53 protein-coding genes and 1 tRNA gene (2 of these 54 cut by a window edge) are annotated in these 56,383 nt (G+C 64.3%); 35 read left to right on the top strand and 19 right to left on the bottom strand.

Annotation, left to right across the window (positions count from 1 at the left end):
• The 5 genes from U5A58_RS30020 to U5A58_RS30000 all read right to left on the bottom strand — a co-directional run.
• A protein-coding gene (locus U5A58_RS30020; RefSeq protein ID WP_321964145.1) for a winged helix-turn-helix domain-containing protein crosses the window boundary here: on the bottom strand, positions 1-1,197 show its 5' portion. Its footprint begins 81 nt before the window's first position; only the first 1,197 of its 1,278 coding nucleotides appear in the window; the start codon lies at positions 1,195-1,197; the stop codon falls past the left edge of the window.
• Positions 1,190-2,935, bottom strand: coding sequence for an FAD-dependent oxidoreductase (locus U5A58_RS30015; RefSeq protein WP_321914451.1), 1,746 nt, complete (start codon positions 2,933-2,935; stop codon positions 1,190-1,192). Before U5A58_RS30015 ends, U5A58_RS30020 begins: the two co-directional genes overlap by 8 nt.
• A gap of 46 nt (positions 2,936-2,981) precedes the next feature.
• Complete coding sequence (locus tag U5A58_RS30010; protein WP_321964143.1) at positions 2,982-3,971, bottom strand: DedA family protein/thiosulfate sulfurtransferase GlpE; 990 nt, start codon at positions 3,969-3,971, stop codon at positions 2,982-2,984.
• Positions 3,972-4,228: 257 nt separating this feature from the next.
• Entirely contained in the window at positions 4,229-4,474 is a 246-nt protein-coding gene (locus U5A58_RS30005; RefSeq protein ID WP_028207914.1) for a hypothetical protein, read from the bottom strand.
• A 426-nt stretch (positions 4,475-4,900) separates the two neighbouring features.
• Positions 4,901-6,550 (bottom strand): methyl-accepting chemotaxis protein, encoded by a 1,650-nt coding sequence (locus tag U5A58_RS30000; RefSeq protein WP_321964142.1) that lies wholly within the window; start codon positions 6,548-6,550, stop codon positions 4,901-4,903.
• 483 nt (positions 6,551-7,033) lie between these two features.
• Here U5A58_RS30000 and U5A58_RS29995 point away from each other — a divergent pair, with 483 nt between their 5' ends.
• The 7 genes from U5A58_RS29995 (at position 7,034) to U5A58_RS29965 (ending at position 11,383) form a co-directional block, all read left to right on the top strand.
• Complete coding sequence (locus tag U5A58_RS29995; protein WP_321964141.1) at positions 7,034-7,309, top strand: hypothetical protein; 276 nt, start codon at positions 7,034-7,036, stop codon at positions 7,307-7,309.
• Between the two features lie 321 nt (positions 7,310-7,630).
• Positions 7,631-8,152: a PAAR domain-containing protein gene (locus U5A58_RS29990; protein WP_321964140.1), complete on the top strand. Its 522-nt coding sequence runs from the start codon at positions 7,631-7,633 to the stop codon at positions 8,150-8,152.
• Positions 8,153-8,352: 200 nt separating this feature from the next.
• Positions 8,353-8,658: a hypothetical protein gene (locus U5A58_RS29985; RefSeq protein WP_321964139.1), complete on the top strand. Its 306-nt coding sequence runs from the start codon at positions 8,353-8,355 to the stop codon at positions 8,656-8,658.
• A 5-nt stretch (positions 8,659-8,663) separates the two neighbouring features.
• Positions 8,664-9,338, top strand: coding sequence for a M35 family metallo-endopeptidase (locus U5A58_RS29980; protein ID WP_321964138.1), 675 nt, complete (start codon positions 8,664-8,666; stop codon positions 9,336-9,338).
• Entirely contained in the window at positions 9,335-9,817 is a 483-nt protein-coding gene (locus U5A58_RS29975; RefSeq protein WP_321964137.1) for a hypothetical protein, read from the top strand. Before U5A58_RS29980 ends, U5A58_RS29975 begins: the two co-directional genes overlap by 4 nt.
• Before the next feature lie 241 nt (positions 9,818-10,058).
• Positions 10,059-10,370: a hypothetical protein gene (locus U5A58_RS29970; protein WP_321964136.1), complete on the top strand. Its 312-nt coding sequence runs from the start codon at positions 10,059-10,061 to the stop codon at positions 10,368-10,370.
• Positions 10,371-10,483: 113 nt separating this feature from the next.
• Complete coding sequence (locus U5A58_RS29965) at positions 10,484-11,383, top strand: transporter substrate-binding domain-containing protein (RefSeq protein ID WP_415764450.1); 900 nt, start codon at positions 10,484-10,486, stop codon at positions 11,381-11,383.
• 54 nt (positions 11,384-11,437) lie between these two features.
• Here U5A58_RS29965 and U5A58_RS29960 read toward each other — a convergent pair whose 3' ends face one another.
• A complete protein-coding gene (locus tag U5A58_RS29960; protein ID WP_321964134.1) occupies positions 11,438-12,733 on the bottom strand; it encodes a gallate dioxygenase in 1,296 nt (431 codons plus the stop codon).
• A 108-nt stretch (positions 12,734-12,841) separates the two neighbouring features.
• Here U5A58_RS29960 and U5A58_RS29955 point away from each other — a divergent pair, with 108 nt between their 5' ends.
• The 4 genes from U5A58_RS29955 to U5A58_RS29940 all read left to right on the top strand — a co-directional run bounded on the left by U5A58_RS29955 (position 12,842) and on the right by U5A58_RS29940 (position 17,989).
• Entirely contained in the window at positions 12,842-13,843 is a 1,002-nt protein-coding gene (locus U5A58_RS29955) for a LysR substrate-binding domain-containing protein (protein WP_321964132.1), read from the top strand.
• A gap of 377 nt (positions 13,844-14,220) precedes the next feature.
• On the top strand, positions 14,221-16,458 hold the full coding sequence (locus U5A58_RS29950; RefSeq protein ID WP_321946048.1) for a TonB-dependent siderophore receptor: 2,238 nt from the start codon (positions 14,221-14,223) through the stop codon (positions 16,456-16,458).
• Between the two features lie 140 nt (positions 16,459-16,598).
• Positions 16,599-17,282, top strand: a complete 684-nt coding sequence (locus tag U5A58_RS29945; protein ID WP_321964131.1) for a Fe2+-dependent dioxygenase — start codon at positions 16,599-16,601, stop codon at positions 17,280-17,282.
• The gene (locus U5A58_RS29940) at positions 17,279-17,989 is read left to right on the top strand and encodes a PepSY-associated TM helix domain-containing protein (protein ID WP_321964130.1); all 711 of its coding nucleotides are present in this window, start codon (positions 17,279-17,281) and stop codon (positions 17,987-17,989) included. Before U5A58_RS29945 ends, U5A58_RS29940 begins: the two co-directional genes overlap by 4 nt.
• A gap of 59 nt (positions 17,990-18,048) precedes the next feature.
• On the opposite strand, the gene cobF is transcribed toward U5A58_RS29940, so the two are convergent.
• Positions 18,049-18,822: a precorrin-6A synthase (deacetylating) gene (gene cobF / locus U5A58_RS29935; RefSeq protein ID WP_321964129.1), complete on the bottom strand. Its 774-nt coding sequence runs from the start codon at positions 18,820-18,822 to the stop codon at positions 18,049-18,051.
• 161 nt (positions 18,823-18,983) lie between these two features.
• On the opposite strand from cobF, the gene U5A58_RS29930 reads away from it, so the two are divergent.
• Positions 18,984-19,571: a LysE family translocator gene (locus tag U5A58_RS29930; protein ID WP_321964128.1), complete on the top strand. Its 588-nt coding sequence runs from the start codon at positions 18,984-18,986 to the stop codon at positions 19,569-19,571.
• Between the two features lie 28 nt (positions 19,572-19,599).
• On the opposite strand, the gene U5A58_RS29925 is transcribed toward U5A58_RS29930, so the two are convergent.
• Complete coding sequence (locus U5A58_RS29925; RefSeq protein ID WP_321964127.1) at positions 19,600-20,427, bottom strand: AraC family transcriptional regulator; 828 nt, start codon at positions 20,425-20,427, stop codon at positions 19,600-19,602.
• Between the two features lie 136 nt (positions 20,428-20,563).
• Here U5A58_RS29925 and U5A58_RS29920 point away from each other — a divergent pair, with 136 nt between their 5' ends.
• The 6 genes from U5A58_RS29920 to U5A58_RS29895 all read left to right on the top strand — a co-directional run bounded on the left by U5A58_RS29920 (position 20,564) and on the right by U5A58_RS29895 (position 26,384).
• Positions 20,564-21,106 (top strand): GNAT family N-acetyltransferase, encoded by a 543-nt coding sequence (locus U5A58_RS29920; RefSeq protein WP_321964126.1) that lies wholly within the window; start codon positions 20,564-20,566, stop codon positions 21,104-21,106.
• Between the two features lie 203 nt (positions 21,107-21,309).
• Complete coding sequence (locus tag U5A58_RS29915) at positions 21,310-23,679, top strand: HAMP domain-containing protein (protein WP_321964125.1); 2,370 nt, start codon at positions 21,310-21,312, stop codon at positions 23,677-23,679.
• A gap of 3 nt (positions 23,680-23,682) precedes the next feature.
• On the top strand, positions 23,683-24,444 hold the full coding sequence (locus U5A58_RS29910) for a methyl-accepting chemotaxis protein (RefSeq protein WP_321964124.1): 762 nt from the start codon (positions 23,683-23,685) through the stop codon (positions 24,442-24,444).
• Complete coding sequence (locus U5A58_RS29905; protein WP_321964122.1) at positions 24,441-24,974, top strand: hypothetical protein; 534 nt, start codon at positions 24,441-24,443, stop codon at positions 24,972-24,974. The genes U5A58_RS29910 and U5A58_RS29905 overlap by 4 nt, the downstream gene beginning before the upstream one ends.
• Before the next feature lie 17 nt (positions 24,975-24,991).
• Positions 24,992-25,978, top strand: a complete 987-nt coding sequence (locus U5A58_RS29900) for a chemotaxis protein CheX (protein WP_321964120.1) — start codon at positions 24,992-24,994, stop codon at positions 25,976-25,978.
• Positions 25,979-26,018: 40 nt separating this feature from the next.
• Positions 26,019-26,384: a response regulator gene (locus U5A58_RS29895; protein WP_028229743.1), complete on the top strand. Its 366-nt coding sequence runs from the start codon at positions 26,019-26,021 to the stop codon at positions 26,382-26,384.
• A gap of 96 nt (positions 26,385-26,480) precedes the next feature.
• On the opposite strand, the gene U5A58_RS29890 is transcribed toward U5A58_RS29895, so the two are convergent.
• Positions 26,481-28,820, bottom strand: coding sequence for an FdhF/YdeP family oxidoreductase (locus tag U5A58_RS29890; protein WP_321964118.1), 2,340 nt, complete (start codon positions 28,818-28,820; stop codon positions 26,481-26,483).
• Between the two features lie 187 nt (positions 28,821-29,007).
• Here U5A58_RS29890 and U5A58_RS29885 point away from each other — a divergent pair, with 187 nt between their 5' ends.
• From U5A58_RS29885 to U5A58_RS29855, 7 genes are all read left to right on the top strand, one after another.
• Positions 29,008-30,480 (top strand): PLP-dependent aminotransferase family protein, encoded by a 1,473-nt coding sequence (locus U5A58_RS29885; RefSeq protein WP_321964116.1) that lies wholly within the window; start codon positions 29,008-29,010, stop codon positions 30,478-30,480.
• An 11-nt stretch (positions 30,481-30,491) separates the two neighbouring features.
• Complete coding sequence (locus U5A58_RS29880) at positions 30,492-30,812, top strand: ArsR family transcriptional regulator (protein ID WP_321964115.1); 321 nt, start codon at positions 30,492-30,494, stop codon at positions 30,810-30,812.
• Positions 30,813-30,887: 75 nt separating this feature from the next.
• On the top strand, positions 30,888-31,817 hold the full coding sequence (locus U5A58_RS29875; protein WP_321914474.1) for a LysR family transcriptional regulator: 930 nt from the start codon (positions 30,888-30,890) through the stop codon (positions 31,815-31,817).
• Positions 31,818-31,907: 90 nt separating this feature from the next.
• Positions 31,908-32,333: a MarR family winged helix-turn-helix transcriptional regulator gene (locus U5A58_RS29870; protein ID WP_321964176.1), complete on the top strand. Its 426-nt coding sequence runs from the start codon at positions 31,908-31,910 to the stop codon at positions 32,331-32,333.
• A gap of 88 nt (positions 32,334-32,421) precedes the next feature.
• Positions 32,422-33,507 carry an HlyD family secretion protein gene (locus U5A58_RS29865; RefSeq protein ID WP_321933975.1) on the top strand — a complete coding sequence of 362 codons (1,086 nt, stop codon included), beginning with the start codon at positions 32,422-32,424 and terminating at the stop codon, positions 33,505-33,507.
• 64 nt (positions 33,508-33,571) lie between these two features.
• Positions 33,572-35,107 carry a DHA2 family efflux MFS transporter permease subunit gene (locus U5A58_RS29860; RefSeq protein WP_321964175.1) on the top strand — a complete coding sequence of 512 codons (1,536 nt, stop codon included), beginning with the start codon at positions 33,572-33,574 and terminating at the stop codon, positions 35,105-35,107.
• 47 nt (positions 35,108-35,154) lie between these two features.
• Positions 35,155-36,588, top strand: coding sequence for an efflux transporter outer membrane subunit (locus U5A58_RS29855; protein ID WP_415774317.1), 1,434 nt, complete (start codon positions 35,155-35,157; stop codon positions 36,586-36,588).
• 29 nt (positions 36,589-36,617) lie between these two features.
• Here U5A58_RS29855 and U5A58_RS29850 read toward each other — a convergent pair whose 3' ends face one another.
• A complete protein-coding gene (locus U5A58_RS29850) occupies positions 36,618-37,553 on the bottom strand; it encodes an AraC family transcriptional regulator (protein WP_321964113.1) in 936 nt (311 codons plus the stop codon).
• Positions 37,554-37,702: 149 nt separating this feature from the next.
• Between U5A58_RS29850 and U5A58_RS29845 the strand changes: the two genes are divergently transcribed.
• The 7 genes from U5A58_RS29845 to U5A58_RS29815 all read left to right on the top strand — a co-directional run bounded on the left by U5A58_RS29845 (position 37,703) and on the right by U5A58_RS29815 (position 44,958).
• Positions 37,703-38,239: a carboxymuconolactone decarboxylase family protein gene (locus U5A58_RS29845; RefSeq protein ID WP_201699604.1), complete on the top strand. Its 537-nt coding sequence runs from the start codon at positions 37,703-37,705 to the stop codon at positions 38,237-38,239.
• Between the two features lie 154 nt (positions 38,240-38,393).
• Positions 38,394-39,587 carry a thiolase family protein gene (locus U5A58_RS29840; RefSeq protein ID WP_415774316.1) on the top strand — a complete coding sequence of 398 codons (1,194 nt, stop codon included), beginning with the start codon at positions 38,394-38,396 and terminating at the stop codon, positions 39,585-39,587.
• Between the two features lie 50 nt (positions 39,588-39,637).
• The gene (locus U5A58_RS29835) at positions 39,638-40,072 is read left to right on the top strand and encodes a MarR family winged helix-turn-helix transcriptional regulator (protein ID WP_321964112.1); all 435 of its coding nucleotides are present in this window, start codon (positions 39,638-39,640) and stop codon (positions 40,070-40,072) included.
• 127 nt (positions 40,073-40,199) lie between these two features.
• The gene (locus U5A58_RS29830; protein ID WP_321946055.1) at positions 40,200-41,558 is read left to right on the top strand and encodes a TAXI family TRAP transporter solute-binding subunit; all 1,359 of its coding nucleotides are present in this window, start codon (positions 40,200-40,202) and stop codon (positions 41,556-41,558) included.
• A gap of 237 nt (positions 41,559-41,795) precedes the next feature.
• A complete protein-coding gene (locus U5A58_RS29825) occupies positions 41,796-43,205 on the top strand; it encodes a DUF3300 domain-containing protein (RefSeq protein ID WP_321964111.1) in 1,410 nt (469 codons plus the stop codon).
• Between the two features lie 26 nt (positions 43,206-43,231).
• Positions 43,232-44,173, top strand: a complete 942-nt coding sequence (locus U5A58_RS29820; RefSeq protein ID WP_321964110.1) for a DUF2950 domain-containing protein — start codon at positions 43,232-43,234, stop codon at positions 44,171-44,173.
• Between the two features lie 197 nt (positions 44,174-44,370).
• Positions 44,371-44,958: a YSC84-related protein gene (locus tag U5A58_RS29815; RefSeq protein WP_321914419.1), complete on the top strand. Its 588-nt coding sequence runs from the start codon at positions 44,371-44,373 to the stop codon at positions 44,956-44,958.
• 107 nt (positions 44,959-45,065) lie between these two features.
• Here U5A58_RS29815 and U5A58_RS29810 read toward each other — a convergent pair whose 3' ends face one another.
• Positions 45,066-46,289, bottom strand: coding sequence for a YeeE/YedE family protein (locus U5A58_RS29810; RefSeq protein WP_321964109.1), 1,224 nt, complete (start codon positions 46,287-46,289; stop codon positions 45,066-45,068).
• A 346-nt stretch (positions 46,290-46,635) separates the two neighbouring features.
• Here U5A58_RS29810 and U5A58_RS29805 point away from each other — a divergent pair, with 346 nt between their 5' ends.
• Together U5A58_RS29805 and U5A58_RS29800 are read left to right on the top strand one after the other, a co-directional pair.
• Positions 46,636-48,267, top strand: a complete 1,632-nt coding sequence (locus tag U5A58_RS29805; protein WP_321914417.1) for a methyl-accepting chemotaxis protein — start codon at positions 46,636-46,638, stop codon at positions 48,265-48,267.
• A 143-nt stretch (positions 48,268-48,410) separates the two neighbouring features.
• Entirely contained in the window at positions 48,411-49,688 is a 1,278-nt protein-coding gene (locus tag U5A58_RS29800; protein ID WP_415774315.1) for a D-amino acid dehydrogenase, read from the top strand.
• Between the two features lie 15 nt (positions 49,689-49,703).
• Here the strand turns inward: U5A58_RS29800 and U5A58_RS29795 are convergent, their stop codons facing one another.
• From U5A58_RS29795 to hcaE, 7 genes are all read right to left on the bottom strand, one after another.
• Positions 49,704-50,666 carry a TauD/TfdA family dioxygenase gene (locus tag U5A58_RS29795; protein WP_321964106.1) on the bottom strand — a complete coding sequence of 321 codons (963 nt, stop codon included), beginning with the start codon at positions 50,664-50,666 and terminating at the stop codon, positions 49,704-49,706.
• A gap of 214 nt (positions 50,667-50,880) precedes the next feature.
• Positions 50,881-50,957 (bottom strand) — tRNA-Val (locus tag U5A58_RS29790).
• Between the two features lie 99 nt (positions 50,958-51,056).
• Positions 51,057-52,283, bottom strand: coding sequence for a 3-phenylpropionate/cinnamic acid dioxygenase ferredoxin--NAD(+) reductase subunit (hcaD, locus tag U5A58_RS29785; RefSeq protein WP_321964105.1), 1,227 nt, complete (start codon positions 52,281-52,283; stop codon positions 51,057-51,059).
• Between the two features lie 12 nt (positions 52,284-52,295).
• Positions 52,296-53,111, bottom strand: a complete 816-nt coding sequence (gene hcaB / locus U5A58_RS29780) for a 3-phenylpropionate-dihydrodiol/cinnamic acid-dihydrodiol dehydrogenase (protein ID WP_321964104.1) — start codon at positions 53,109-53,111, stop codon at positions 52,296-52,298.
• The gene (hcaC, locus tag U5A58_RS29775) at positions 53,111-53,431 is read right to left on the bottom strand and encodes a 3-phenylpropionate/cinnamic acid dioxygenase ferredoxin subunit (protein WP_321964103.1); all 321 of its coding nucleotides are present in this window, start codon (positions 53,429-53,431) and stop codon (positions 53,111-53,113) included. The genes hcaB and hcaC overlap by 1 nt, the downstream gene beginning before the upstream one ends.
• A 2-nt stretch (positions 53,432-53,433) precedes the next feature.
• Complete coding sequence (gene hcaF, locus U5A58_RS29770; RefSeq protein WP_321964101.1) at positions 53,434-53,988, bottom strand: 3-phenylpropionate/cinnamic acid dioxygenase subunit beta; 555 nt, start codon at positions 53,986-53,988, stop codon at positions 53,434-53,436.
• Positions 53,985-55,340, bottom strand: a complete 1,356-nt coding sequence (hcaE, locus tag U5A58_RS29765; protein ID WP_321964100.1) for a 3-phenylpropionate/cinnamic acid dioxygenase subunit alpha — start codon at positions 55,338-55,340, stop codon at positions 53,985-53,987. Before hcaE ends, hcaF begins: the two co-directional genes overlap by 4 nt.
• Before the next feature lie 123 nt (positions 55,341-55,463).
• Here hcaE and hcaR point away from each other — a divergent pair, with 123 nt between their 5' ends.
• Positions 55,464-56,342: a DNA-binding transcriptional regulator HcaR gene (gene hcaR / locus U5A58_RS29760; RefSeq protein ID WP_321964099.1), complete on the top strand. Its 879-nt coding sequence runs from the start codon at positions 55,464-55,466 to the stop codon at positions 56,340-56,342.
• Here the strand turns inward: hcaR and U5A58_RS29755 are convergent.
• Positions 56,339-56,383 carry the final stretch of a DNA-binding transcriptional regulator gene (locus U5A58_RS29755; RefSeq protein WP_321964098.1) on the bottom strand. Its footprint extends 759 nt past the window's final position, so only the last 45 of its 804 coding nucleotides appear in the window; its start codon lies beyond the right edge, outside the window — the gene reads right to left on this strand; its stop codon occupies positions 56,339-56,341. The two genes, hcaR and U5A58_RS29755, sit on opposite strands and share 4 nt — an antisense overlap.

Raw genomic sequence — 56,383 nt, 5'->3', positions numbered from 1 at the left:
ACGTTGCAGCGCCCGGCGCAAGTCGGCCACCAGACGGCCACTCGCGCGTACACCGGGCTCCAGATGCAGCGACTTCACCTCGAACACCTGCTGCCCCCGATGCGCCTTGGCGTCGACACGCCCGATAAGCCGTCCGCGGTTCAAGATCGGCAGTACGAAGTAACCGTACTTGCGCTTCGCAGCCGGCACGTAGCATTCCATGGCGTAGTCGAAGTCGAATAGCGCCAGCGCGCGCTTGCGGTCCCACACCACCGGGTCGAAAGGCGAGAGCAGGGACGTGACGGTGGAGGCGAGCTTGCCGCTCGCCGCGTCGTCGATGAGCGGGGCGTGCTCGCGATGCACGAACGCGTCGTGCTTCCAGCCTTCCACGCGCACCGGCAGCAACTCGCCCGCGTCGGCGAGCGCATGCAGCGCTTCGGCGTACGGGCGGCGCGGCAGGCGGAAGTAATCGGCGGCCCAGTCCGCACGGATCACGCCGAGCGCGCGGCAGGAGCGCAAGAGCAGCTCGCGCTCCGCCTCGGCGCGCGGCGGCAGATCGCGCGTGTCGTTCCAGTTTGGCAACACGCGCTCGGCCACGTCGTACACGCGCTGGAAGTTGTGCCGCTGGGCCACCATCAGCGCGCCGGTTGCGAACAGCACTTCCAGATGCCGCTTCTCCGGCTTCCAGTCCCACCAGCCGTTGCCCTTGTCGCCCTCGGCGCGTGCAAAGTCGGCGGAACGCACGGCGCCATCGGCGCGAATGCGTTCGAGCAGCGCATCGATTTCCTCGCGGTATTGGTCGTGCCACTCGGCCGCGTATTTCCAGCCCATGCCGGAAGGATCGAGCATGCGATGGCGCATTAGCCCGTAGTCTTCGATCGGCAGGAAACACGCCTCGTGCGCCCAGTACTCGAACAGGCGCCCTTGCGCGAGATGCGCGTCGAGCCAGGCCGGCTCGAACGCGCCAATGCGGCTGAACAGCACGAAATAAGGACTGCGCGCGACCACATGGATCGTGTCGATCTGCAATTGCGCCATGCGGCGGATGGCGTCGAGCACGTCGTCCTGCGTTGCCTTGCGGCGAGGCGGCGCGAGCAGCCCTTGCGCCGCGAGGTGCAGCGTGCGCGCCGCCGCGAGCGGCAGAACTAGTGGCGAACCGGCGTCGGCAACCTTCGGCGCTTCTGCAATATCAGCAACGTTCGCACCGCGCTCACGCATGGACGCCCGCAACCACCGTCACCGGCCGCAGTGCCGCGAGCCGTTGATGGATCTGCGCGACCACGGCCGCGCCTTCGCCCACCGCCGCGGCCACGCGCTTGGTCGAGCCCGCGCGCGCGTCGCCGATCGCGTAGACGCCCTCCACCGAAGTCGCGAGGCTGCACGACTCGTTGTCGCCCGTCAGCACGAAGCCGTGCGGGTCGAGCTTCACGCCGCACTCGCGCAGCCAGCCCGTGTTCGGGTCGGCGCCCGTAAAGAGGAACAGGTGGCGCGAATCGAAATGGTCGATGCCTTCCGGGCACGGCGTCTTCAAACGCACCGACGTGAGCGTGCCACCGTCATCGCCCAGGCCGCCGATCTCGCTGCGTCCGTGCACCCGCACGTTCGCGAGCGACGCAATCCGGTCGATCAGATAGCGCGACATCGTCGATTCGAATCCGGTCTTGCGGATCAGCACGTCGATCTGGCGCGCATGCGTGGAGAGGTAGACGATCGCCTGGCCCGCCGAATTGCCGCCGCCTACCAGCACGACGTTCTCGTGCTTGCAGAGTTTCGCCTCGACCGGCGAGGCCCAGTAATAGATCCCGCGCCCCGTATAGCGGTCGATGCCCTCGATCGCGGGCTTGCGGTACACCGCGCCGCTCGCGATCACCACGGTATGCGCGCGCACGTCGCCGCTGCAGGTTTCGAGCCGGCGCGGTTCCTCATCGCAGAACAGCCTGCGCACCGTGACCGGAATGGCCACGTGCGCGCCGAACTTCTGCGCCTGCACGAACGCGCGGCCCGCGAGCGCCTGGCCCGAGATGCCGGTGGGAAAGCCCAGGTAGTTTTCGATGCGCGAGCTTGCGCCCGCCTGGCCGCCCGGCGCGCGCGAATCGAGCACGATCACCGAAAGGCCCTCGGAGGCGGCGTACACCGCGGTGGCGAGACCGGCCGGCCCCGCGCCCACCACGGCGACGTCGTAGACGCGCTGGCCGTCGAGCTCGGGCAGGATGCCCAGACACGTGGCCAGTTCGGGCGCGCTGGGATGGCGCAGCACCGAGCCGTCGGGGCAGATCACGAGCGGCAGGTCCTCGCAGCGCGCGGCGAAACGCTCGACTACGCAGAGCATGCCTTCGTCGCGCTCGTCGACCACCGAATACGGATGGCCGTTGCGCGAGAGAAAGCCTTGCAGCGAAACAAGTGAGGGATCGTCGTGCTTGCCCACGAGAATCGGGCCGCCCGCGCCCTTTTCGATTAGCGAGACGCGGCGCAGGATCAGCGCGCGCACGATGCGCTCGCCGAGCTCGGCTTCGGCGACGATGGCCGCGCGCAACTGCTCGGGCGGAATCAGGATTGCATCGACGGGTTCGAGCGCGAGACCGTCCACGAGCGCCGGGCCGCCCGAAAGCTGGCCCACTTCGGCGAGGAAATGCCCGCGCCCATGTTCGACGATGAGCCGCTCGCGGCCCAGCCCGTCGCGCTGGAACACTTTGACCGAACCGGAGAGCAGCACGAACATGCCGGGACCGGTTTCGCCTGTGCGAAAAAGCAGATCGCCCGCCGCATAGTGGCGCTGCTCGCCGAAGCGGGCAAGGCGCGCGACTTCTTCGTCGGTGAGCTGCGGGAACATCTGGTGGCGCCGCGTGGAGAGCGTCGAGAACGGCGCTTCAGCGGGTTGCGGCTGCGTGTCGGAGTGGCGGCTCGCGGAAGGAAGTTCCGCGGATTCCGGAACCTCGGCTTCGGTGATCGTGCCCATCTGGCGGTTCTCCTCGTGCGGGCGGCTCGGGAGCGGGCCGCCCGGATCAGACAGCTTTAGGCGTGATGTTGACCGGGACTTCGGCGTGGGCCATCAGCTGGAGCGACTCGAGCGTGCGGCCTGCATCGCGCCACGCGTCGAGGCCGCCGAGGAGCGGCACCACATCGGTAAAGCCGGCCTCGACGAGCTTCTTCGCCATCCAGGCCGCGGAAATTTCATTGGGGCACGAGCAATAGATCACGAGCTTCTGGTCGTTCGGATATTTGCCGACGATCTCGTCGAGCTTGCGCTCGTCGGCGAATAACGCGCCCGGAATGATGTATGGATCGAGCTTGCGCTTTTCCTCTGAACGAATGTCGAACACCACGGGCGGCGGCTTGGCGCCCATTGCGCGGTAGAGGTCGTCCACCGTGATGCGTGCGCTCGCGAGCTTTTTGATGAGTTGCCGGCGGCGCTGCCAACGGTAGGTCGCGTAGAGCAACAGCAGCACAACCACCACGACAGCGGCAAAGCGCCCAAGGCGGCTTGCACCGGCGAGCATCATGTCGATCTGCGGTGCGAACATCACGCCGATAAGCAGCCCGGTGCCGGACCACAGCGCCGCGCCGATGCCGTCGAAGCCGACGAACTGGCGGTAGGGCACGCCCATCGCGCCGGCCAACGGCACGGAAACGAGCGACAGTCCCGGCACGAACTTGGCGATCGCGAGCACGCGCACGCCCCAGCGGCCGAAAAAGCGTTCGGTCTTTTTTACGCAGGTGTCGCGCGAAAGCGAGAGTTTGCAGAGCGTCTTGAGCGTGTTGCCGCCGTAGAGGCGCCCGGCCATGAACCACACGCTGTCGCCGATCAGCATGGCGATAATGGCGAGCCCGAGCACCGGCGCGACCTGCTGGCCGATCGATCCGGGATGCATGGCCGCCATCGCGCCGAACAACACGAGCGCGGGCATCGCGGGCACGGGCAGCCCTAGCGATCCGGCGAGCACATTGATAAACACCAGCGCAGGCCCGTACTGCGCGATGAGGTCATGTAGCATCGGCTTACTTCCGTTGCGCGTTTAAGCGATGAACGGGAAAGATAGGAGGGTAACGTAAAGATTATGGACGCATTTCGTAGGCGTGCAAGCGACCCCCTGTAGGAGCGCGTGCGAATGCCTGCCGTGTGCGGCGGGCATGTGAAAAAAGCGCCGGATTGAGAAGCGGTGGTCGCGCTGGGCGCGAAATGAGCGGAAAGCGTCAGAACGCGGCACACGAGACGATGCGTGCCGCGCTCGTGACGCCTTTTTCCGTGCGCTTAGCGCGTGTGTGATTCCCCGGGCAGCTCGGCACCTTGTGCGCGAATTGCCGCGATCAGCTCGGCCGGCGTGATTTCGTAACGCACTTCGCGATGGATGCCAGGCTTGCGCTCGTCGACTTCGACCAGCAAGAGGCTTTTGCCGTCGGCCGCCGATTCGAGGCGCAGTGAACGCAGTTCGCGTCCGGTCGCGTCGTCATGCTCGGTGAGCAGGGTCATGTTTCCGGAAGACCCGGTCGTGCGCATTGATATTGTCCTCGTGCGTTGGGTGGTCGAGCCATTGTACGGGGTCGGCTGCACGGCGTGTTTGTGCAAGTGAGCGCCGACACACACAGCGAGATCGCTGTGCCGCGACCCTGGCCAGCCAGTGTAACGCGACTCGCCGCCACGCCGCCCGTTTTTGCGCGCCCTGCAACGGGCCATGCGAAATGCGTTGCGCGTTGCACCGCTGTCATGGTTGCGAAGCAAAGCGATGCCACGCGAGAGGCGGGCGCAACAGAAAAAACGGCTCACCCGGGCAGGCCAGATGAGCCGTTGAAACGCCGTTGTTACTCGGATCAGCAAACCGTGGTACGGCTTGCTGACGGTTTTCATGGTGCCGCCCGGGCGCCGCACTGTCGAGATGGGACTAACGCCGATCTCTCAGACCATTGGGACCGGCAGCCGAGGTCGTTATGCTGCGATCTCCCCGGCCGTTTCGGCGAGATTGACGCTCTCGCGGCGTGCGGGCGCGCGAGCGTGCTTCGAGCGCTTTGCCGCTTCCGCGCCCGCGACGGTAAAGAGGCGCACGGCTTCGTCGAGCACGTCGGCTTGGTCGGCGAGCCGCATCGCCGTGGCGGCGGCCTGTTCGACGAGCGCGGCGTTCTGCTGCGTGGCGCTGTCCAGATGCGCCACGGCCTGATTGACCTGGCGGATGCCCTCGGCCTGCTCGCCGCTCGCGTTTGCGACCTCGGTGATGATCGACGAGACGCGGCTCACGGCTTCGTCGATCGAGCGCATCTGCGCAGTCGTGTTGCCGACGAGCCGCGTGCCCTCGGCGATTTCGTTCACGCTGGCGTCCACGACCTGCTTGATCTCCTTGGCCGACGCCGCGCAGCGCTGCGCGAGCATGCGCACCTCGCCCGCCACCACGGCGAACGAGCGGCCCGCTTCGCCCGCGCGCGCGGCTTCGACGGCGGCGTTGAGCGCGAGGATATTGGTCTGGAACGCGATACCGTCGATCACGCCGGTGATGTCGCTGATGCGGCGCGAAGCGTCGGTGATGCCCGACATCGTGCGCTCCATCTGCGCCGCGATCGAGCCGCCCTCGGCGGCGGCGGACTGCGCGTCGCGCGCGAGATCGAGCGCTCGGGCGCTGGCTTCGGCATTGGCCTGCACGGTGGTCGTGAGTTGATCCATCGTGGCCGCGGTTTCTTCGAGCGATGCGGCCTGCATTTCCGTGCGGCGCGAGAGATCGAGATTGCCGCTCGAGATTTCGTGCGCGGCGTCGAGCATGCCGTCGATCTGCGAACGCACGTCGAACACGATCGCCGTGAGATTGGCCTGCAACTGGTTGAGCGCCTGGAGCACGTCGCCGAGATCGTCGTTCGTGGCGACCGCGAGCGTGGCCGTGAGGTCGCCCGCGGCCATGCGCGTGGAGGCCGTGGTCATTTGCGCGAGCGGCGCGCCGAGATGGCGCGTGGTGAGGCGCCAGGCGCCGAGCGCGCACACGCAGGCGGCGCCGAACGCGCCCCAGAAGGGCAGCGGCGGCAGACCTTGCCAGGCGGCGACGCCGGCAGCGGCGAACACGGTGGGCACGGCGCCATAGCCGAACGCGATGCGCGTGGCGATAGGCACGCGCAGCAGCGACTGCAGCGCGCCCACGAGGCCCGTGCGCACCACGGAGCCGTGGCGCAGCCGCACGCCTTGCAGACGGCCCTCGCGCATTTGCGCGTAGAAGGCTTCGGCGGTGCGGACTTCCTCGCGCGTGGGTTTCACGCGCACGCTCAGATAGCCGACCACCGTGCCTTGCTCGGAGACGGGCGTGACGTTCGCGCGCACCCAGTAGTGGTCGCCGGACTTGCGGCGGTTCTTGACGATCGCGGTCCAGGGGCGACCTTCACGGACGGTTTCCCACAGATCGGCGAATGCTTCGGCCGGCATGTCCGGATGCCGGATGATGTTATGCGCCTTGCCGATCAGTTCTTCTTTCGTAAAGCCAGACACCGCGACGAACGCAGGATTGCAGTACTGAATGCGGCCCTTGAGGTCGGTGGCCGAGACGAGCATCTGCGAAGCGGGATAGTCGAATTCCTGTTGCGTGACGGGTTGATTGTTGCGCATGAGATTCCTTCGATGGGGTCCGCTTGAGACCCAACAACACAGCGAGGCATAACGGCATTTCCCTTACAAACTTTAGGGGTATGCGTATTGTTGGGGCGCGTGAGGCGATCTGCGCGCAACGGGAAAATCCGTTGTGCTATCAATGGATTGGCGCGGATGTTGGGGGGTGTATGCACAGACTTTTCCCCGTTAACTGTGGACAAGTCCAGTGCCTCCAAAACGTGCAACTTCTCTGTCGCGTGGTGCATTGGTGTTTGCGATCAACGGCTTAGCTTCGCTGTCCAGAAGTTGTGCACAGGGCTGCCAACAAAATCTGTGGAAAAGGTGGGTGGGTTTCGAGGCCGCTCGAGCTGCCGTTGCTGCGATTGGGAACGCTGTGGGTTAACTGAAACGCATCAAGGACTTGATGCGGTCTTCCAAGGGTTACGCACAGGGCTGCCAACAAAATTTGTGGGTAACTTTGGGCGGCTTTGTGCGAGTTCCATGAACTTCTGTTCCGCTCAGATTCAAAATGCTCACCTGTTGGCTTCGGCTCAGACAACAATCCAACCAGACCATCTGTTTTGTGCGGACAACCAATCGATGATCATCAGCGGACACGTGTTGCTCAAGCGCTCCGCCGCCGATCATGACCGCACACTGGCTGAAGGCAGTGGCCCGCCCGGCAATGCGGTGCCGCGTCTGCCGGAGACACACCCGATCTGCCAACCCTGTTCAGTGCACGTTGCCCCTCGTTTCCTGTTATCGAGCGCGCCCTGAATTGGATGAACATGCCAGGAACAACTGCAAGCGTTTAAAGCGCACATCCCGTCCCATCGAACTGGCGTAGCAGGCCGCCAAGGTGTATCCCCAGTTCTCGCTAGCGCGTGGTTGATTGACGACGCTCAAGCAGTGTCGGTATGTCTCAATGTGTTCATGCGCAATGAATCGGACTGCGTACCGATTTGGGAATTGTCCTGTTGTGAGCGGTTAGCGTGTCCATCCAGCATAGGGGCATCGCCGATCGCGTTGCGGCGCCGGCACGATACATGGAGGGATGGAAATGTCAGACCGACAGGAGCGACACGCTGGGGTGGCCGCATGAGACGAGCCATTCTGAAACTTGGAGACAAGACAACGTCTGACGGTGTTGTACTCGAAGGCATCGACAGTTGCAGGCACCACGGCACGCCAATGACGTTCATCGGCGCGAAGATATGGTGTCCCGCGTGCAATTCGGAAGGCGTGATTGGCTGGAAGGGGCCGCACCGGAAGGCAACCATGATGGGCAAGCAGCAGGCCTTGGAAGGCGATATCTGCCTGTGCAACTGCGATCCGCCGCCGGTACTCCTGGCCTCGCAGAACAGCGCCTGGCATGTGTTCGATGCGCACGAGTTGGGAGAAGCAACGGGTGCAGGTCAGTCGATGGCTGGCAGCGATCCCGGCAGATATGACGAACAATTCAGACTAGTCGATGACACCGGCCTTCCACGCGTGAGCGTTCGTTATCGCGTACTGATCGGCTCAAACATCGTAGCAAGTGGCGTGACAGATTCCGCCGGGCGAACTAGCCGCATCGTGACAGACGCGAGCCAGCAGCTACGGCTCGACATAGCCCATTGAACGGGAGGTGTGCGTGTTTGATCGACTCGTCGCAGACGGCGATCGCACCACTACGGGCGGCAAAGTGATTGGCCGTAGCAGCCAGTACAACGAAGCCGGGGGAGATGTACGCGCGTAAGGAGAACGCGACGTGCGGAAACCGCAAAGGCGTATGGCCAATTTACGGCATCGCTGGCGATTGGATGGATGAAGGATAACCGATGGTGAAGGATCTCGATTGGATCATGTGTCCACGTCGCAAGCGTCGATTCCTTGCGGCGGGCTCGTCCAACGCATTCTATTCGGAAAGCAAAGGCGAAGCCGCGTCCGTGCCTTCGCCAACGCCCCCCGTTTACGACCAGCAATACTGGCTCATCGGTGGCGACGACCAGTCGCTCGCAAATGTCCGATATCGCATCGTTACCAATGTCGGACAAATGTTTGCCGGCACGACGAACTCAATGAGCCAAAGGGAGCGGGTTATCACGCAAGGGTCATCCGGGCTACGATTTCAAGTGGAGAAATAATCAGAATGTCAGGTACTACAGAATGGCAAACAGTGCACGATACGGCATGCACCAATACCAATCCTAATTCTTGCGTTGATGTGACGATCAATACAACACCGATATGCCCGAATATGACCAACAAGGAATTCAGGCAGAGGATGATGAAAGTAATGGATGCGGCTGTTGTACTAGTAAGCGATCGTATTGTTGCTGTATCCAGGTGGGATGCGCAGGAGAGGGCGCGAGCTACGACTTATTTTGGGCGGGCGGACGACGACATTAGGGCAGTGCTCGTCGCGGGACTCCCTAAGTTGCTGTCAGCGCTTAAAGAGCTAGCTCCCGAGAAAATTGTTCGCTGGGACGACTCAGTAATCAAGAACCTTACATGTGCACTCGTGCCTGATAGTGGGCAAAATCGCGCTGGTGTGTGTAAGCCTGACTCTGAAAATCGAGTTATCGCTATCTACAGCGCCTTCTGCTCAGATTCCGACGGCGAGTTATGGCACGGCGCAAAGGTTAAGACAATTATTCATGAGTGTACTCACTATACCGACACCTTCAACTCGGACGACCTTATGTACGGGAATACGGAAAGTGGAATGCGTGCATTTGCTCTAGGGAATTCCGATAAGGCTATTCGAAATGCGGATAGTATTGTGGGGTATATCTCAACATTTGATAGAACAGTCGCCCGATGAAAAAACATTTATTTGCGTTGCTTCTGATCGCGACGTCTCTGGTCGTACCTTTTCTTTCAGGGGCTGCGCGTGCGTGCACTATCAATGAATCAATGGAGACGCGTTTGCCATTCAATGTTGTTGATCTATCGAATTCTGATCGTTTATTAATTGCTAGCATCGTAATCGAAGCAAGAAAATGGCCTGAGGTTGATATTCAGGCTGTAATTATCGCAGGCGCATATGTCGGGGAGAAGAATGGCGAAAAATTGAAGAGCGAGCGCGGTGCCGCCGTCAGGGACTTTCTTATTCAACTAGGCATTAAGCCGCAGAACATCCTCATCGAGCCGAAGACGCTGACGGATCAGATGGTAAAGAACGAAGATGGCACATTGAACCTGCATCAGATCGCGATTGAGCTTGCCCCTCTATGTAAGGGCGGCTGCGAGCGCCTGTGCGACGACCCGCGCGTGACACCGACAAGCAGAGCCATCAAGTAAGAAGAAGCAACGTTAACTCAGGAATTGGCCCCGCATACGCGGGGTACTTCAGGTTTTCGGATGAGCATCAAAGTAAAAACCTAATATGTCGTCCCGATCTCCGAGGACAAGTCACCGCACGCGTAACGGTACGTCTTGCCAACGAACCCGGCGCCGACCGTCGCTCAAGTTTTCAGGATGAACAATTTCGAGCCAGTGCGAAGATACCCGCCCCTCGTCCCCCAGGCCGCCGGTCCTTGCCATGAAACTCCCCATGTTATTCAAGTCGCTGTTCGATTTCGAAGCGGATACCCCGGCGCTCGAAGTGACGCCTGCGCCTCCAGTGGAGGAGCCGATTCCCCAACCGCACCCCACCCCGCATATACAAGTCAAACCCGTTCAGCCCGACGAACCGAAACACGACCCCGACCCGCTGCTCAACAGTATCGACACCCTAGGCAAGATCGTGCTCGCCCTCGACGCACAGCTTCGCGCCGAGCGCAGCAGTAGCGCTCAGCTGCGCAACTGCCTGACCGACAAACTGACATCGCTCCAAACAGCGCTCCTCCACTAACGACTTAACCTTGAGTTATGTCGACGTAACCGATTTCATTTGCCGCATCGCTGCGCGCCGTGAATACTCGGGTACGGCGCAAGAAGCGCCGACCGACATCCGGAGGAGACTCAATGAAAAAGGTTGCAACGCTCGCGGCAGTCGTCATGGGATGCACGTATCTCGCGCCGGTTCAGGCGCAAGACACCACGAGCGCTACCCTCAAAAAAATCCGCGATACAGGCGTGATTTCCCTGGGCGTACGCGAATCGTCGGTGCCGTTTTCCTACTACGACAGCGAGCAGCACACGATCGGCTATGCACAGGATATCGCGCTGAAGATCGTCGACGAGGTGAAAAAGGAACTGAAGCTCGACAAGCTCACGGTCAAGGAAATTCCGATCACTTCGCAGAACCGCATTACGCTGGTCCAGAACGGCACAATCGATATCGAGTGCGGCTCGACCACGCACACGAGAGACCGCGACAACCAGGTGGCGTTCACGAACAGCTTCTTCCAATACGGCGTGCGCCTGATTGCGAAGAAGGATTCGGGGATCAAGGACTTTCCCGATCTGGCGGGCAAGACCGTCGTGACCACGGCGGGCACGTCGGAGGACCGGCTGCTACGCGAGATGAACAACGACAAGAAGATGGGCATGCAACTCATCGCCGCCAAAGACCACGCGGAGTCGTTTCTCAACGTGAAGACTGGGCGTGCGGTCGCCTTCGTCATGGACGAGCCGCTGTTGTACGGCGCGCGTGCCAAGGAGGCGAACCAGCAGGACTACCTGATCACCGGCACGCCGCCGCTCTCCGAGGTCTATGGCTGCATGGTGCGCAAAGACGACCCCGCCTTCAAGAAACTGGCCGATGGCGTGATCGCTCGCCTGCAGACTTCGGGTGACGCGGAGCGGCTGTACACCAAGTGGTTTACGCAGCCCGTTCCGCCCAAGGGGATGAACCTGAACTATCCGTTGTCCAACGAGAATCGGGAGCTGTTTGCGCATCCGAATGACCGGGCGCTCGATTGAGTGCAGGCACGCGTATGAAAGCGGCGGCCGTACCCAGGCGGCCGCCACTCACGCTTACTTCGCTTCCCCTTCCTGCCATTCCTCGCTGGCTTCCACATCGCCCGCCACTGAGTAGAGCACGCGCGTATTGCGCGTCTTGAGAAAATCTTCAAGCGTCTCTCCGCGCATGGCCGCGTAGATGTGAAGATTCGAAGTCCCAACGACTGCGCCCAGCTTTTCCAGCATGAAGAAGATCACGCCGTAGTGAATCAGCCCGCGCCAGTCGCGGCGGCGCACGAGATCTTTTTCCTCTTCGCTCAGGCCGGACTCGGCAAACGAGCGCTCCGGGTCCGCAAGAAATGCGCGCCGATGCCCCTCGTCGATCATCGCGTGCAGATACTTGTTAAGCCGGTACGCTTTCAAACTCGATTCGAGCCCGAACGGATACGTGCCCGCAAGCTTCTCCGCGCCATCCAGTTGCCGCGCCATGTGCTGGCGGTGCCGCGCCTGCGCCTCACCCGTTGGCGCCATCGCCGTGTTTTCGAGCACGAGCGTGCCGATGCCCGTCATCGAAGGCAGGTAGTAGCCGCTGTGCACCTTCTTCACGTTGCCGCTCAGCGCGCCGCGCATGATCAGCCACATGATGACCTCCGCGCCTTCGAGCCCGCCCAGTTGCGCGTACTCCGCATGCGTCATTTCCGCGAGCGCTTGCGGGTCGTTCGTGATGGCGTCGAGGAAGCGGTGATCCCAGTCCACGTTGTTGAAGCCCGCGTGTTCGCCGTGCACCTGGTGCGAGAGGCCGCCTGTCGCCATCACCACCACGCGCAGGTCCTCGGGATAACTCTCGATCGCGCGCCGCAACGCCTGGCCGAGCTTGAAGCAACGGCGGGCGGTAGGAATCGGGAACTGCAGCACGCCCACCTGCAGCGGCACCACGCGCGTGGGCCAGCCCGTTTCCGTGCGGTCGAGCAGCGCTGACATCGGCGAGAAGAAGCCGTGGTCGAGCGGCTTGTCCTGGAAGAACGACATGTCGAACTCGTCGCTCATGAGGCTCGTGCCGATATGCCGTGCGAGCGCCGCGTGTCCGCCAATGCCGGGCAGGTCGCGTACACCACCGCCTTCGTCGGCGACCTGGTATTCGTCGCCGATGCCGAGCGCGAACGCCGAGTAATGGTCGAAGAAGAACGACGTCACGTGGTCGTTGTAGACGTAGACGATGGCGTCGGGCTGCTGTTCGCGCAGCCAGCGCTTGACCGGCTCGAAGCTCTCGAAGATCGGCGCCCAGGCCGGATCCTGTTCCTTGTGCGCGTCGTGCGCGAAGCCGATGGTCGGGGTGTGCGAAACGGCGATGCCGCCAACGATCGTGGCCATGTCTCCCTGCTCCTTGTTTGCGAGTGGTTTATATCGATGGCGCCAATGTAGGGTTGAAGGCAGGTTATGTAAATTGACTTATTCTCGAAAATTTCATAACGTCAGGTTATGGAAAATAAAGGATCCCGGCGGCGTGCGAAGGCCGACATCGATGCAGACGCCGCTCGCGAAGCGGCAGAAGAGGCGCAGCGGCAACTCGCGTCGAGGCTGCGTCTGCGGCATTTGAACTGTTTTGTGGCGATTGCTCAGGAGCGCACGCTCGCGCGCGCGGCGGCGCGTTTGCATTTGAGCCAGCCAGCCGTTTCGAAGACGCTCGTGGAGCTCGAACAATGGGCGGGCGCGCGTCTTGTCGAACGCGGCAGAAACGGCGCGGCGCTCACGGTGCAGGGCGAGCGCTTCCTGCGCTATGCGCTCGACGCAACGCGCGCGGTCGAGGCGTCCGCTCTCGCACTCGCGCGGCAGGACGCGCATGCGGCGCCAGCGGTGCGGCTGGGCGCGTTGCCAACCGTGGCGACGGCGTTGCTGCCGGAAGCGCTCCTGCGTTTCAAGGCGTTGCGTCCGCAAGTGGGCGTGAAAATTCATACCGACTCGAATGCCGAGCTGCTGCGTGCAGTGAAAGCCGGCGAGCTCGACTTGATGGTGGGGCGCATGGCCGAGCCGGCGATGTTGCAGGGCGTGTCGTTCGAATATCTCTACACGGAGTCGCTCCTCGTCGTGGTGCGCGCGGGGCATCCGCTTGCGAACGCCAGCGGCGCACCCTCACTTGGCGCCGTGCTCGGCTTTCCGCTCGTGATTGCGGGCGAGCGCACCGCGCCGCGCCATCACACCGAGGCGTTTTTCGAAACGCATGGTTTCTCCGTGCCTGAAGGCGCGATCGAAACGCAATCGGCTTCGGTGGCGCGTTTGATCGTCGCGGGCTCGGACGCCGTGTGGGTCGTGCCGCAGCGAGTCGCGCAAAGCGACATCGACGCTGGGCTGCTCGTGCAGATCGACGTGCCGGCCCCGCAGGGCGTGGAGCCGATCGGTATTCTTCGGCGCAGCACCGCTACGCTCGACGAAGCAATTGGCGTACTCGCGCAGCAATTGCGCGAATGCGCGCAAGCGGCGTGATGCATGCATCGCATTTAATTTGAAGTGCGAATTAATCTGTATGCACCGCCGGCCAGGATTAATCAGAGGAATTCAGGGCGCACCAGCTCGCTTCGAGTCACGAAAATTACATTTACCTTAACGATGACGGGCCTTTCCAATCACCTCACTCGACTGTTGTTCATATACCGAAATCAATTGAAAGAGACTGAAATATATGGAATGATATCGATTCTCATTACCGCGAAACTCTCCGCGGCCAAACAACAAGATCAGCCAGCGTAGCGTCGTTTCCCTCGGTCCTTTCGGGGCGGCCCAGCCAGCCAATCCACCCGCGTCGTCCGCGCCCGTTTTGCGCGCGTCGCACGGCCGGGTCGTATGCCTTGCACAGGGACCTCATGCTGAACCGGACGCCGCTCGCGAGTGCGCTCGCGCTGACCTTTGCTGTACCTTTCGCTACGACTGCACTCGCGCAAAGCGCGCCTGCCACCGCAGCTGCCACTGCAGCCACTGCCGCTTCGGGGGCGGCCGCCGCGCAGAGCAATCAGACGTTCCAGACCGCGCAGGCGGAAAGCGCCACGAACAACGCCACGCTGCCCACGATCTCCGTGTCGGGCCAAAGCGATGCCCAGGATTTCCAGGCGGAACGTTCGACCGTTGGCGCGAAAACGCCCACAGCGCTGCGCGATATTCCGCAGTCGGTCACGGTCATCAACAAGGCGGTGATGCAGTCGCAGGGCGCCACGTCGTTCCAGGATGCGCTGCGCAACGCGCCCGGCATCACGATCGGCGGCGCGGAAGGCGGCCAGATCGGCAACAACATCAACCTGCGCGGTTTCACGGCGCAAAACGACATTTACCTCGACGGCTTTCGCGACCGCAACCAGTACTACCGCGACACCTTCGACCTCGAGTCGATCGAAGTGCTCTACGGCCCCTCGTCGATGCTGTTCGGCCGCGGCTCCACGGGCGGCGTGATCAACCAGGTCACGAAGCAGGCGAACCTCAAGCCGCTCACCGAAGTGTCGACCACCATCGGCACCGACGACCGCTATCGCGCGACGCTCGACGTGAACCGTCCGCTCGGCGATCACGCGGCCTTCCGCCTCAACGCGTTCGGTCAGTCGATGGGCTCCACGCGCGATGTGATGAAGAACAAGGACTACGGTTTCGCGCCCGAGCTGCGTTTTGGCATTGGCACGCCGACCGAGGTCACGATCTCGGCGCTTATCCAGCACAACTACGACATGCCGGACTACGGCGTGCAGGCCGTCAACGGCCATCCGTTCGCGCCTTCGAAGAGCACGTTCTACGGCCTCACCGACGACCGCACGATCCAGGACGTGCAGACGGTTCAGGCGCGCGTCGATCATCGTTTCAACGACCAGTTCAAGATCACTAACCAGACGCAGTTCTCGCACTCGCTCACCGACGCGCGCGAGACCGCGCCCGGAGCGGTGCTAACGGGCCCGCTCGCTTCGAGCACGGCCCTCAAGAACGGCAACTTCACGAACCTGCCGCTCGAAGACCTGTACATCAAGCTTGCGAGCCACGACCGCGTGATCGAGAACCACTCGATCTACAACGATACGATGGCGCAATACAAGTTCACGACGGGCTTCCTGAAGCACGAGATGCTCGCGGGCATCGAGCTGGGCCACGACAGCTACACGAATCAGGCTTCCACGCGCAACAACCTGCCGATTCTCTCGCTGCTCAACCCAGTCTATATTTCGACGCCCTCGAACGTCACGACAACGGTGGGCAATCACGCGGAGTCGGGTGCAAATACGTTCGCCGCGTACTTCAACGAAACCATGTCGATCGGCGAGCACTGGAAGCTCATTGGCGGCGTGCGTTGGGATCGCTTCCAGGCACATATTGCCAACACGATCAGCGCGCCGCTCTACGCGGACCAGACCAATACGTTCACGAGCGTGCGTGCCGGGGCGATCTATCAGCCGACCGACTGGCAGTCGTACTACTTCTCGTACGGCACGTCGTTCGATCCGTCGCTCGAAGCGCTCACGGTCACGAACAATACGCAGAACCTCTCGCCCGAACATACCAAGTCGTACGAAGTGGGCGCGAAGTGGGACCTGCTGGGCGGCAATCTTTCGGTTACCTCAGCATTCTTCCAGCAGGAGATGGACAACGCGCGCACGCAAACGTCGACGGGCGAGTACACGCTCGAAGGCGACATTCGCGTGCGTGGCTTCCAGGCGGGCGCAACCGGCCACATTACCAACAAGTGGCAGGTGTTCGCGGGCTACACGTATATGGACGGCGTGGTTCTCAAGGCGCTCGACGGCACCCAGGGCAACACGCCGGCGAATACGCCGCGCAATACCTTCACGCTGTGGACCACGTATGCATTCACGCCGCATTGGGAAATTGGCGGCGGCCCGACCTATATGTCGGCGCGTTACGCGGCGAACACGAATTACGTGGAAGTCGGCGGTTATACGCGCTGGGACGCAATGGCCGCGTACCACGAGAAGAAGTGGGACGTGCGGCTGAATCTGTTGAACCTGACCAACAAGTTCTACTATGACGCCCTCATCCAGTCGGACGGCGGACGTTCGGTGCCGGGCATTGGCCGCACGTTCCTTGCGACGGCCGACTACCGGTTCTGATTGCGGCGTGCTACGCGTGCGCCGACCTTTTTGCGTGCCGTCACGCGAAGCCCGCATAATGCGGGCTTTTTGCGTCACTGCGTGCAGGCGCACGAACGCGGCTGCTTTGCCGCTTATGCGGCACAACGAAGGAATTGACGATGCTGGTTCACGTCCCCAATGTACTGACGCCTGAGCAGGTTCAGGCGCTGCGCGCACGCCTCGACAACGCAGGCGACGCCTGGGTGGACGGCCGCGCGACGGCCGGCTGGTCCGGCGCGCCCGTGAAGCGCAACGTGCAGATCGCCGAGCACACGCCCCTTGCACGGGAGCTGGGCGACATGGTGCTCGCGGCCATCGAGCGCAATCCGCTCTTTATTAGTGCGGCGCTGCCGAATCAGGTGTATCCGCCGCTCTTCAACCGTTATGAAGGCGGCATGACGTTCGGCAGCCACGTGGATGGCGCCGTGCGCGTGCTGCCCAACGGCGTGAAGCTGCGCACCGACGTTTCGTGCACGCTCTTTCTCTCGTCGCCCGACGAATACGAGGGCGGCGAACTCGTGGTCGAAGACACCTATGGCGTGCAGGAAGTGAAGCTGCCGGCGGGCGACATGATCGTGTATCCGGCCACGAGCCTGCACCAGGTCACGCCTGTCACGCGCGGCGCGCGCGTGGCGAGCTTCTTCTGGGTGCAAAGCCTCGTGCGCGACGACACGAAGCGCGCACTGCTCTTCGACATGGACACCGCTATCCAGCGCCTGAACGCAAGCGACGCCGACGCTCAGGCGCGGCGCAGCCTCGTGGGCTGCTACCACAATCTTTTGCGACTTTGGAGTGAAACATGAGCTTTCCCGATACCGCCGAGATCGACGCGACGGCAACGCCGCGCACGCGTCTCGACGTCGAACAGCGCGACGAGCGCACGAAGCGTTCGCGCCGCGCGACCTTCATCAAGTGGCTGCGCAAGGTGCACGGCTGGGTGGGTCTGTGGGGCGCGGCGCTCGGCCTGCTGTTCGGCGCAACGGGGTTCGTGCTCAACCATCGCGCCGAGCCGCTGCGCATCTCTCCTGGCGCCCCCCAAGTCTCGACGGTGCAGATCGCCGTGCCGGACCCCGCCCCCGAAACACCGCGCGAAATGGTGAAATGGTTGCGTGCGCAACCTGATTTGAAACTTCCGGCGCGCATGGGCCGCGTGCAGAAGGAGCCAGAACACAACGTGGCCTGGGGCGATCGCACAGTCGTGCAGCCCGAACATTGGCAGATGATGTTCACGTCGCCCGGCGAGAGCGTGATGGTCGAGTACTGGGTGGACGACGACAAGCTCACGCTCAAGCGCAACGACAACTCGCTCGTCTCGACGATTACCAACCTGCACAAGGGTACGGGCATGAGCGTTGGCTGGGTGCTGTTCATCGACAGCTTCGCCGGGGCGCTCATTCTGCTTTCGATAACGGGTGTGCTGCTGTGGACGGAGCTGAACAAACGCAAGACGGTGGGCGCCGTGCTGCTGTTCGGCTCGATTATCGTGGCGGTGTGCGTGGGCCTCGCGTAAGCGGCAACGCGTGAATCAGCAAACGGGCGCGAACGTCAACGTTCGCGCCCGTTTCTCTTTCAGTCCTTCACGCCGCGTTTGCGCAGCAAATACGTGTCCATGATCCATCCGTTCGCCTCGCGCGCCTGTGCGCGCACGCGGACGATCTCGTCTTTCACGTCTTCCAGGCGGCCCGACATCAGGATCTCGTCTGGCGTGCCGACATAAGCGCCCCAGTAGATGTCGAGGTCCTCGCCCGGGAGCTGCGCATACGCGTTTTGCGCGTCGAGCATGACCACCGCGCTTTCCACGTCCTGCGGAAAGCCACCCTCCGCGAGCCGTCTACCTGTCGTGATGCTTACCGGCTTGCCGATGAAGTTCAGCGGCACGCGATGCTTCGCCGCGAGCGCCTGCACGCTGCTGATGCCCGGAATCACCTCGAAGTCGAACGCCAGCCTGCCATCGGCGAGAACGGAATCGAGAATGCGGATCGTGCTGTCGTAGAGCGACGGATCGCCCCAGACGAGAAACGCGCCGCATTGGCCGTCCGTCAATTCTTCTTCGATCAGGCGCTCGAATACGCGCTGCTTGTCGCGATTGAGCTCGTCCACGGCGGCCTTGTAGTCGAGGCCTTCGTCGCGGCGCCGCTCGGGGCTCGTCGCTTCCACGATGCGATAGTCGTGGTCCTTGATGAAGCGCGCGCAGATTTCCTTGCGCAGCGCGACGAGTTTGTCCTTGGCCGCGCCCTTGTCCATCACGAAGAACACGTCGGCGGCGTTGAGCGCTTCGATTGCCTGCACGGTCAGGTACTTCGGGTCGCCCGCGCCAATGCCGATGATAAGGATCTTTTTCACGTTGCAGTTCCGGAAATGGAGTCGTCGGTGCGGCGCAATGATAGCGCGAGTTCCGCGCGGTGCCGCGCCCGCAGGCAGGGGCAATTTTCTTCAATACGCCGGCGTTGCGCACGTCTACCCTCTGCGCTTACTGATCGCCAATGGGCGTAGCGAGGAAAACTGTGAGCACTGCCTTGTCGATGGCCGCCTTCGCGCTGGCCACTTCCATCACCCCTGGACCCGTCAATATCGTTGCGTTGAGTGCGGGCGCGCGCTACGGGCTGCGCGCGAGCCTGCGCCACGTTACCGGCGCGACGGTGGGCTTTACCTTGCTGTTGCTGCTGATCGGCCTTGGCATGCACGAACTGTTGACGCGCGTGCCGTTTCTCACGCGCGGGCTCGAATGGGCGGGCGTGGCTTTCCTGCTGTACGTTGCGTATCGGCTCGTCACCGACGATGGCCGCATCGACTCCCCGAACGCGTCGCACGGCCCCTCGCTGATGGTGGGCGCCACGATGCAGTGGCTCAACCCGAAGGCATGGCTCGCCTCGGTGGCGGGCATGGGCTTATACGTGGCTTCCGGCGAAAGCGCGCTGGTCTGGCAGTTCGCTGCGATCTACTTCGTCGTGTGCTATGTGTCGATTGCGTGCTGGGCGTGGACGGGCGCGTCGCTGCGCCAGGCGTTGCGCGAACCGTCGCGCGTGCGCTTCGTGAACCGAGCGATGGCGTTGTTGCTTGCCGGCAGTGCGGTTTGGCTGGTGCTTGCCTGAATGCGCGACGACGACGTTGGCCAGCAAGTTAGCCGCGATACTGGCCTGGCGTTGCAGCAACGAACTGGCGGAACGCGCGTTGCAAATGCGCCTGATCGGCGAAACCGGCCTCGGCCGCGACATCCGCGATGGCGTGCCCGCGGCGCAGTTGCGCGCGGCTGAACTCGATACGACGATTCACGACATACGCATGCGGTGTCATGCCGTATTGCTCGCGAAACGCGCGAATGAGGTACGAGGGCGAAAGATCGGCTGCGGCGCAAATCTCTCCGAGCTTGAGCGCGCGCGTGTAATTGCCGTCGATGAATTCTGCGGCGCGTGCGAGGCGTTCGTTCGGCTCGCGTGCACTGACCGGCGCAGGATTGAGCGACTGCTGGAGCCTGGAGAAATACGCTACGGCCGCACATTCCTTGCGCAATGCCGACACCTGAGGATCGACGAGCAGGTCGTAGAGCGCGTTGAGTCCATCGAACACATCGCGCTCCCAGCTCAAGGTCTGCTCGAACGGGCGGAAACCTTCGTGCGCGCCGAAACCCAGATCGTGTTGCAGCTTCGCGAGCCACGCCGTGTCGAGATAGAACATGCGGTAGGCCCAGGGCTCATCCGCGGCCGGATTGCATGCGTGCACAACTTCCGGGTTGATGACCACTACCGCGCCCGCACTGATGTGCGAGAGCGTGCTCCCGTTCAGGTAGGTGCTGCGCCCACCCGTGACCGCGCCGATCGAGAACGTGCTGTGCGCGTGACGGCCATAGCGGACCTTGCGTCCGTCGGCGATGGCGCGCACTTCGATGAAAGGCAGGTCTGCGTCGCGCCAGAAGTACGGTTGCGCGTCGGACGTTGCGGTTTGCGGCATGGGAGACCCCGGAGCGATGCTGCGCGCATGATGCGACGCGAAACTTCGATATTAGCGCAAGGCAAGAAGGGCGGGGGACGTGATAGGCTTGCTCGAACCGCTTGAGCCATTCCCTTTTTGTTGCCAGGCACTGCACATGAACGAATCAAAGCCAGTGAATACAATGATTCGCCCGCTGAACGAGCAAGATGCGGACGCGTTTCAATCCATGCGTTTGCGGGCGGCGGAAAATGACCCTCAGGGCATCGCGTCGACGGCCGATGAGATAAGGCAACTGAGCCGCTCACAAAATGAAGCTCGTATTCGTGTAACCGACGAGCAGATTGTTTTTGGGGCGTTTGACGGTGATGCGCTCGTCGGTATTGTTGGATTACTGCGCGAGGTGCGCCAAAAACTCGCCCATAAGGCGCTGATCTGGGGCGTGTTTGTCGATCCGGCGCGACGGGGTGGCGGGATCGCAAAGAAGTTGATGGCAAGCGCAATCGAACATGCGCGCTCAATTGGCGTGCTGCAGGTCCATCTCGTCGTCAGCGCGCAGAACCCCCGCGCCCAGGCGCTCTACCGTTCATGCGGCTTCGTGCGCTACGGCGTCGAACCGCGCGGCCTGTGCATCGACGGCGAATATGCCGACGACGAACTCATGGTGCTGTTTCTCGACGACCCGGCGGCCCCGGACTAAGCGCAACGCCCATGCCGCCCAGCGCACAAAAGACAACAGCTATCAAGTGTGGTGTAACGCACAGCGTAATCGGCCGAATTATGCGGCAGTCATCATTTCGTCATACCTAAGCGTCGATAATCCACCGCGAATAAATTGGCCAACGTGTCCCGAGCCGCGCAACCATAGCGCGGCCGGCGCGACGAAGGCCCGGGGATTTCGACATGACCATTCGTCACCGCATCACGCTACTCATCGTCCTGATGTTTGTCGCGTTGTCCGCCATCGGCGGCTACGCGGCCCTCCAGGCCCGCCGCAGTGCCACCGACGTCCGCCAGGTTACCCAGGGCGTCGTGCCGAGCGCTCTCGCATCGTCCGACCTCGTGGCGCTCGTGAAAGACGTGCAACTCGCCACCATGACGCTCGTCTATGCACCCGACGCCACGGTTGCGTCGCTCGCGCAGAACGAGCTCAAGGACAAGGAAGCCGCGTTGCGCGCCGCGCTCGACGTGCAACGCAAGGCGGCCGCGAGCCACGCGCAGGAAGGCCTCGTCTCGCAGGCGCAGGAAAGCCTCGCGAACTACTTCTCCGCCATCGACGACACCGCGAAGATGAAGGCGAGCGGCAAGAACGAGCTCGCGCAGGCCTATCTTTTCGCGAACGTCGCGCAGTATCGCGACGAACTCGAAGGCATCGTCACGACGATGCGCGTGGAAAAGAACCGCCAGAAAGATGAAGCGATCCGCACGCTCAACAGCACGCTCGACACCACGACGAGCGCCATTGCTGGCGTGACCGGCGGCGCGGTGCTGCTGCTCACGCTGATCGGCGCGCTGCTGTACCGCCAGATCACGCGCCCGCTCTCGCACATGCAGGCCATGATGAGCGAGATTGCGTCGAGCCAGGACTTCACGCGCCGCGTGCCCGTGGGCCGCATGGACGAAATCGGTCATTCGATCGTCGCCTTCAATGGCATGATCGAGAAGATCCAGCACAGCTCCGCGCAGCTCAAACGCAAGACCGCCGACATTCAGGCGATGCTGCAGAACATGCAGCAGGGCATTCTCACGGTGGTCGAAGGCGCGACGATCCACAACGAATATTCGGCGTATCTAGAGGCAATCTTCGAAACGAACGAGATTGCGGGCCGCTCGCTCATGGACCTCGTGTTCTCGCACTCGGATCTCGACGCAGACACGCTCTCGCAGATCGACGCCGCCGTGCACGCGTGCCTGGGCGAAGACGATGTGAACTTCGCGTTCAATCAGCATCTGCTCGTGAATGAAATCACGCGCACGCCGCCCGATGGCCGCGCGAAGGTGCTCGACCTGAGCTGGTCGGCGATCACCGACGAAAACGACGTGGTCGTGCGTCTCATGCTGTGCGTGCGCGACGTGACGGAACTGCGCGAACTCGCGGCCGAAGCCGGCGAGCAAAAGCGCCGCCTCGAGATGATCGGCGAGATTCTCGCGGTGAGCGAGGAGAAGTTCCAGCATTTCGTCGATAGCTCGACGAGCTTCATTCACGAAAACGAGCACATCATTCGTCAGCACGACTGCGCGGATACGAGCGCGATTGCCGCGCTGTTCCGCAACATGCACACGATCAAGGGCAACGCGCGTACGTACAGCCTGCAGCATCTCACGGGCGTGGTGCACGAGGTCGAGCAGCGCTACGACGCGCTGCGCCGCGAAGACACGAGCCACGCGTGGGACCAGCAGGCGCTGATTGCCGATCTGGAGCGCGTGAAGGCGGCGCTCGAGCACTATTCGAACATCAACGAGGTGAGCCTTGGGCGCGGCACGCGTGCGGCTGGCGGCCCGAGCGGCGCGGCGGGCCTCACCGTCACGCGCGAAGCGATCGAACAGACGCTGCGCATCGTCGATCGCACCGACGACAACGACCTGCCCGCGCTTCGCGCGATGCGCGCCGAACTGCGCACCACGCTGCGCGCGATCGGCACCGAGCGCGTGGCCGATGTGCTCGCGAGCGTGACCGGCTCGCTGCCCTCGCTGGCTCAGGAACTTGGCAAGGTCGAACCGGTGGTGAAGATCGAGGACCACGGTTATCGCCTGCGCAGCGAAGCTGCTGCCACTGTGAAGAACGTGTTCATGCACTTGCTGCGCAACTCGCTCGACCACGGCATTGAAATGCCGGCGCAACGCCGCGCAGTTGGCAAGGGCGAGTCGGGTCACATCGACATCGACGTGAATGTGCAGAACGGCGCACTGCACATGACGCTCGCCGACGACGGCCGAGGCCTCGCGCTCGCGCGCATTCGCAGCATCGCGATGGAGCGCGGCTGGCTTCAGGCGTATGAAGCGGTAAGCGATGAGGCGATCGCGGCATTCATTTTCCGCCCCGGCTTTTCGACGGCCGCGAACGTGACCGAAGTCTCGGGCCGCGGCGTGGGCATGGATGCGGTGCGCGACTTCCTCGAACGCGAGGGCGGCGCAATCGAACTGCGTTTCACCGACGAGTGCGCGGGCGCCGATTACCGGCATTTCCAGACCGTCGTGCGTTTGCCGCAGCAGTGGGCAGTGAAGATGGCGGATGCATCGCAAGCAAAACAAGAGGAAGCGCTGGCGGGCTAGCGCATGGCGGGGGTGGCAGTGGTCTTACCGTATTTGATCGAAGGCGCGGCTATTGTTGCGTTGGCTGCCGGCGTGGTCGTGGCGTGGCACAAGCGCGCGCTAACGCAGGCTGGACACGCGGCGCGTGCGCAGGAAGCCGCGCACGCCGGAGCGCTTGCTCAGGCGCAAGCGCGCCACACGGCGCAGCAGGAAGACGCGGCGCGTGAAAACGCAGCCCTGGCCGGGCAGATCGAATCGCTGCGCGCGGAACTCGCGCAGCGCCGGTCCGTGGCCGATGCGCTCGAAGCGGCGCTCGCCGGCGAGCGCGCGCAGCGGGACGACGCCATGCAGCACGCGGCGCGCATTGCGAGCGAGGCGTCGCGCCTGAAGCTCATGTCGTCGACGTTCGAGCGCTGGCACGAGCAGATGATCTCGCTGATGGCGCAAAACAACGACATGCACAAGAAGAACCAGGAGCTGTCGTCGATCGTGAGCCATGTGCTCATCGTCTCGCTCAACGCTTCGATCGAAGCGGCGCGCGCGGGCGCGGCGGGGCGCGGCTTCTCGATCGTGGCGGGCGAAGTGCGCTCGCTCGCCACGCGCTCGCAGGAATTGTCGAAGAGCTATCGCGACAGCTTGAACCGCAACGACCTGATCACGGCCGCGACGTTCCAGGACATCCAGGCGGGCGGCAAGATGATCGCGGCGACGCTTGCGAGTGTGGAAGCCTCGTCGCAACAGCTGCATCACCAGCTCGAAGCAAAGCGCGCCGGGGCGCACGCATGATCGGCACGCACGCGAAGGACAGCATCGAGCGGATTTTCTTCGCTGCTGCGCGCATGCGTCTCGTGACCGACGCCCAGCACAGCTGCGTAATCGAGCCTCGCGTGGGCGAGGCGCCCCAGGGCGAGCACCTGGTCGTCCTGACGATTTCGTCGATGCAGTTCCGCCTGCTCTTGCTTCTGCATTTCGAAGACGATGAGCGCACGCAGCGCTACTACGTAGGCGACGCCTCGCGCACGCTCACCGAATGCTTCATGGAGTTCGGCAACCTGTGCTGCGGGGCGATGAACCAGCAACTGGTCGAGCATTTTCCCGACCTCGGCATGTCCACGCCGTATGCGCTCAGCAGCGGGTGCCTGCCGTATCTGCGCGAATTGAAGCCGGATTATGTGCAGTCGTATGCGCTCACGATCGACCACGACGTGCGGCTCGGCGCCACGCTGTGCGTCTGCACGCAGGCGCCGCTCGATTTCGTGGCGAGCACCGCTGCCGTTGAAGCGCACGACAGCGCGGGTGAACTCGAATTGTTTTGAAGGCAGAGAACGGAAACATGAACGCGAACAAGCCAGTCAGCAAGCTGTTGCTGCTGGAAAGCGATACGGCGCGTGCCGAGGCGATTGCGCAAACGGCAGCCGCACACGACTGCGTGTGCGTGCCGGTGCGGCGCGAAGCGCTCTCGGCGGCGCTGAAGACGCACTACGATCTGGGCGGCGTGCTGCTGGGCGTTGACTTTGGCGGCACGTTCGAAGCCGCAGCAGCCGTGGCTGTCGCGCTGGAAGCCGAGCGCCCCGAATTGCCGGTCGTGTTGCGGCGCGCAGCCAACGAGCACAGCGATGCGCTGCCCGAACCATTGCGCCGCTTGCCGCGCGCAAGCTGGTACGAAAGCGATCCTGAAACACTGACCGCGGCGCTTGAAGCGCACGTGTTCTCGCACGACTACCCTGACCCGCTCGTGGACGGCATCACCGACATGACGCTCGGCCGCCTGCGCGGCCTCTTTCCCAGTCTCGAAGTGAACTGGGACACGCCGAGCATCGTGCGCGACCGCATCATCTTCGGCGAGGTGCTGACGCTCATTCCGATCGAGACGGCATGGTGCCGCGGCTGGCTCCTGATGCAGACCGAGGAGACGCCGCTGATCGAACTGCTGCCTCCGCGCGCGGGCCGCGACGAAGCGAGCGACTTCCGCGACGTGAATGGCGTGCTCGCCGAACTCACGAATCTCGTGTGGGGTGCGTTTCGCAACCGCTATCTCGGCAACGCACGCGCGGCCGATGAAGCGGGATGGGGCCGCGCACAGGTGCAGGTGCCGCTGCTCATCAATCACCGGCGGCGCTATTTGTCGTTTGGCTCTGACAATCCGCAGTTGTGCCTCAAGTACCGGCTCACGTGTCCGAATACGGGCCGGGAAGTGGTGATAGACCAGCGCTTCGTGTTCAGCCTCGGCTGGTCGCGCGAAGGGTTTGACGAGACGGCCGCACAGGCCGCCGCCGCCGCCGTGGAAGAGCAGGCCAGCGGCGAACTCGAATTATTTTGATCAAAGACGCGCCCTACACGGCGCGAAGGAGATGAACAGCATGGCAAAGATTCTGGTGGTGGACGATTCGAGCACGGTGCGTGACGAAGTGGCCGGCTTTCTGCGCAAGAACGGCCTCGACGTGGACACCGCGGTGGACGGCAAGGACGGCCTCGCGAAGCTGCGTTCGAACCCGGGCGTGAAGCTCGTGGTGAGCGACGTGAATATGCCGAACATGGACGGCCTCACGATGGTCGAGAAAATCCGCAGCGAACTGGCGAACACGGCCGTGAACGTGGTGATGCTGACCACGGAAAGCAGCCCTGCCATGAAGGAGCGCGGCAAGGCGGCCGGCGTGCGCGGCTGGATCGTGAAGCCTTTCAAGGGTGAAGCGGTGCTGGAAACGTTCCGGAAGCTGGCTAGCTGATTTCTTCCGGCGCCGCGGGTTCGGGCGCGCGTGCCGGCCGTCGAGCGGCTCCTTGCGATGGCCGAAGGAGCCGCTTAGGCGCGATATAGCCAGCGCTCAGGCTGCCGCAAGCACAGCATCGGCGTCGGCCGACACGTCTGCTTTCGTGGGGCTCAGCAGCACCGGAATCGACTTCGAAGTCGGCGTGCCCGCGCCATCGGCGATAGAGGAGAGCGGCACGAGCGGATTGGTCTCGGGATAGTACGCGCCGAGGCAGCCGCGCGGAATGTCATACTCCACGAGCATGAAGTCCTCGACATGGCGCTCCACGCCGTCGTCCCACACGCTCGTGATGTCCACGTGCTGGCCCGGCTCGAAGCCGAGCATCGTCATGTCCTCGCGGTTCGCGAACAGCACGCGGCGCAGGCCGTATACGCCGCGATAGCGGTCGTCGAGACCATAGATCGTCGTGTTGTACTGATCGTGCGAGCGCGTCGTCATGAGCGTCATGAGACGCGGGCCATGCTCGGCGCGGGCGCGGTGGATGGGCGTATCGAGTGCGATGGCGTGCACGACGAACTGCGCCTTCTGGCTAGGCGTTTTCCACACGCGGTCGCGCGAGGCGACGCCCAGGTGGAAGCCACCCGGGTGCTTCAGGCGCTCGTTGTAGTTCTCGAAACCGTCGAACACTTTCTCGATGCCGTCGCGGATCTTCGCGTAGTCGGCGGCGAGGTCGAGCCAATCCACCTTGTCGCTGCCGAGCGTGGCGTGCGCCATGCGCGCGACGATGGCGATTTCCGAAAGCAGGTTCGTCGAGGCGGGGCGGTTCATGCCGTACGAGATGTGCACCATGCTCATCGAGTCCTCGACGCTCACGCCTTGCGGCACGCCGTTTTGCAGGTCGATCTCGGTGCGGCCGAGCGTGGGCAGGATGAGCGCGTCGTGGCCGTGCACCAGATGGCTGCGGTTGAGCTTCGTGGTCACGTGCACCGTGAGTGCGCACGCGCGCATGGCTTCCCACGTGCGCGGCGTGTCGGGCGTGGCGATCGAAAAGTTGCCGCCAAGACCGATGAACACCTTCACGTGGCCTTCGAGCATCGCGTGGATCGTTTCCACGACGTCATAGCCGTGCTCGCGCGGCGGCTCGAAGTCGTAGGCCTTGCCGAGACGGTCGAGAAACGCCTGCGTGGGCTTTTCCTCGATGCCGACCGTGCGGTCGCCCTGCACGTTCGAATGGCCGCGCACGGGGCACAGGCCCGCGCCACGGCGGCCAATGTTCCCGCGCATCATCATGAGGTTCGAAAGCAACTGGATCGTCGCCACCGAATTCTTGTGCTGCGTGAGGCCCATGCCCCACGTCGAAATCACGGCACGGCCCTTGACGTAGATATCGGCGAGCTTGAGCACCTCTTCGATCGGCACACCCGCCTCGGCCACGATCGTGTCCCACGATTCGGCGCGCAAGTCGGCGGCGAAGGCGTCGAAGCCAACCGTGTGCTCGGCGATGAAGCCGACGTCGAGCACGCGTTCGGTGCCGTTCGCGAGCGCTTCGTCGTCGAGTTCGATCACGCGCTTGGCCACACCCTTGATGAGCGCGAAGTCGCCGCCCACACGCGGGCGGATGAACACGGAGCTGATCTGCACGCCCTTGGGCGAGAGCATGTCGAGCGTGTGCTGCGGGCTCGCGAAGCGCTCCAGCCCGCGCTCTTTCAACGGATTGATCGAGACGATGGTCGCGCCGCGCTTCGCGCATTCGCGCAGTTCGCCAAGCATGCGCGGATGGTTCGTCGCCGGATTCTGGCCGAAGATGAGCAGCGTGTCGGCGTGCTCGAAGTCGTCGAGCGTGACCGTGCCCTTGCCGATGCCGACCGTGCCGGGCAGGCCGCGGCTCGTGGCCTCGTGGCACATGTTCGAGCAGTCGGGGAAGTTGTTCGTGCCGTACATGCGCACGAACAGCTGGTAGAGGAACGCGGCCTCGTTGCTCGCGCGCCCCGAGGTATAGAACGCGGCGCGATTCGGGTCGTCGAGCGCCTTGAGGTGCTTGGCGATGAGCTTGAACGCATCGTTCCACTCGATCGGCACGTAGCGGTCCTGCAGCGCGTCGTAGACGAGCGGATCGGTCAGCCGGCCATACTGCTCCAGCTCGTAGTCCGATTGCGCCATCAGCTCGCTAACGGTGTGCTCCTGGAAGAACTGGGGCGTCACGCGCTTGCTGGTCGCCTCCGCCGCCACGGCCTTCACGCCGTTTTCGCAGAATTCGAACGTGGACGCGTGCTCGCGGTCGGGCCACGCGCAACCGGGGCAGTCGAAGCCGTCGGGCTGGTTCTGCTTGAGCAGCATACGGTAGTCGCCGCCCGTCACCCTTTCCTTGATGAGGTTGATGGCGACCTGCTTGAGCGCGCCCCAGCCTGCGGCGGGGTGGTGATACGGCTCGATGCGACCTTGCGGCTTCTTCATGATGCGGTTGGCTTTTCGTGTTCCAGGGCGGTCTGCCCGATGACTGAAGACTACTGTGTTCCTGTGCCCCCGGAGATCACAGAAAAACCGAAAAGCAAGGGATACAGTTGCGGCGTTTTGTCATAGACTTGCGGGGATCGACCGCGCGCGCCCGACCTCTTTCCGCCTGCCTGGACCCAACCCGAACGTGACCCGCTACGAGCAACTCGCCGACGATATCGAAGCCGCCGTGCGCCGCGGCGTGTTCGGCCCCGGCGAGCGCATTCTTTCCGTGCGCCGCGCGAGCCAGCAGCACGGCGTGAGCATCAAGACGGTGCTGCGCGCCTACGCGCTGCTGGAAAGCCGCAGCGTGATCGAGTCGCGGCCGCAATCGGGGTACTTCGTGCGTGCGCGCGTGGGCGCGCCGCAGGGGCGCGGCGCGGTGGGCGCACAAGGCGCACTGGACAATGCCGCCGTGTCAGCGGGCAAGCCGCGCCGCGCGAGCGCGCCGAGGCAGCCCGTGCCCGCCAACGTGGACGTCAGCCGGCTCGTGCTCTCCACGCTGCGCAGCATCGGTGCGCAGGACGCCGTGCCGCTCGGCTCGCCGTACCCGGACCCGGCGCTGTTCCCCTGGCGGCGCATCAACCAGTACGCCAATGCCATCGCGCGCCGCCACGCGAGCTGGAACCTCATCGACGACCTGCCGCCCGGCAACCCCGAACTGATCCGCCAGATCGCGCGGCGCTACGCCGAAAACGGCGTGAGCGTCGATCCCGAGGAAATCGTGATCACCGTGGGCGCGACCGAGGCGATCAACCTGAGCCTGCAGGCGGTGGCGAGACCCGGCGACACGGTGGCCGTCGAGTCGCCCACCTACTACGCGATGCTGCACGCCATCGAGCGTCTGGGCATGCGCGCTATCGAAGTGAGCACGCACGCTCACACCGGCATCGACCTCGACGCGCTGGAGCGCGTGCTCGAGCGGCAGAAGGTGGCGGCCTGCATGGTGATGCCGAACTTCCAGAATCCGCTCGGTTTTCGCATGCCCGACGCGAACAAGGCGCGGCTCGTGGCGCTTGCCGAGGCGCACGATTTGCCGGTGATCGAGAACGACGTCTACCAGGAGCTGTACTTCGGGCAGACGCGGCCTTCCACGCTCAAGCAGTTCGACACGCGCGGCCTCGTGCTGCATTGCGCCTCGTTTTCGAAGAGCCTGTCGGCTTCGTACCGCATTGGCTGGGCGCTGCCGGGGCGTTACCGCGCGCAGGTCGAAAAGCTCAAGTTCCTCAACACGCTCACGACCCCCTCGGTTCCCCAGGTGGCGCTGGCCGACTACTTGCGCCACGATGGCTACGACCGGCACCTGCGCCGCGTGCGGCGCTTCTACCGGCAGCAGGCGCGGCTCATGCGGGCGATGGTGGAGCGCTTCTTTCCGGCGGGCACGCGCACCTCGGAGCCGCAAGGCGGCTACGTGCTGTGGGTGGAACTGCCGCCGCGCGTCGATTCGATGCGGCTTTATCAGGCGGCGCTCGCGCAAGGCATTACCATCGGGCCCGGCTACATGTTCTCGATGCGCAACGAGTATCACCACTACATCCGGCTGAATTACAGCTACCCATGGAACGCGCAGACTGAAGCCGCGCTGAAGACGCTAGGCGAAATGGCTGCGAAGATGGCATGAGGAGACAGACGATGAACGCAGACGAAGAGCGCGAAGACGCCAACGCAGACGAGGCGGGCGTCGACCCGGTGCTGATTGCCGTGCTCGAGCAGTTGTGGCGCGCCGAGTGCGAGAAGCACGGCCAGCCTGAGCGCCCGGGCCGCGCGTGGTCGCTTGCGAAACTCTCGAAGCAGGCCGGCGTGCCAATGAGCGGATTGCGCAGACAATTGACGTCGCTCGTGGACAGCGGCCTCGTGGTGACGACGCAGGCCGAAGATGGAACCGGCACGGCGAGTTTGTCCGATGAGGGGCGCGCGTTTTGTGCGGAGGTGTTCGGCGAGCCCGAAGCGTAGCGCCAGCCATCGCCATGCGCGAGTGAGCCGCGTTTGCCGGTGTTAAGCTACGCCAACGTCATCCCCCTCAAGACCATGGACTACATCGACAGCCTGCGGATCTTCCGCTCCGTCGTCGAGGCGCGCAGCTTCACGCGCGCCGCGGACATGCACAGCCTCACCACACCCGTCGTTTCGCGCGCCATCGCACGCCTCGAAAAGCGCCTTGGCAGCCGGCTCTTTCATCGCAGCACGCGCGCGGTGTCGCTCACCGAGACGGCCGAGCGTTTCTACGAAGGCTGCTGCCGCGTGCTCGATGACCTCGACGCACTGGAGGCCGACGCCACCGTGCAAACGCGCGAGGCGAATGGCGTGCTGCGACTGGTCGCGCACACCACGGCCACCGTCAATCGCCTCGTGCCGCTCATCGCCAGCTTCAAGCGCGCGCATCCCAAGGTCACGCTCGACGTGATCCTCACCGAGCGCCCCGTCGATCTCATCGCGGACGGCTACGATCTCGGCCTCGTGCTGCCGTTCATGCTCAATAACGAATCGACCGTCACGCGCTTGCTGGAGCGCATTCCGCTCGCGCTCGTCACGACGCCCGCGTATCTCGAAGCGCATTCCACGCCGAAACATCCCGCCGACCTCGCCGACCACCTGTTCGTGCCGATGCCGCCTTCCATGCGCAAGCCCATGATCGTGTTTCGCGTAGGCGACGAGGAAGTCGTCGTGCCGCTGCACCACGAGATTGCCTCGAACAACCCCGAGTTCAACCGCGAGATGGTGCTGCAAGGCTTCGGCATCGGCATTCTTCCCGTCGCGCTCGTGAGGGAGGAGCTTGCGGCGGGCAAACTCGTGACGGTGCTCGACGCGTACCCGCTCGTCGACATGCAGATCGAGATTCGCCTCGCCTACACCACGCGCACGCTGCTGCCGGCCAAGGTGCGCGCGTTCATCGACCACGCCACGGCTTTTTTCGACGGCATGGCGCACGACGCGCCCGCCGAGGCGAAGGCAATCTGAAAGCTTTGCGACGATTGTTGTCGTCGCGGCCATAATGTGATGCCGCGCGTAAGGCTTGTTCGGGGCCCGATTGGCGACTACTCTGTGCATATGCACATCTATCAGTCACCCGAGCACGACGATTGCTTTGCCGTACGCCAGGCCGCGCGGCATCTGTCGCAGCTTTACGAGCGTCACCTGAGCGCAGCGGGGCTCACGCCCACGCAGTTCAGCATACTCGGTGCGCTCGGCCGCGCGTCGAGCCTCACGATGGCGGAACTCGGCCGCTCGATGGTGATGGAGCGCACCACGCTCGTGCGGGCCTTGCGGCCGCTCTTGCGCGGCGCGCTCGTGGCCGATGCGTCGGACCTGGGCGAGCGCCGCCGCCGGCTCGCGCTCACCCAGGCGGGCCGTTCGCGGCTCGACGCGGCGCATGAACACTGGCGCGCGGCGCAGGACGAATTCGAGCGCCGCTTTGGCGCGCAACGCGCCGCGTGGCTGCGGCGCGAGCTGTTTCGCATCACACGGGCTGTCTAACGTTGCAATGGATTTGCGGGTTGCGTCGCGTTGCTTCATACGGCGGCGTTTTTTTATCTTTAGTAGTGTATATGCACAGGTAAACGTCATGTCGAGTCCTTCCACTCCCGTTGCGGTCGAGCCGGCGCAGGCGAGCGAGCGTGCGCGCATCTCGCGCATGCGTCTCGCGCTAGGCGCGGTCGCTCTCGTGCTGGCGGCTGCCGCCGGCTACTGGTTCTTCGTGCTGCGCTTTGTCGAGACCACCGACGACGCCTACGTGGGCGGCAACGTCACCGTGATGGCGCCGCGCGTGAGCGGCTTCGTCTCGGACATTCCCGTGCAGGACAACCAGCGCGTACACGCGGGCCAGGTCCTGCTGCGTCTCGACTCGCGCGACTATGACGCGAAGCTTGCCCAGGCCAACGCGGAGCTGGGGAGCGCGCGCGCCGCAGTCGACGAACTGCAGGCGAAGCGCACGTTGCAGGAAGCGGTGATCAACCAGCATCAGGCCGAAGTGCGCGCGTCGAATGCGGAACTCACGCGCAGCGCTCAGGACCAGACGCGTTACCGCGAACTGGTGAAGGACGACGCGGTATCGAACCAGCTGGTCGAGCGTGCGGATTCCGACTACGCGAAGGCCCAGGCATCGGTTGCGCAAAGCGGCGCGGCGGTGCTGGCGGCGCAACGCCAGCTCGACGTGCTGGCCGCGCAGATCAACGACGCACAAGCGCGGGTCGCGACCGCCGAGGCCAACCAGCGCCTCGCACAACTGAACGTCGAATACACGACGCTGACCGCGCCGGTGGACGGCTACATCGGCAACCGCACGGCGCGCGTGGGCACGCTTGCCAACGTGGGTGCGCCGCTGCTGACCGTGGTGCCTGCCACGGGTCTGTGGGTGGACGCGAACTTCAAGGAAGATCAGTTGAAGAAGATGCACGCGGGCGATCGTGCCGACGTGACGCTCGACGCCGCGAGCGGCACGTTGCACGGCACCGTGGAAAGCCTCGCTCCTGCCACGGGCGCGACCTTCAGCGTGCTGCCGCCCGAGAACGCCACGGGCAACTTCACGAAGATCGTGCAGCGCGTGCCGGTGCGCATCCGCATTGACGCCAATACGTCCGCGGGGCTGGAAGGCGCGCTGCGGCCCGGTCTTTCGGCGACCGTGAAGGTGCATCTGTCCGAAGCGCACTGAAGAGGCTACTGCGATGAACGCCACTACCAGCGCCGACCCGACGCTCGCTCCCCATCTCCAGCCAATGGCGCAACGCGCCTTCGCCTTTGCGCTGATGTGCATCGGCTTCTTCATGGCCACGCTCGACATCCAGATCGTCGCTTCGTCGCTGCGCGACATCGGCGGTGGTCTTTCCGCGAGCCAGGACGAGCTTTCGTGGGTGCAAACGGCTTATCTGATTGCCGAGATCATGGTGATCCCCATGTCGGGCTGGCTCTCGAAGGTGTTCTCCACGCGCTGGCTCTTCGTGGCCTCCGCAGTGGGCTTCACGATCACGAGCATGCTGTGCGGCCTCGCCTGGGACATCAACTCGATGATCGTGTTCCGCGGCCTGCAAGGCGCACTCGGCGCGGCGATGATCCCCACGGTGTTCACCACGGCCTTCGTACTCTTTCCTGGCAAGCAGCGTCTCGTTGCCTCCACAACCATTGGCGCGCTCGCTTCGCTCGCGCCCACGCTCGGCCCCGTGATTGGCGGCTGGATCACCGATCAATGGTCGTGGCATTGGCTCTTCTATCTGAACCTCGTGCCGGGTATTGCGGTAGCGGCGCTGGTGCCCAAGTACGTGAACATCGACAAGCCCGATCTTTCGCTTCTCAAACGTGGCGATTATCTCGGCATCGCGCTCATGTGCGGCTTTCTCGGCTGCCTCGAATACGTGCTCGAAGAGGGCCCGCGCAAGAACTGGTTCGGCGACGACGTGATCGTGGCCTGTACGTGGATCTCGGCGATCTGCGGCTTTCTCTTCATCGTGCATGCACTCACGGCGAAGGACCCGATCGTCGATCTGCGCGCGCTGCTCGTGCGCAACTTCGGCATCGGCAGCCTGCTTTCGTTTGTCACGGGCATTGGCATTTTCGTGGCGGTCTATCTCACGCCGCTCTTTCTTGCGGAGGTGCGCGGCTACAGCTCGCTGCAAATCGGCTTGTCGTTGCTTTCGGTGGGGGTGTTCCAGTTGCTCGCGCTTGGCGTTTATGCCTTCGCTACGCGCTTTTTCAGCATGCGCGCGCTGATGCTGTTCGGACTGGTCTGCTTCGGGCTTGGTTGCTACCTGTATGTGCCGCTCACGCACGACTGGGGCTGGCAGCAGTTCCTCCTGCCGCAGGCGCTGCGCGGCATTGGCCAGCAGTTCGCCATTCCGCCCATCGTCACGATGTCGCTCGGCTCACTGCCGCCTTCGCGGCTCAAGTCGGCGAGCGGTCTCTTCAATCTCATGCGCAATCTGGGCGGCGCGATCGGCATTGCCGTTAGCGCGACGATGCTCAACGACCGGCTCAATTTTCACTATCTGCGCCTGAACGAGAGCGTGAGTGGCGGCGTGCCGCAGGTGCAGTTGCTGCTGGCGGGCCGCGCCGTGTACTGGCAGTCCGTGGCGGGCAATGCGATCGATGCCGCAGAAGCCGGGCTCGCACAGCTGCACGCGCTGATTCTGCGCGAGGCGCTCGTGATGACGTTCTCCGATACGTTCTTCGTGCTCTCGCTTTGCTTCCTGGTCGCCATTGCGAGCGTGGCGTTCTCCAAGCCGATTTCGCTGGGCGCGCCGCCGCCCGACGCCCATTGAGGTGCTTCATGCCAACCCCGACCACTCCTGAACGCTCATCGAAGCCCATGCGCCTCGTGCTCTCCCTGCTTTCTGCCGCCGTACTCGCCGCGTGCGCGGTGCAGCCCGCGCAGCATCCCGACCTGAGCGCCACGGTGCACGAAACGGCGCCCACGGCATGGCGTATCGACGCGCCGCACGACGCCATCGAAGCACGCGCCTGGTGGGCGCAGTTCGGCGATCCGACGCTCGACACGCTGCTCGCCACGGTGCTCGAAGGCAACCTCGATTTGCAGGCCGCCGCCGAGCGCGTGAAGCAGGCGCAAGCGATCACTACGCAAAAGCATGCGGCGCTGCTCCCGCAACTCGACTTCACGGCGCACGGCGCCTATGAGCGGCAGAACACGCCGCCGCCGCTTGGCTACGTGAAGCAGGCGGGCGCGGGGCTCGCGCTGAGCTGGTCGCCCGACGTATTCGGCGGCGAGCGGCTCGATCTGCTCGCGGCGCAAGCGAACCTCGTGGGCCAGAAGCATGCGCTCGATGCCGTACGTCTCGCGCTGGCGGCGAATACGGCATCGGCGTATGTCGATCTGCGCTACGCACAGGCCGAGTTGAAGATCCTTCAGGATAACCTGGAGATTCGCAAGCGCACCTTGCTGCTCACGCAAGACCGGCTGAAATACGGCCTCTCCACGCAACTCGACGTCGCGCGTGCGCAAACGCAGCTAAGCGAACTGCAGGCACGTATCCCGCGCGCGCAGGCCAGCATCGATCATCAGTTGAACCTGATCGCGGTGTACACGGGGCGCACGCCGGAATCCGTTGCGCAACTCGCCCTGACGCAAACGGCGCCCATTCCTGGCGTGCCCGCGAGCGTGCCGCAGATGCTGCCTTCCGAAGCTCTGCTGCGCCGTCCCGATGTGCAGGCCGCTTACGCTACCGTGCAGCAGCGCGCGGCGGAAGTGGGCGTGGCACGCGCCGAACGCTATCCGAAGTTCACACTCAATCTCACGGACGGCATTCTCGCGGCGTCCTATCTCGGCATGCCCACGCTCACCGACAACCTCTTTAGCGCGGCGATCGGCGCGACGAGCCCGATCTTCAACGCGGGGCGCATCACGGCCGACATCGACCAGAGCGAGAGCCGCATGCGCGAGTCGCAGCTGAATCTGCAGCAGACCATGCTGCAGGCTTTGCGCGAAGTGGAAGATAGCCGCAGCGATCTCGTGAGCACGGCCAGCCAGACGCAGCAGTTGAACGACGCGCTGGCTTCGTCGGCGCAGTCGCTCAAGCTTGCCAATCAGCTTTACAAGGGCGGTGCGACTGACTTTCTCGACGTGCTGAACGCACAGCAAACCTTGCTCGCCGATCAGGACCTGCTCAACGACGCGCAGCGCGAGCGCGCGCAAGCGGCGGTCGCGCTGTACCGGTCGCTCGGCGGCGGATGGAGCCAGAGCGGCGACGTGGTGCTCGCGCAGGAAACGCCCGAGCACGGCGGCTGAAAGTCACGGACAACGCCGTGACCTCGACCTCAAGCGCCGGAAGCCGCCTCGCGCGCAAGCGAGCGCCACTGCGCGGGCGTCATGCCCACGTGGCGTTTGAAGCCGCGCTGGAACGCGGCGTCCGACTGGTAGCCCACGAATTCGCCGATCTCCGCCACGCTCTCGTTGCCTTGCGCGAGCATGCGGCCCGCGAGCGTCATGCGGATATCGGTGAGCACATCGGCGGCCGAGCGGCCGATGGCCTCGTCGAAGTGCCGCGCAAACGTCGCGCGCGACATGTGGCAAAGCTCGGCCAGCTCGGGCAGTGTCCAGGGCTTGCCGGGCGTTTCGAACATGGCGTCGATGGCGGGTTGCAGACGCGGGCGCTGCGCGAGCGCGAGCAGGCCGCGCGGCGGGGCGTCGCCGGCGCTGGCATAGCGCAGCGTGAGCCCGAAGAGCGCGCCCGACAGATGGTTCACGAGCGACTCGCTGCCAGGCGCTGCCTCATAGGCTTCGTCGCGCAACAGCGCGATCAGGCGCACGAGACGTTCGGGCGGCTGCGCGCCATCGCGCGCGCTATGCACGACGAGGCGCGCGGGCAGATTCTCGCGCAGCAGGCGCTGCGGCACGGCCGGCAGCAGGAAGCGGCCGCACAGCACGTCAGCGGCGGCGCCTTCGCCCACATTCGTTTCGACGGTCACGCCGTTTTCCATGCGCGTGGCGACGGTGGCGGGCGCCGCGCCGCTGCCATCGTGCAGCACGTGCGCGCTGCCCGACGGAAACAGCACGATGTCGCCAGCATGAAGCGCGACGGGCGCGCCGTGCGCATCCTCCACGATGGCGCGTCCGGCAATCAGCACGTGATAGCGGATCTCGCGCTCCTTCGCCCCGGGCTCATCGATGCGCCAGGGCGCGCCGAAATGGCAGCGCACGTCGAGGCGGCCGGCAACGGGCATCAGCGCGAGAAGGCGGCTCAGCAGATCCATGGTGGGCGAGTGAGACGAATGAGCATGAAGTCGCGCCATTCTGGCATTAAAAGCGCGATGGTGCGCGCATACACTGCATCCATGCCATCGACGATGGCAACGCGATACAGACAGCCGTTCGCGACCATGCAACGTTAAAGGAGCAAAACATGTCCCGTCTTTCCGCCATCAAGCCTGAAGCCGCTACCGGCGCCGCCGCTGAAATTTTTGCGAAGATCCGCAAGGCCGTGGGCAAGGTGCCCAACGCGTACGCCACGATCGGCACACATAGCCCGGAAGCGCTGGGCGCGCTGCTCAACGTCGAAGCCGTGATCGCCGCTGGCACACTGTCGAAGCCCGACGTCGAAGCGATCAAGCTCGCGGTGAGCGAAGTGGCGGGCTGTGATTACTGTCTCGCGGCGCACACGCTGGCGGGCAAGTTCGCAGGCCTCGCGCCGGAAACGATGAAGGCGGTGCGCGCAGGAGACGCGACCGGCGACGCAAAGCGCGACGCGCTCGTGCACTTCGTTCGCCTGCTGGTGACCACGCACGGCACGCTGCCGGAAGCGGAAGTGAGCGCGATTCGCGAAGCCGGTTATACCGAGCGTCAGATCGTGGAAATTGCGCTCGCCGTGACGTCGATTACGTTCACGAACCTCGTGAACCGCATCAACGATACGACGCTGGATTTTCCGGCCGCGCCGTAATGTAACGGCAAGAGTTTTACCCACCCCGCGTGCGCTGGACACGACATCAATCGTGCCAGCGCACGCGAGCGCATGTTCGACAAAATCGTTTGAAAGTGTGCATATGCATACTTAGAATGTAAGTGGAACGGCGTACATCAAAGGAGAGTTGTCCATGAGCAAGCTGAATTCGCGCGAGATCGTTTTGTGCCAGCCGGTGCGTACGGCAATTGGCGGTTTCAACGGTGCGTTCAAGGGCGTTCCCGCCACGGAGCTAGGCGCGGCGGCGGTGCGCGAAACGCTCGCGCGCGCGAAACTCGATCCCGCGCGGCTCGGCTCCGTGGTGCTCGGCAACGTGATCCAGGCGGGCAACAAGATGAATCCTGCGCGTCAGGCCGAGCTTGGCGGTGGCGTGCCGGTTCAGGTGCCCGCGCTCACGGTCAACCGCGTGTGCGGCTCGGGCGCGCAAGCCATTGCGAGCGCCGCGCAGGAGGTGATGCTGGGTCTTGCCGATGTTGCGCTCGCGGGCGGCATGGAGAACATGGACCGCGCGCCTTATCTGCTGGACGGCGGCCGCTGGGGCTATCGCATGGGCAACGCCGAGATTCACGACAGCATGCTGCGCGACGGTCTCGTCGATGCATTTTCGGGCCAGCATTCGGGCTGGCATACGGAAGACCTGGTGACGCAGTCCGCGCTCACGCGTGCCGAGCAGGACAACTGGGCCGTGCGTTCGCAACAGCGATTTGCTGCCGCACAAGCGGCGGGGCGCTTCAAGGAAGAAATCGCCGCGGTGGAAGTGAAGGGCAAGAAGGGCATGGAGCGCATCGATACCGACGAAGCGCCGCGCCCCGACACGACGCTCGAAGCGCTTGCAAGATTGCGCCCCGCGTTTCGCCCGGACGGCACGATCACGGCGGGCAACGCGCCAGGACTAAACAGCGCGGCGAGCGCGATGCTCGTGGCCGAGCGCGGCTTCGCTGAAAGCGAGGGGCTTTCGCCAATGGTGAAGCTCGTGGCGTGGGGCGTGGCGGCGGTGGAGCCGGGCATGTTCGGCCTTGGCCCCGTGCCCGCCGTGCAACTCGCGTTGGCGCGCGCAGGCTGGTCGCTTGCCGATGTCGATCGCTTCGAGATCAACGAGGCATTCGCGGCGGTGCCGCTTGCGGTCATGAAGCAACTTGGCATTCCCGAGGACATCGTGAACGTGGAAGGCGGTGCGATCGCGCATGGCCACCCGATCGGCGCGACGGGCGCGATTCTCACCACGCGTCTCGCATGGTCGATGCAGCGCGACGGGCTGCGTCGCGGCGTCGTGACGCTTTGCATCGGTGGCGGCCAGGGTATCGCGCTCGCGCTTGAGAAAGTATGATGGCCGGGCCACGTGAGGCGAATTGGACTGGGATACAGGCGGGGAACACGATGACGAAGCGGATCACACGCGAGGAATGCAACTGTTTTGCGCTGCGGCAGGCGGCACGTTTCGTCACGCAGCTTTATGAGCGGCACCTCTCGCAGGCGGACGTCACGGCCGCGCAGTTCACCATCCTCTCGCGCCTCGCGGGACGGCCCGACGCCACGGCCGCCGAACTCTCCGACGACCTTGTGATGGACCGCACGACGCTCGTGCGCGCGTTAAAGCCGTTGCAGCGCGACGGCCTCGTGCTCACGGCGGCGGCCGAGCACGACACGCGCACGCTCGTCTACCGTCTTTCGGCTGCGGGCTTGCGCCGCTTCGACAAGGCGCACGCGTTATGGCTCGAAGCGCAGGCCGAATTCGAGCAGCACATGAAGCGCGACCGCGCGAAAGCGTTGCGCTCTGAACTGTTTGCACTCACGAAAGCGGCAGCGGGCTGACACTCCACTTACGCAAGCACGCGTTTCGTAAGCCCTTCGGGCAAGGCGGCCACGCCAGCGATCAGATCTGGCGCGAAAATGGCATCATGAGAATCCCAGGAGTCTGACGCTTTGCCGCCGGGTTCTCATGAGACGATATCGACCGCCGCCGCCCAACTTTCTGCGTGACCACGCGCACCCAGCCTGGCGCGATATTGCGTTGACGACGCTGCCCGTGGCCCTGTTCTGCGCGGTGGTCGTCGGTCTTGTCCTCTGGCTCGTCGACCCCGCGCCGCCGCGCACGATCACGATCAGCGCGGGCCCTGCGGACAGCTCCTTCATGCAGATGGCGCAAGCCTATCGCGCGATCCTCGCGCGCAACGGCGTGAAGCTCAAGATCCTCGAATCGGACGGCTCGGTGCAGAACCTGCAGCGCCTGCTCGATCCGAAGCAACGCGTGGACCTCGCCTTCGTGCAGGGCGGCGTGGCCGACGGTGTGGACACACGCTCGCTCATGTCGCTTGGCAGCGTGGCATATCTGCCTATCATCGTGTTCTATCGCGGCTCGGGTCTCACGCGCCTCGCCGACCTCAACGGCATGCGCATCGCCATTGGCCGTGTGGGCAGCGGCACGCGCGAGCTTGCGCTCAAGCTGCTCTCCGCGAATGGTATCGACCCTGGCGGCGACTCTACGTTCCTGCCGCTCGACGGCATGGACGCGGCCACGGCGCTCGTCTCGGGCCGCGTCGAGGCCGCCATGCTGAGCGGCGACTCAACCACGCGCGCGCTCATGTTGCGCCTGCTCGACATCCCCGGCATTTCGGTCATGAGCTTTGGCGAAGCGGCTGCTTATACGCGGCTTTTTCCGTACCTGGACGACGTCGACCTGCCGCCTGGCGTGCTCGATTTGCGCAGGCGCCAGCCACGCGAAACCGTGCATCTGATCGGCCCGACCGTCGAACTCGTCGCGCGCGACACGCTGCATCCCGCGCTCTCCGATCTGCTTATCGAAGCGGCGGGCGAGGTGAACGGCGCGCCCGGACTGCTGCAGAGAGAAGGCCAGTTTCCGAGCCCGGCGGTGCATGACTTCCGCGTGAGCGAGGACGCCATGCGCTATTACAAGTCGGGCAAGAGCTTTCTCTATCGCGCGCTGCCGTTCTGGCTGGCGAGCGTGACGGACCGCTTGCTGGTGCTGCTGCTGCCGTTGGCCGTGCTTGTGATCCCAGCGTTGCGCACGATACCGGCGCTGTATCGCTGGCGCGTGCGTTCGCGCATCTATCGCTATTACGGCGCGCTCATCGCCATCGAACGCGACGCGCTCAACCATACGAACGAAGAAGAACGGCGCGCGCTGGTCGAGGAACTCGATGAGATCGAACGTTCGCTCAACACGCTGCGCATGCCGCTCGCGTACGCCGACGCGTTCTACGTGCTGCGCGAACACGTGGGTTTCGTGCGTATGCATTTGAGTGCAAACGAGTCGCAGTCGCACTCGAACGCGGTCTGATCGGCATTCACGATATCGTTGCTGTCAACGTTGCTTTCGCTCGCATTGATGCACGTCGAGTAACCATGGTGTTGAAACATATCTTCCATTGACACCCCGAGTCTTGCCCCTTTATTTTTGTGTAGCACGCCGTAGCGTTTTGGAGATTGTGCCGTTCGCCGCTAGTTGTGAGAGGTTTGCGAATATTCCATCGCTACGCATATCAGAACCACTATTCGTAACCGGGAGGACCATAACGTGAAAACATCCGGTGCAAGCCAGCGCCTTGCCTGGCTCGTGTGTGCCACACTCGCGGGTGCGCCGCTTTTCGTGGGGCCGCTTGGGCCCACTGCCGCCCTTGCGCAGAACGCGGCGCATCTTTCCAGCCAGCAGCTCGACTCACTTACCGCGCCTATTGCGCTCTATCCCGACGCGCTGCTCGCGCAGGTGCTCATGGCCGCCACGTTCCCGCAAGACGTGTCCGCCGCCGCCGCGTGGACGAAGTCCAACCCGAATCTCAAAGGCGACGACGCAGTGAAGGCCGTGGCCTCCGAGCCTTGGGACCCGAGCGTGCAGTCGCTCGTGGCGTTCCCGCAAGTGCTCGAAACCATGGCGTCGAAGCCCGACTGGGTCCAGCAGATCGGCAACGCGTTTCTCGCGCAGCCCAACGACGTGATGGACTCCGTGCAGCGCCTGCGCGTGCAGGCCCAGAAGGCGGGCAACCTCAAGTCCAACGAGCAGCAGAAAGTCGTGGTCCAGCCGGCTTCGGGCACCTCGACCACGCAGACCATCGTGATCGAGCCTGCGAATCCGCAGGTGGTCTATGTGCCGACTTATAACCCAACGGTGGTCTATGGCGCGTGGCCGTATCCGGCCTATCCGCCCGTGTACATGCCGCCGCCTCCGGGGTATGCCATTGCCTCGGGTTTCGTGAGCGGGCTCGCGTTCGGTGCGGGTATCGCGGTCGCGAACTCGTTGTGGGGTGGCTTCAACTGGAACAATCATGACGTGAACATCAACGTCAATCGCTACAACAACATCAACGTCAATAACCGCATCAACTCGACCAGCGGTACGGCGAACTGGAATCGCAACACCAATGTCGAGCGTCGCCAGAACTACAACAACGCGAACCTGAACGGCCAGCGCAACCAGTACCGCGGCTATGACCAGTCGCGCCAGCAGGCCATGCAGACCTTGCAGAACCGCACCGGCGAGAACGTGAGCGGCAATGCCCAACAGCGGTTGCAGGGCATCCAGGAAGGCGGCCGGCCGAATGCCGGCGGCGCTAACGGGCCGAACGGCAATCGTGGCAACGAACTGAACAACCGCGGGCAAAACGGTGGGCAAAACGCGAACCGTGGCAACGAGTTGAACAACCGTGGGCAAAACGGCGGGCAAAACGCGAACCGTGCGAACGACCTCAACAACCGTGCGCAGAACACGAATCGCGACAATGCGTTACGCGGCGCGGGCGACGGTGCTAATGCGCGCCTCGATCAGCAGCGCGGTCAGCAAAGCCGCACCGCGTTCCAGGGCGGCGGCGGTGGCGGTGGCTTCCATGCCGGCGGCGGAGGCGGTGGTGGCGGCGGCTTCCATGGCGGTGGTGGTGGCGGCGGGTTCGGCGGTGGCGGGGGTGGCGGCGGGCGTCACTTCGGCCGTCGATAACGTTGAATCTCATGAGGAGTCTACAAATGATCCGCATTTCCGCACGCCGCCTGCCGCACGACTACGCGCTCGCGCTCGGCACGGCACTCGCGCTTTTTGGCGCGCCCGCGTTGCTGCCGGCCCCCTTCGGCGGCGCCGCTTACGCACAAGCCGTCTTCGCCACGCCCGAAGCTGCCGCGAACGCGTTCACGGACGCACTCGCGACCAACGACCAGGGCGCCATGAAGCACGTGCTCGGCAACGACTTCACCACGTTCATCCCCACGCAGAGCATCGGTCAGGACGATATCGACGACTACCTTGGCGCCTGGGCGAAGGGCCATCGTGTCGTGTCTGACGCCACGCCGGTTGCCGGCAAGGCGAGGGCTCACGTCGAGGTGGGCGACAGTGGCTGGACGCTGCCCATCCCGCTCGTGCAGTCGGGCAAGGGCTGGCATTTCGACCCGCGTGAAGGCGCGAGCGAAATCCTCACGCGCCGCCTTGGCCGCAACGAGCGTGCAGCCATGCTCACCTCGCTCGCCTACGTCGACGCGCAGAACGACTATCGCAAGCTCACGCAGCACTACGCGCAGCGGCTCGTAAGCACGCCGGGCAAGCACGACGGTCTCTACTGGCCGGTCGAGCCGGGCGAGGCCGAAAGTCCGCTCGGACCACTCGCGGCAGCCATGCCGGGCAATGCGAAGATCACGCCGAAGGACGGATATCACGGCTATCACTTCCGCATTCTCACCGCGCAGGGGCCGCACGCCAGCGGTGGTGCACGCAGCTACCTCGACAATGGCGATTTGAGCGGCGGTTTCGCGCTCGTGGCCTGGCCGGCGCAATACGGCAAAACGGGCGTGATGAGCTTCATCATCAACCAGGACGGCCAGCTCTATCAGAAGAATCTCGGGCCAAATGGCGCACATACGGCGGAGGCGATCAAGGCGTTCGATCCCGACTCGTCCTGGCAGGCCACCAAACCCTGAGCGGCGATTCGCCGTCCGCCGGGCGGCATGATTGCTGACGTCGTTCTCTGACAGACGCTCCACACGGAATTCGGGCACAATCCAGCCACGGCGACGTGGCTGTCGCCCGAAGCGGGCTTTGGCCAACGGAAGCGGAGAGGTCGGGCATGCGGCTTGCTCGAACTTCCCCGCACTCTCATTCGTGTGGAGATAACCAAATGCAACGACGCAACTTCATGCTAACGGCGGCGGTGACCCTTGCCTCGGGCGGCCTCACGCTCGCAGGCTGTACCACGACCACGGATACGACCTCCACGGCGTCGCAGAACATGTCCAAGCGCCAGTCGATCGACGCATCGGTGGACGGCACGCTCTCGCGGCTGTTTTCGACCGTGAAGGGCTCGCACGAGCTTCTCGCGAAATCGCGCGGCGTGCTGGTGTTCCCCGAAGTGCTGCAGGCCGGCTTCATCGTCGGCGCGCAGTATGGCGAGGGCGCGTTGCGTGTGGGTGGCGCGACCGTCGGCTACTACAGCACCGCGTCGGGCTCGTTTGGTCTGCAGGCCGGCGCGCAGTCGAAGGCGCTCATCTTCGCCTTCATGACGCAGGACGCGCTCGACAAATTCCGCGCGACGGATGGCTGGGCCGCGGGCGCCGACGCTTCGGTCGCGCTCGTGACCGTGGGCGCGAACGGCGTGATCGATACGAACACGGCCACGCATCCGGTGGAGGCCTTCGTGCTGACCAACGCGGGCCTGATGGCCGACGTCTCGCTGGCGGGCACCAAGGTCACGCGTCTGAATATCTGACGCCGCACGTTCCGGTAAAAAGCGCCGGATCATGTAAAAAGGGCAAGGCGTTAAGCCTTGCCCTTTGTCGTTTCCTGGCGGCTAGAACCGGCCAGCCGCACGCCGCTTCAGCAACCCGTGTTCTTCACGCGCTCGACTTCGAGGCCGAACAAGGGGCGCAGCTTCGTGCCGAGCACATTGCCCGCGAACGCGCACACGAGCCACAGCCAGCCGTGCAGGCTGCCCGAGACGATGCCGCTGAAATACGCGCCGATATTGCAGCCGTACGCGAGGCGCGCGCCATAGCCGAGCAGCAGGCCGCCGATCACGGCCGCCATGAGGGAGCGCAGCGGGATGCGCCACACCGGCGCGTAGCGGCCCGCGAGCGACGCCGCTGCCATTGCGCCGAGCACGATGCCGATGTCCATGACGGTGGTCACATCGTGGCTCGCCGGGGCGGCGAGCGCAGCGGCGTTCGGGCCGGCCATCCAGTACGTCCAGCTCGCGACGTCGACGCCGAGCGCAGCGAAACCTTTAGCGCCCCACAGCGCGAACGCCGAGGTCACGCCCCAGGGCCTGCCCGAGAGCGCGAGCGTCGCGAAGTTGAGGATCGCGAGCGCGACAGCGCCGGCGAGCAGCGGCCACGGGCCATGCAGCCAGGGCGAGGTGTGCGGCGCGCGCGGCTCGTTGACCAGGCGGCCGTGGCGGCGCTTTTCGACGACCACGGTGAGCGCGGCGATGAGCGCGAACACCACGAGGTTGAGCGCGATGGCGGGCGCGGCGCCGAGCGCGTTCACAAACGAGAACGGCTTCAATTGCGGCATCGACGTCCAGAACGGCATGTGCGCGGTGGCGACCACCGAACCCACGATAAAGGCGATGAGCGTGACGACCATGCGCGTGCTGCCGCCGCCCACGGTATAGAGCGTGCCCGAGGCGCAGCCGCCGCCCAGTTGCATGCCCACGCCGAACATGAACGCGCCGACGATGACCGACGTGCCCGCGGGCGAGACGACGCCCGTGACCGGATGGCCGAAGAGCGTTCCTGCCGCGAGCGCCGGAAAAAACAGCAGCACGCCAATGGCGAGCATGACCATCTGCGCACGCAGACCGGCGCCGCGGCCGTCGGCGATGAACACGCGCCACGCGGAAGTGAAGCCGAACGCCGCGTGATAGAGCGTCATGCCGAGCAGCGCGCCGACCACGTAGAGCGCCGCCTGACGCGCGCTCACGGTCTGCGCGAGATACACCGCGCCGAGCGCGACGAGCAAGAGCGCGATGCCCAGCGGCTTGGGATTGATGGAGTCGAGTTGGCGCGGCGCGGGCGCGAGCGGCGTGGAGAGGTCGGACATGGGAGCAGGGCCGCGAGAAAAAGCGGCCAGGAAGAAAGCGGCCAGGAAAAACAATCGGTGAAAGCAAAACGATAGCACGATTTGCAACCTGGTCTGACAGAGCCCGCAGGCCGACTTCCTCTGGCCCGCGCGAAGCCGCGAGACATTGCCGCAAACCTTTGCCAGACGGGGTTTCCCACCCATTGGGACGAAGCCTCGCCAAAGCCCGCGTAGCCATGCAGGCATCATGGATTTCCCCTATCCAGCGCCGTGCATCGTCTGCCGTTAGGCGAGACGAGGTGCGAAGGCGCGTCGGGCCGCGCAGATTCGCATCGGCTGGAAGATAAAAAAACGCCACGGAGACCTCATGCTGGGAAACATCACCATTCGCCGCGGGCTCACGCTCGTTATCGGTATCTTCGTCGCGTTTCTGCTGACGGTGATCGGCGTGTCGTATGGCGCGCTCAAGATCACCAATGACAGCCTGCATGACGCCCAGCGCGGCGCGCAGGCGCTCGACGCGCTCAAGACCAGTTCCGAGCGCCTGCTCCAGGTGCGCCTTGCGCTCGGCGGCTACGAGACGCTCTTCAGCGTCGGCAAGGCCACGGACGGCTTGCTCGACAAGGCGCACCAGGTGCTCGTGAATTCGAACAAGGAGTTCGCGCTCTACAGCGCCGGCCCGTTCGACGACCCCGAAGAGGCGCGCCTCGCCCAGGCCGTGAGCCGCGCGCGAGAGGCGCTTGTTTCGCAGGCGCTCGAGCCCGAGTACAAGTCGCTCGTCGACAACGACTTCAACACCTTCCGCACGATCCAGGGCGAAACCGCCGACCGCTATTACGGCGACTACGCGAAGGCCATCGAGGCGCTCGAAGACTGGCAGACCGCGCGTCAGCAGCGGGATGCCGACACCGCCGCGCAGCGCTTTCGCATGTCGCTCATCGTGTTTGGGCTGATCGGCGTGGTCGGCGTGGCGATTGGCGTGATTGCGCGCGTGGGGCTCGCCGCCGCCGTCGTCAAGCCGGTGAACCATGCGATTCGGCACTTCGAGCGCATCGCCGCGGGCGATCTCACGGTGGATGTGCGGGTGCGCTCGAAGAACGAAATGGGCCAGTTGCTGAGCGCGCTGCAGACCATGCGCAACGGGCTCGTGGGCACGGTCTCGCGCGTGCGCGCCAGCACGCACGAAATCACGCAGGGCGCGAAGCAGATCGCGTCTGGCAACGTCGATCTCTCGGACCGCACGGCGCAGCAGGCGGCGGCGCTCGAAGAAACGGCGGCGAGCATCGAGGAGCTTTCGGCCGCGGTGCGCCAGAACACGGATGGCGCGAAGGAAGCGAGCGGGCTCGCCCAGACCGCGCTCAAAACGGTCACGCGCGGCGCCGAGGTGGTGGCCCGCGTGAACGCGACGATGAGCGACATTACGGCTTCGTCGCAGAAGGTGGAGGAGATCACCGGCATCATCGAAGGCATTGCGTTCCAGACCAACATCCTCGCGCTCAATGCGGCGGTGGAGGCGGCGCGCGCGGGCGAGCAGGGGCGTGGCTTCGCGGTCGTGGCGAGCGAGGTGCGCAGCCTCGCGCAGCGCTCGGGCACGGCGGCCAAGGAGATCAAGGAACTGATCGCGGCCTCGGCGGCGACCGTTGGCGCGGGCGCGCGCCTCGTGGAAGACGCGCGCCGCACCATGGACGAGGCGCGGGATGCGGTGGCGCGGGTGAGCGGGATCATGGGCGAGATCGAGACCGCGACGCACGAGCAAAGCGACGGCATCGAACAGGTGAACCGTGCGATCGCGCAGATCGACGAGGTCACGCAGCGCAACGCGGCGCTCGTGGAGGAAGCGGCGGCGGCTGCGCAGTCGCTCGAATCGCAGGCCGATTTGCTGCGGGCGGCCGTGGCGGTGTTCAATCTGGGTGGTGCGGGGCAGGCGCTCGCGCGACCGGCGCAGACTGCCGAGGCGGACACGCGCGCAGCGCGTGGCGGCGCGCCAGCACTCGCCTGAGCTTGGCATTAGGGGTTGTCCTTGCCGTTGCAAGGGCAACTTTCGTCCGCTTTAGGCTTTAACCTGAGGTTATACCCCGCGCGCAAATCGCAATTGAGTTCCCCAGCGTTCCCGGCGAGACTGGCGGCATAGGCCGTTCGGGTTTGGCCGTCTGCGAAAGAGAACAACGGAACATGCGAGTTTGCGTTTTGGGCGGTGGAGTGATTGGCGTAAGCACGGCGTATGCGCTGGCCCGCGATGGACACGAGGTCACGCTCGTCGAACGCCACGCCGATGTGGCGCGTGAAACGAGCCACGCCAATGGCGGCCAGCTCAGCTACAGCTACGTCGCGCCGCTCGCCGACCCATCGGTGCTCCCCAAGCTGCCGCAATGGCTGTTCTCGCGCGAGGCCGCGCTGCGCTTCGTGCCGCGGCTCGACCCTCACCAATGGCGCTGGTGCGCCGCATTCCTGCGCGCCTGCACGCGCGCACGCAGCCGCGCGACTACGGCTGAACTGCTCGGCCTCGGCTTTCTGAGCCAGCGTCTCATGCACGAAATCGTCGAGCGCGAAGCCCTTTCGTTCGACTACGTGCGCAACGGCAAGCTCGTGGTGTATCGCGATCGGGAAGGCTTCGAGGGCGCGCGCCGCCAGGCGCAATACCAGGCGCAACTAGGCTGCGTGCAGCATGCGCTCGACGGTGCGGCATGCGTGGCGCTCGAGCCCGCGCTTGCGCATATCGGCGGCGAGATCGTGGGCGGCATCCACACGCCAGGCGAGGAGGCCGCCGACTGCGATCGGTTCACGCGCGGCCTCGCGCACGCGGCGCAGCGCGACGGCGTGAACCTGCAACTCGCCACCGAGTTCTCCGGACTGCGAACGAAAGGGCTGCGCGTGCTGGCCGCGCAAACCTCGCAAGGCGACATCGAAGCCGACGCTTTCGTGGTGTGCCTGGGTTTCCAGAGCCAGCCGATGCTTGCCTCGCTCGGCGTGCACGTGCCCGTGTATCCGCTCAAGGGTTACAGCCTCACGCTTCCCAACGCGAACGCACAGGGCGCGCCGCGCGTCTCCGTCACGGACGCGCATCACAAGGTCGTCTACGCGCCGCTCGGCGAGCGGCTGCGCATTGCGGGCATGGTCGACCTCACGGGTATGAACCCGCACGCCGACGCAGCCCGCATCGCGCTGCTCACGCGCCAGGCGCGCGAAACCTTCCCCAATGCGGGCGACTACGACGCCATTCAGACGTGGACCGGCATGCGTCCCGCCACGCCGGACAGCAAGCCCGTGATCGGCGCCACGCATTTTCGCAACCTGTGGCTCAACACGGGGCACGGCGCGCTGGGCTTCACGCTCGCGCTCGGCAGCGCGCAACTGCTCGCCGATTTGCTGGCGCAGCGCGAACTGCCGATCGACGGCGACGCTTTTGCGCCGGGCCGCTGATTCGCCATCGAGGCGTTACTGAAGCGTCGCGCCTTCCTCGCGCACGACCACGCTCGAGCGTCCGTCGATACTCACCGGCACTTCGCCGCGCACGGTCGCGCGTCGCACGATGCGTCGCGCGTCGCCGTAGTCGTTGATCGCGTAGTGCTGCGTCGCGCGGTTGTCCCAGATCGCGACGTCGCCTTCCTGCCAGTTCCAGCGCACCGTGTTTTCGAGTCGCGTGACATGTTCGTGGAATACCTGCAGCAAATGCGCCGAATCGAACGATGAGAGGCCCTTGAGGCGTTGCACGAAGTGGCCGAGCACGAGCGTGCGCTCGCCCGTTTCCGGATGCACGCGCACCACGGGGTGCTCGGTTTCGTAGAGCTTCGACGTGAAGACTTCGCGGTAACGCTTGAGCTGTGCGCTGTCGGCGTTCGCGTGCGTGGAAGCGTAATCGTAGGCGTTGGTGTGCAGCGCCCAGAGCGTGTCGGCGAGGGCGCGCAGCGGCTCGGGCAGGTGTGCGTATGCGGCGGCCGTGTTGGCCCACACCGTGTCGCCGCCGAATGGCGGAATCACCACGGCGCGCAGGATCGAGACTTTCGGGTAGGCGTCGACGAAGGTGACATCGGTATGCCACGAGTTCGCGCGCGCGCCGTGCAGCGAATCCAGCTCCAGCAGGCTGCCGCCTTCCACCGAGGGCACCGTGGGGTGTGCGACCGTCTCGCCGAAGCGCCGCGCGAAGGCTTCCTGCGAGGCGTCGTCGAGATGCTGCTGGCCGCGGAAGAACAGCACCTTGTGACGCAGCAGGGCGGCGTTGATGGCGTTGAACGTGGCGCTGTCGAGATCGGCGTGAAGACGCACACCGTCGATGCGCGCGCCAATGCGGCCCGCGACCTGATGGAGGTCGAGCGTGGTATCGGCGTGTTGATCCCTGGCGGAATGCAGATGCGCGGACGGAACGGAAACGGCGGGGCGCTGCGTTTGAACGTCGGACATCGAAAGTCTCCTCGGCTGGACGTGGAACATCCATTCAAGCAGCGAAGCGCTGCGAGAAGAACTGACGATTTCTGCGAAGCTAAGTGCGTGGTGGCGCGCTATCAATAGTTGCGTGTGTGATTAGCGCGTACCAAAAGAAAATGACGCAGACCCGCGAGGGAATGCGTCATTCACAATGTTGCTGCAAGATACTGCTTTTTTACTGCATGTTCGTTGGTAGGCTCGATTGGATTCGAACCAACGACCCCCACCATGTCAAGGTGGTGCTCTAACCAACTGAGCTACGAGCCTGTCGAGGCGCGAATTATAGAGACACTCGCGCGCGCTTGCAAGCGCTTTTCTCGAATCGGGTGAAACGGCGTGTTTTGGGGTGCGCCTCTGCTCGAACCCCTATGCAAACTCACGCGCCAGATTGCGCAGGTTCTGCGCGGGATCGGCGAGCATTTCGCGGGCGATACGCGCGCGTTTGCCGATCAACGCCTTGGCGCTGCGCATGTCGCGGCCCTGATTCACCGTAATCGCGCCGACCAGTGCGCCTTCGCCGTCGAGACCGAACAGCACGCAGGGCGGCGCTTCCAGCGTGCCACGCGCGAGCCATTCCGGCGCGGCCATGTCGCCGGCGAACTGGATGTTCAGGCCGCATTGATCGGTCCAGAACCAATCCGCTTCAAAGGCTTCGGGCGCAAGGCCGAGCATCGCGCGCACCGCCGTTTGCGCCTGGCGGTTCGCGTTCTCCCACGTTTCGCGGCGTTGGTGGTGCCCGCTTGCCGCGTCCCACTGGCTGGCGGCGTCGCCGGCTGCGTAGATATGCGCGTGCGACGTGCGGCACTGCGCGTCGATCACGATGCCGTTGTTCACGTGCAGGCCCGCTGCCTGCGCAAGCGCGGTTTCGGGCTCGACGCCGATGCCGTAGATCACCGCATCGCCGCTTATGCGCGTGCCGTCTTCGAGTGTCAGCACGATGTCGCCGCTCTCGCGTGCCGCCGACGACAGTGGCGAGCCCAGATGCAGCGTCACGCCGCGCGCGCGGTGCACGTCGCACAGGTGGTCGGTGAGCAGCGGTGGAGCGCAACGCGCCATCGCGCGCGGCGCCTGCTCGATCACCGTGACTTGCGCGCCGAGATCGATCGCGCTCGAAGCGAGTTCGAGGCCGATCACGCCTGCGCCCACCAGCAGCACGCGTTTACCCGCTTGCAACACGGGTAGAAGGCGTTGCGCGTCCTCTAGCGTGCGCAGCGTGTAGACGCTCTCGCCAAGCGCGTCGAGCATCGGCAAGCGGCGCACGCGTGCGCCCGTGGCGAGCAGCAGTTCGTCGAAGGCGATCGATTCTCCGTTCGCGAGCGTGACGACGCGCGCCTGCGCGTCGAGCGCGGTCACCGCCACGCCGAGCTTCAACTCGATGTTGTGCTCCGCGTAGTAGCTCTCGCCGTGAATCGCGCAGCGCGCGGTTTGTGGCTGGAGCAGCACGTCTTTCGAAAGCGGTGGCCGCTCATAAGGCGCGTGCGTTTCCTCGCCGATCAGTACGACGCGGTCCGCGTAGCCTTGCTGGCGCATTTCGGCGGCGGCGAGCGCGCCCGCCTGGCCCGCGCCGACGATGACGATGGTCGTTGCGTTCATGATGCGTTCCCGTTAGAGATGCAGTCCGCCCGCCGCGTGACGGATGCCACGAATGCCGAGGCCGGCGTCCGCGTTGATCGTCACGCCGCTCAGCACGCGATTGTTCGCGCGAGAGGCGAGCATCACATAGGGGCCGGTGAAATCGGCAGCCTGCGGAAAGAACTGCAGCGGCAGGATGCTCGCAATCGCTTCGGGCGAACGCGAGTCCATGATGCGCAGGTCCTGCTGGCCGAGCGAAACGGGACCGCGCAAATCGCTCGCCATGCCGCAAGGGCCGACGCCATTCACGCGCACCTTGGGCGCAAGCTCATAGGCGAGCTGGCGGATGATGCCCACGGCCGCGTGCTTGCTCGCCGTGTACAAGGGACCGCCGCCGCCCGGATAGAACGACGAATTCGAGAGCGTGAAGATCATGTTGCCTTCGCTCGCAATGAGCGCACGCGCGGCCGCTTTCGCGCCGAGCAGATAGCCTTTCACGTTGATCGAGAAAAGCTCTTCATAGCCGCTGTCGAGTTGCGCCGGCGAGAGATCGACGAGGCTCGACGCGTGATCCCAGATTGCCGCGTTGCCGATGAATGTATCGAGCTTGCCGAAGGTTTCAACGGCGGCACTGACTGCCCGCTCGTTGTCGGCGTACGAGGTGACGTCGCCCTGCACGGCAACGACACGCTGTGCGCCGAAGCGTTCGCGCAACGCCGCGACCTTCTCCGCCGAGCGTTCGAGCACGGCCACGCGCGCGCCTTCTTCGAGAAAGCGTTCGACGAGCGCGAGCCCGAGTCCCGACCCGCCACCCGTGATCAACGCCACTTCGTTATCGAGCCAGCTCATTACGCGGCCTCCGGTACGTCGACGAAAACTTCGCCATCCACGAGCGTCACAGGAAAGGTCTTGAGCGGTTCGGTCGCGGGCTGACACAGCGCCGCGCCGGTCTTCAGGCAAAAGCGCGCGGCATGCAATGGACATTCGACCGTGCCGTCGTCTTCGATATACCCTTCGGACATCGAAGCGTTGCCGTGCGAGCAGCGGTCGTTGAGCGCGAAAAGCTCGCCGTTCACCTTGAATACGGCGATCGCGGCGGACGGGCCGTCCACCTTGATCGCTTCGCCATCGGACAACGCTTCGTCCTGGCAAACAAAAATACGGGCCATGATCAGAAAAGCACACTCAGGTTATGGGAAGTGAGCACAGCCTGGTCGAGCGTGATCTCACGGTTGCACACCTGCCAGCCTTGGGCGCCTTCCACGCGGCGCACGCGGTCGATGCGGCGCCCCACGTAGAACGTCTCGTCGCGCTCCTTCTGCGAGCGGTAGAGCAGGTAGTTCACGTGTGCCTCGTATTCGCCAGGCGTTTCGGTGGTGAGCACGCGCAGGTTCGTCACGAGATGGCGCGTGCGCGAGGGCGGCTCCTCCGCCCACGCCATGCCGGTTTCGAGGCGCGCCACGCGGCGTTCGAGCTGGAAATGCGTGTCGTTGAAGATCCACGTGGTGGGCGGCTGCACCCCACGCCGACGGTCGCGCGTTTGCGCGTTGACCGTAGTGCGCATGGTGTAGCGGATATCTTTCGACATGAGGTCGAGCCACGCACGAAAGCGCCAGCCGTCGAGCAACGCGGCTTCGTCAAAGAGGAATTGCTCGATTTCGTGATGCAGTTCGAGACCCACGCGCGCAGCCGAAAACACCGGTTCAAGTTCGGCGACTTCGCTCATTTAAGCACCTCCGCCTCGTAGTGCGCGGTGCGCTCGTTCACTTCGTCCCACGTTTCGGAAGCCAGCAAGTCGGCCCAGCGGCGGTACATGCCGCGCGCGGCCGTTTCCGAGAAAATGTAGTTCGTCATGCCAGGTATGCCGTCTTCGCGCACACGCTCGTTGCCCAAACCCATTTCGAGGCAAAGCTTCGTTTTGCGCGCGCGGCTGCCGCGCAGCACTTTCTGCACTTCGGCCCAGTTTTCCGAGTCGTCCTGTTCGAGAAACCCCGCAGGCCCGAACGCGCGCGTCGCGCTGCGCTCGAAAGCGGCCTTCACCTCATCGGATGCGGCCTTGTCGGCAATGCAGAACGCCCACACTTCCACCTGGTTCGGGCCGCGCGGGTGCCACACGCGCAGCGTGGCCGTGCCGTTGAGCCACGAAAGCGTGGGGAACATGTTGTTGTGGCCCGCAAGACGCATCGCGCGAACCTTGCCGAGGCGCGCTTCGGCTTCGGCGTAGGTGTCGCGGAAGTACTGCGAGACTTCACCGTCCACCCAAACGTTCGCGTCGGGCTGCTCGGTGAAGAAAAAGCCGCTGCCGTGGCCCGCCTGGCCATACTGCAGCGCGTCTTTGGCGGTTTCCCACACGGGGCGCGCCGTTTGTCCCGCGCCTAGCGCCTTGTCGGCTGCGCCCTCTTTCGCACCAAGCACCTCGATGGCGGAAGCGTGCGTGAATAGCGCGTGATACTGGTCGCTCGCGAACTGCTCGGCGGGGAATTTCCAGTTGCAATCGATCACCCACTTGTGCACGCCGCCCACGATCTCGGTGCCGCCTTCGCGGCGGTCGAGCACGCCGTCCAGATACCAGGCGATGTCGCCCATATAGGTCTCGAGGTCTGGTGCGCTCGCGTCCCAGTTGCCGAACACGAGGCCCTTGTAGACGGCCACGCGCGTGACTTCCTGCAAGCCCCATTTCTCCTTGCACAGGCCCTGCGGATACGCGCGCGGTTCGAGCGGCACGTCGATGAGCGCGCCGTCCACGCCGTACGACCAGCCGTGATACGGGCAGGTGAACGCGCGCGTGTTGCCGCAATCGGCGTGGCTCACGCGCATCGAGCGGTGACGGCACTGGTTCAGAAAGGCCTTGATCGAGCCGTCCTTCTGGCGCACCACGACGATGGGGTCTTCGCCCATGTAGGTATTGAAAAAGTCGCCGGCTTTCGGTATTTGACTGACGTGGGCGAGGAACAGCCAGCAGCGGCCGAAGATGCGCTCGAGTTCGAGCGCGTAAATGTCGGGGTCGGTATAGATGGACGACGTGACGCGGCCATTTTGCGCGTCGACGAGTGCATCGATGTCGATGATTGCGGACATGCGAGTCTCCTCCGTGGCAGCATTGCCTTTTTGGTGGGAATGCAGACGGATGATCGTTGCTCGCTTTACCCTTGTGAAATATTTTGTTTGTTGCCACTAAGACTTCGAAACGATAACTCGAGCATGGAACTGAGACACCTGCGCTATTTCATTGCCGTCGCCGACGAGCTGAGCTTCACGCGCGCGGCGCAGCGTCTGCACACGGCGCAGCCCTCGCTGAGCCAGCAGATTCGCAATCTCGAAGACGAAGTGGGCACGCCGCTCTTCGAGCGCACGCGCCGCAAGGTGGAATTGACCGACGCGGGCAAGGTGTTTCTCGCCGAGGCGCGCCTCGTGGTGGCGCAGGCCGATCGCGCGGTGGCGCGCGCGCGTCAGGTGGGGCAGGGGCGCGCGACGGTGACGATCGGTTTCGTGCCCGCTGCCGAGATCCGGGTTTTCCCGGTGATTTTGCCGCGTTTGCGATTGCGCTTTCCCGAGGTGAATGTCGAGTTGCGCAGCCTGCCAACGGCCGAGCAGGAAGACGCGCTCTTGCGCGGCGATATCGACGTGGCGTTCATGCGGCGGCCCGTTGTTTCGCCGGAATTGCGCAGCGAAGTCGTGCTCACCGAGGCGCTTGTCGTGGTACTGCCGAGCGCTCATCCGCTCGCGAAGCAAAAGCGCATCGCACCGGCGCAATTGAGCGGCGAGCCGTTCATCAGCACGCATCCGCAGTTTTCGGGGCAGGTGCACAGCGTGGTCGAGGCGTATTGCGAGGCGCAGGGCATCGAGCGCAAGGTGGCTCAGGTCGCGACCAATATTCTGCTCAATCTGAATCTGGTGGGCATGGGACTTGGCTATGCGCTGTTGCCCGCGTATGTCTCGTCGCTCACGAGCAGCGCGATCTGCACGCGCCCGCTCGAAGGCGAGCCGCCCACCATCGACTTGCTGATGGTGTCGCGCAAGGAGCCGCATTCGGCGGAGCTCGAAGCGTTGTTCGAACTCGTGCGCGAGAACGAGGCTTAGCGCTTTGCGTTTTCCTCCTGTGCCTCCAGCGCCGTCACCAT

This window comes from Paraburkholderia sp. J7 (assembly GCF_905220155.1).
GTDB lineage: Bacteria > Pseudomonadota > Gammaproteobacteria > Burkholderiales > Burkholderiaceae > Paraburkholderia.
The sequence above is the reverse complement of the archived record's forward strand: the minus strand, read 5'-3'. Positions and strand labels throughout refer to the sequence as shown.

Coding starts and splice junctions, on each gene's coding strand:
- U5A58_RS29950 (WP_321946048.1), top strand. CDS start 14,221: ATGCTGAACCGGACGCCGCTCGCGAGTGCGCTCGCGCTGACCTTTGCT.
- hcaD (WP_321964105.1), bottom strand. CDS start 52,283: ATGAACGCAACGACCATCGTCATCGTCGGCGCGGGCCAGGCGGGCGCG.
- U5A58_RS29995 (WP_321964141.1), top strand. CDS start 7,034: ATGAACTTCTGTTCCGCTCAGATTCAAAATGCTCACCTGTTGGCTTCG.
- U5A58_RS29850 (WP_321964113.1), bottom strand. CDS start 37,553: ATGGATCTGCTGAGCCGCCTTCTCGCGCTGATGCCCGTTGCCGGCCGC.
- hcaC (WP_321964103.1), bottom strand. CDS start 53,431: ATGGCCCGTATTTTTGTTTGCCAGGACGAAGCGTTGTCCGATGGCGAA.
- U5A58_RS29855 (WP_415774317.1), top strand. CDS start 35,155: ATGCGCCTCGTGCTCTCCCTGCTTTCTGCCGCCGTACTCGCCGCGTGC.
- U5A58_RS29845 (WP_201699604.1), top strand. CDS start 37,703: ATGTCCCGTCTTTCCGCCATCAAGCCTGAAGCCGCTACCGGCGCCGCC.
- U5A58_RS30010 (WP_321964143.1), bottom strand. CDS start 3,971: ATGCTACATGACCTCATCGCGCAGTACGGGCCTGCGCTGGTGTTTATC.
- U5A58_RS30000 (WP_321964142.1), bottom strand. CDS start 6,550: ATGCGCAACAATCAACCCGTCACGCAACAGGAATTCGACTATCCCGCT.
- U5A58_RS29910 (WP_321964124.1), top strand. CDS start 23,683: ATGGCGGGGGTGGCAGTGGTCTTACCGTATTTGATCGAAGGCGCGGCT.
- U5A58_RS29965 (WP_415764450.1), top strand. CDS start 10,484: ATGAAAAAGGTTGCAACGCTCGCGGCAGTCGTCATGGGATGCACGTAT.
- U5A58_RS29810 (WP_321964109.1), bottom strand. CDS start 46,289: ATGTCCGACCTCTCCACGCCGCTCGCGCCCGCGCCGCGCCAACTCGAC.
- U5A58_RS30015 (WP_321914451.1), bottom strand. CDS start 2,935: ATGGGCACGATCACCGAAGCCGAGGTTCCGGAATCCGCGGAACTTCCT.
- hcaE (WP_321964100.1), bottom strand. CDS start 55,340: ATGTCCGCAATCATCGACATCGATGCACTCGTCGACGCGCAAAATGGC.
- U5A58_RS29840 (WP_415774316.1), top strand. CDS start 38,394: ATGAGCAAGCTGAATTCGCGCGAGATCGTTTTGTGCCAGCCGGTGCGT.
- U5A58_RS29900 (WP_321964120.1), top strand. CDS start 24,992: ATGAACGCGAACAAGCCAGTCAGCAAGCTGTTGCTGCTGGAAAGCGAT.
- U5A58_RS29955 (WP_321964132.1), top strand. CDS start 12,842: ATGGAAAATAAAGGATCCCGGCGGCGTGCGAAGGCCGACATCGATGCA.
- U5A58_RS29830 (WP_321946055.1), top strand. CDS start 40,200: ATGAGACGATATCGACCGCCGCCGCCCAACTTTCTGCGTGACCACGCG.
- U5A58_RS29895 (WP_028229743.1), top strand. CDS start 26,019: ATGGCAAAGATTCTGGTGGTGGACGATTCGAGCACGGTGCGTGACGAA.
- U5A58_RS29795 (WP_321964106.1), bottom strand. CDS start 50,666: ATGTCCGACGTTCAAACGCAGCGCCCCGCCGTTTCCGTTCCGTCCGCG.
- U5A58_RS29980 (WP_321964138.1), top strand. CDS start 8,664: ATGTCAGGTACTACAGAATGGCAAACAGTGCACGATACGGCATGCACC.
- U5A58_RS29815 (WP_321914419.1), top strand. CDS start 44,371: ATGCAACGACGCAACTTCATGCTAACGGCGGCGGTGACCCTTGCCTCG.
- U5A58_RS29820 (WP_321964110.1), top strand. CDS start 43,232: ATGATCCGCATTTCCGCACGCCGCCTGCCGCACGACTACGCGCTCGCG.
- U5A58_RS29970 (WP_321964136.1), top strand. CDS start 10,059: ATGAAACTCCCCATGTTATTCAAGTCGCTGTTCGATTTCGAAGCGGAT.
- U5A58_RS29860 (WP_321964175.1), top strand. CDS start 33,572: ATGGCGCAACGCGCCTTCGCCTTTGCGCTGATGTGCATCGGCTTCTTC.
- hcaB (WP_321964104.1), bottom strand. CDS start 53,111: ATGAGCTGGCTCGATAACGAAGTGGCGTTGATCACGGGTGGCGGGTCG.
- U5A58_RS29920 (WP_321964126.1), top strand. CDS start 20,564: ATGAACGAATCAAAGCCAGTGAATACAATGATTCGCCCGCTGAACGAG.
- U5A58_RS29905 (WP_321964122.1), top strand. CDS start 24,441: ATGATCGGCACGCACGCGAAGGACAGCATCGAGCGGATTTTCTTCGCT.
- U5A58_RS29945 (WP_321964131.1), top strand. CDS start 16,599: ATGCTGGTTCACGTCCCCAATGTACTGACGCCTGAGCAGGTTCAGGCG.
- U5A58_RS29940 (WP_321964130.1), top strand. CDS start 17,279: ATGAGCTTTCCCGATACCGCCGAGATCGACGCGACGGCAACGCCGCGC.
- U5A58_RS29835 (WP_321964112.1), top strand. CDS start 39,638: ATGACGAAGCGGATCACACGCGAGGAATGCAACTGTTTTGCGCTGCGG.
- U5A58_RS29870 (WP_321964176.1), top strand. CDS start 31,908: ATGCACATCTATCAGTCACCCGAGCACGACGATTGCTTTGCCGTACGC.
- U5A58_RS29975 (WP_321964137.1), top strand. CDS start 9,335: ATGAAAAAACATTTATTTGCGTTGCTTCTGATCGCGACGTCTCTGGTC.
- U5A58_RS29865 (WP_321933975.1), top strand. CDS start 32,422: ATGTCGAGTCCTTCCACTCCCGTTGCGGTCGAGCCGGCGCAGGCGAGC.
- U5A58_RS29805 (WP_321914417.1), top strand. CDS start 46,636: ATGCTGGGAAACATCACCATTCGCCGCGGGCTCACGCTCGTTATCGGT.
- U5A58_RS29990 (WP_321964140.1), top strand. CDS start 7,631: ATGAGACGAGCCATTCTGAAACTTGGAGACAAGACAACGTCTGACGGT.
- U5A58_RS29985 (WP_321964139.1), top strand. CDS start 8,353: ATGGTGAAGGATCTCGATTGGATCATGTGTCCACGTCGCAAGCGTCGA.
- U5A58_RS29880 (WP_321964115.1), top strand. CDS start 30,492: ATGAACGCAGACGAAGAGCGCGAAGACGCCAACGCAGACGAGGCGGGC.
- U5A58_RS30005 (WP_028207914.1), bottom strand. CDS start 4,474: ATGCGCACGACCGGGTCTTCCGGAAACATGACCCTGCTCACCGAGCAT.
- hcaF (WP_321964101.1), bottom strand. CDS start 53,988: ATGAGCGAAGTCGCCGAACTTGAACCGGTGTTTTCGGCTGCGCGCGTG.
- U5A58_RS29915 (WP_321964125.1), top strand. CDS start 21,310: ATGACCATTCGTCACCGCATCACGCTACTCATCGTCCTGATGTTTGTC.
- U5A58_RS29960 (WP_321964134.1), bottom strand. CDS start 12,733: ATGGCCACGATCGTTGGCGGCATCGCCGTTTCGCACACCCCGACCATC.
- U5A58_RS29925 (WP_321964127.1), bottom strand. CDS start 20,427: ATGCCGCAAACCGCAACGTCCGACGCGCAACCGTACTTCTGGCGCGAC.
- hcaR (WP_321964099.1), top strand. CDS start 55,464: ATGGAACTGAGACACCTGCGCTATTTCATTGCCGTCGCCGACGAGCTG.
- U5A58_RS29875 (WP_321914474.1), top strand. CDS start 30,888: ATGGACTACATCGACAGCCTGCGGATCTTCCGCTCCGTCGTCGAGGCG.
- U5A58_RS29890 (WP_321964118.1), bottom strand. CDS start 28,820: ATGAAGAAGCCGCAAGGTCGCATCGAGCCGTATCACCACCCCGCCGCA.